Annotated in this window: 52 protein-coding genes, 1 pseudogene and 4 riboswitches (2 of these 57 running past the window's edge); of the genes and pseudogenes, 8 read left to right on the plus strand and 45 right to left on the minus strand. The window is 63.2% G+C overall.

Annotation, left to right across the window (positions count from 1 at the left end):
- From HPY55_03250 to ftsE, 8 genes are all read right to left on the minus strand, one after another.
- On the minus strand, nt 1-32 hold the beginning of the coding sequence (locus tag HPY55_03250; GenBank protein NPV69650.1) for an anaerobic ribonucleoside-triphosphate reductase activating protein. It extends 709 nt beyond the left edge of the window; 32 of the gene's 741 nt are visible here — the first part of the coding sequence; its start codon is at nt 30-32; the stop codon falls past the left edge of the window.
- Nucleotides 33-67: 35 nt separating this feature from the next.
- Nucleotides 68-2,173 (minus strand): ribonucleoside triphosphate reductase, encoded by a 2,106-nt coding sequence (locus tag HPY55_03255; GenBank protein NPV69651.1) that lies wholly within the window; start codon nt 2,171-2,173, stop codon nt 68-70.
- A gap of 142 nt (nt 2,174-2,315) precedes the next feature.
- Nucleotides 2,316-2,503: riboswitch (cobalamin riboswitch) on the minus strand.
- 112 nt (nt 2,504-2,615) lie between these two features.
- On the minus strand, nt 2,616-3,539 hold the full coding sequence (locus tag HPY55_03260; GenBank protein NPV69652.1) for a divergent polysaccharide deacetylase family protein: 924 nt from the start codon (nt 3,537-3,539) through the stop codon (nt 2,616-2,618).
- Nucleotides 3,540-3,635: 96 nt separating this feature from the next.
- Nucleotides 3,636-4,907, minus strand: coding sequence for a PDZ domain-containing protein (locus HPY55_03265; GenBank protein NPV69653.1), 1,272 nt, complete (start codon nt 4,905-4,907; stop codon nt 3,636-3,638).
- A gap of 31 nt (nt 4,908-4,938) precedes the next feature.
- Nucleotides 4,939-6,342: a S41 family peptidase gene (locus HPY55_03270; GenBank protein NPV69654.1), complete on the minus strand. Its 1,404-nt coding sequence runs from the start codon at nt 6,340-6,342 to the stop codon at nt 4,939-4,941.
- A gap of 165 nt (nt 6,343-6,507) precedes the next feature.
- A complete protein-coding gene (locus HPY55_03275; GenBank protein NPV69655.1) occupies nt 6,508-7,707 on the minus strand; it encodes a peptidoglycan DD-metalloendopeptidase family protein in 1,200 nt (399 codons plus the stop codon).
- A gap of 13 nt (nt 7,708-7,720) precedes the next feature.
- Nucleotides 7,721-8,608, minus strand: a complete 888-nt coding sequence (locus HPY55_03280) for an ABC transporter permease (GenBank protein ID NPV69656.1) — start codon at nt 8,606-8,608, stop codon at nt 7,721-7,723.
- Nucleotides 8,574-9,284, minus strand: coding sequence for a cell division ATP-binding protein FtsE (gene ftsE, locus HPY55_03285; GenBank protein ID NPV69657.1), 711 nt, complete (start codon nt 9,282-9,284; stop codon nt 8,574-8,576). Before ftsE ends, HPY55_03280 begins: the two co-directional genes overlap by 35 nt.
- Nucleotides 9,285-9,576: 292 nt before the next feature.
- Nucleotides 9,577-9,703, plus strand: a riboswitch (cobalamin riboswitch).
- A 188-nt stretch (nt 9,704-9,891) separates the two neighbouring features.
- Here ftsE and cobD point away from each other — a divergent pair.
- From cobD to HPY55_03300, 3 genes are all read left to right on the plus strand, one after another.
- Nucleotides 9,892-10,851 carry a cobalamin biosynthesis protein CobD gene (gene cobD / locus HPY55_03290; protein NPV69658.1) on the plus strand — a complete coding sequence of 320 codons (960 nt, stop codon included), beginning with the start codon at nt 9,892-9,894 and terminating at the stop codon, nt 10,849-10,851.
- Between the two features lie 91 nt (nt 10,852-10,942).
- A complete protein-coding gene (locus HPY55_03295) occupies nt 10,943-11,860 on the plus strand; it encodes a GHMP kinase (GenBank protein NPV69659.1) in 918 nt (305 codons plus the stop codon).
- The gene (locus tag HPY55_03300; protein ID NPV69660.1) at nt 11,796-12,905 is read left to right on the plus strand and encodes a threonine-phosphate decarboxylase; all 1,110 of its coding nucleotides are present in this window, start codon (nt 11,796-11,798) and stop codon (nt 12,903-12,905) included. Before HPY55_03295 ends, HPY55_03300 begins: the two co-directional genes overlap by 65 nt.
- 106 nt (nt 12,906-13,011) lie before the next feature.
- On the opposite strand, the gene HPY55_03305 is transcribed toward HPY55_03300, so the two are convergent.
- The 9 genes from HPY55_03305 to HPY55_03345 all read right to left on the minus strand — a co-directional run bounded on the left by HPY55_03305 (nt 13,012) and on the right by HPY55_03345 (nt 27,155).
- A complete protein-coding gene (locus HPY55_03305) occupies nt 13,012-15,183 on the minus strand; it encodes a hypothetical protein (GenBank protein NPV69661.1) in 2,172 nt (723 codons plus the stop codon).
- Nucleotides 15,180-16,856 carry an ATP-binding cassette domain-containing protein gene (locus HPY55_03310; protein NPV69662.1) on the minus strand — a complete coding sequence of 559 codons (1,677 nt, stop codon included), beginning with the start codon at nt 16,854-16,856 and terminating at the stop codon, nt 15,180-15,182. Before HPY55_03310 ends, HPY55_03305 begins: the two co-directional genes overlap by 4 nt.
- Nucleotides 16,844-17,689: a hypothetical protein gene (locus tag HPY55_03315; protein NPV69663.1), complete on the minus strand. Its 846-nt coding sequence runs from the start codon at nt 17,687-17,689 to the stop codon at nt 16,844-16,846. The genes HPY55_03310 and HPY55_03315 overlap by 13 nt, the downstream gene beginning before the upstream one ends.
- A gap of 3 nt (nt 17,690-17,692) precedes the next feature.
- A complete protein-coding gene (locus HPY55_03320; protein ID NPV69664.1) occupies nt 17,693-18,787 on the minus strand; it encodes a DUF4430 domain-containing protein in 1,095 nt (364 codons plus the stop codon).
- Between the two features lies 1 nt (nt 18,788).
- Complete coding sequence (locus HPY55_03325; protein ID NPV69665.1) at nt 18,789-22,310, minus strand: DUF4430 domain-containing protein; 3,522 nt, start codon at nt 22,308-22,310, stop codon at nt 18,789-18,791.
- A gap of 137 nt (nt 22,311-22,447) precedes the next feature.
- Nucleotides 22,448-22,644: riboswitch (cobalamin riboswitch) on the minus strand.
- Between the two features lie 153 nt (nt 22,645-22,797).
- A complete protein-coding gene (locus tag HPY55_03330) occupies nt 22,798-24,405 on the minus strand; it encodes a cobyric acid synthase (GenBank protein NPV69666.1) in 1,608 nt (535 codons plus the stop codon).
- Nucleotides 24,406-24,497: 92 nt separating this feature from the next.
- Nucleotides 24,498-25,436 (minus strand): transketolase family protein, encoded by a 939-nt coding sequence (locus tag HPY55_03335; protein ID NPV69667.1) that lies wholly within the window; start codon nt 25,434-25,436, stop codon nt 24,498-24,500.
- Complete coding sequence (locus tag HPY55_03340) at nt 25,433-26,308, minus strand: transketolase (GenBank protein ID NPV69668.1); 876 nt, start codon at nt 26,306-26,308, stop codon at nt 25,433-25,435. The genes HPY55_03335 and HPY55_03340 overlap by 4 nt, the downstream gene beginning before the upstream one ends.
- Nucleotides 26,289-27,155 (minus strand): WecB/TagA/CpsF family glycosyltransferase, encoded by an 867-nt coding sequence (locus HPY55_03345; GenBank protein ID NPV69669.1) that lies wholly within the window; start codon nt 27,153-27,155, stop codon nt 26,289-26,291. Before HPY55_03345 ends, HPY55_03340 begins: the two co-directional genes overlap by 20 nt.
- Nucleotides 27,156-27,472: 317 nt before the next feature.
- On the opposite strand from HPY55_03345, the gene HPY55_03350 reads away from it, so the two are divergent.
- Genes HPY55_03350 through csaB form a run of 5 tightly spaced genes read left to right on the plus strand, consistent with a single transcriptional unit; the run spans nt 27,473 to nt 33,050 of the window.
- The gene (locus HPY55_03350) at nt 27,473-28,654 is read left to right on the plus strand and encodes a glycosyltransferase (protein NPV69670.1); all 1,182 of its coding nucleotides are present in this window, start codon (nt 27,473-27,475) and stop codon (nt 28,652-28,654) included.
- Nucleotides 28,641-29,138 carry a DUF4330 domain-containing protein gene (locus HPY55_03355; GenBank protein ID NPV69671.1) on the plus strand — a complete coding sequence of 166 codons (498 nt, stop codon included), beginning with the start codon at nt 28,641-28,643 and terminating at the stop codon, nt 29,136-29,138. The genes HPY55_03350 and HPY55_03355 overlap by 14 nt, the downstream gene beginning before the upstream one ends.
- A 44-nt stretch (nt 29,139-29,182) precedes the next feature.
- Nucleotides 29,183-30,766: a hypothetical protein gene (locus HPY55_03360; GenBank protein ID NPV69672.1), complete on the plus strand. Its 1,584-nt coding sequence runs from the start codon at nt 29,183-29,185 to the stop codon at nt 30,764-30,766.
- Nucleotides 30,763-31,944: a glycosyltransferase gene (locus HPY55_03365; GenBank protein ID NPV69673.1), complete on the plus strand. Its 1,182-nt coding sequence runs from the start codon at nt 30,763-30,765 to the stop codon at nt 31,942-31,944. The genes HPY55_03360 and HPY55_03365 overlap by 4 nt, the downstream gene beginning before the upstream one ends.
- Before the next feature lie 5 nt (nt 31,945-31,949).
- A complete protein-coding gene (gene csaB, locus HPY55_03370) occupies nt 31,950-33,050 on the plus strand; it encodes a polysaccharide pyruvyl transferase CsaB (GenBank protein ID NPV69674.1) in 1,101 nt (366 codons plus the stop codon).
- A 72-nt stretch (nt 33,051-33,122) separates the two neighbouring features.
- Here the strand turns inward: csaB and pdxT are convergent, their stop codons facing one another.
- The 28 genes and pseudogenes from pdxT to HPY55_03510 form a co-directional block, all read right to left on the minus strand.
- Nucleotides 33,123-33,719, minus strand: a complete 597-nt coding sequence (gene pdxT, locus HPY55_03375; protein NPV69675.1) for a pyridoxal 5'-phosphate synthase glutaminase subunit PdxT — start codon at nt 33,717-33,719, stop codon at nt 33,123-33,125.
- 12 nt (nt 33,720-33,731) lie between these two features.
- Entirely contained in the window at nt 33,732-34,640 is a 909-nt protein-coding gene (pdxS, locus tag HPY55_03380) for a pyridoxal 5'-phosphate synthase lyase subunit PdxS (GenBank protein ID NPV69676.1), read from the minus strand.
- 137 nt (nt 34,641-34,777) lie between these two features.
- Nucleotides 34,778-34,925, minus strand: a riboswitch (FMN riboswitch).
- Nucleotides 34,926-35,115: 190 nt separating this feature from the next.
- Nucleotides 35,116-35,553 (minus strand): hypothetical protein, encoded by a 438-nt coding sequence (locus tag HPY55_03385; GenBank protein ID NPV69677.1) that lies wholly within the window; start codon nt 35,551-35,553, stop codon nt 35,116-35,118.
- A protein-coding gene (locus tag HPY55_03390) for a peptide chain release factor 2 (GenBank protein ID NPV69678.1) occupies nt 35,550-36,696 on the minus strand; the annotation gives its coding sequence in 2 pieces (ribosomal slippage) (nt 35,550-36,626 and nt 36,628-36,696; 1,146 coding nt in all). The genes HPY55_03385 and HPY55_03390 overlap by 4 nt, the downstream gene beginning before the upstream one ends.
- Nucleotides 36,697-36,780: 84 nt before the next feature.
- A complete protein-coding gene (gene secA / locus HPY55_03395; protein NPV69679.1) occupies nt 36,781-39,522 on the minus strand; it encodes a preprotein translocase subunit SecA in 2,742 nt (913 codons plus the stop codon).
- 55 nt (nt 39,523-39,577) lie between these two features.
- Nucleotides 39,578-40,003, minus strand: a pseudogene (gene tnpB, locus HPY55_03400) (IS200/IS605 family element transposase accessory protein TnpB).
- Between the two features lie 156 nt (nt 40,004-40,159).
- Nucleotides 40,160-40,729, minus strand: coding sequence for a DUF5317 domain-containing protein (locus HPY55_03405; GenBank protein ID NPV69680.1), 570 nt, complete (start codon nt 40,727-40,729; stop codon nt 40,160-40,162).
- On the minus strand, nt 40,689-41,981 hold the full coding sequence (locus tag HPY55_03410) for an HD-GYP domain-containing protein (protein NPV69681.1): 1,293 nt from the start codon (nt 41,979-41,981) through the stop codon (nt 40,689-40,691). The genes HPY55_03405 and HPY55_03410 overlap by 41 nt, the downstream gene beginning before the upstream one ends.
- 42 nt (nt 41,982-42,023) lie before the next feature.
- On the minus strand, nt 42,024-43,349 hold the full coding sequence (locus tag HPY55_03415) for an HD-GYP domain-containing protein (GenBank protein NPV69682.1): 1,326 nt from the start codon (nt 43,347-43,349) through the stop codon (nt 42,024-42,026).
- A 243-nt stretch (nt 43,350-43,592) separates the two neighbouring features.
- Nucleotides 43,593-44,243 carry a hypothetical protein gene (locus HPY55_03420; GenBank protein NPV69683.1) on the minus strand — a complete coding sequence of 217 codons (651 nt, stop codon included), beginning with the start codon at nt 44,241-44,243 and terminating at the stop codon, nt 43,593-43,595.
- Nucleotides 44,244-44,255: 12 nt separating this feature from the next.
- A complete protein-coding gene (locus tag HPY55_03425) occupies nt 44,256-45,410 on the minus strand; it encodes a hypothetical protein (GenBank protein ID NPV69684.1) in 1,155 nt (384 codons plus the stop codon).
- A gap of 74 nt (nt 45,411-45,484) precedes the next feature.
- Nucleotides 45,485-46,000, minus strand: a complete 516-nt coding sequence (gene raiA / locus HPY55_03430) for a ribosome-associated translation inhibitor RaiA (GenBank protein ID NPV69685.1) — start codon at nt 45,998-46,000, stop codon at nt 45,485-45,487.
- Between the two features lie 116 nt (nt 46,001-46,116).
- A complete protein-coding gene (locus tag HPY55_03435) occupies nt 46,117-46,317 on the minus strand; it encodes a cold-shock protein (protein ID NPV69686.1) in 201 nt (66 codons plus the stop codon).
- A gap of 334 nt (nt 46,318-46,651) precedes the next feature.
- Entirely contained in the window at nt 46,652-47,065 is a 414-nt protein-coding gene (locus HPY55_03440; protein NPV69687.1) for a hypothetical protein, read from the minus strand.
- Nucleotides 47,062-47,478 carry a flagellar export chaperone FliS gene (gene fliS / locus HPY55_03445; protein NPV69688.1) on the minus strand — a complete coding sequence of 139 codons (417 nt, stop codon included), beginning with the start codon at nt 47,476-47,478 and terminating at the stop codon, nt 47,062-47,064. Before fliS ends, HPY55_03440 begins: the two co-directional genes overlap by 4 nt.
- Before the next feature lie 23 nt (nt 47,479-47,501).
- Nucleotides 47,502-48,884 carry a flagellar filament capping protein FliD gene (gene fliD, locus HPY55_03450; GenBank protein ID NPV69689.1) on the minus strand — a complete coding sequence of 461 codons (1,383 nt, stop codon included), beginning with the start codon at nt 48,882-48,884 and terminating at the stop codon, nt 47,502-47,504.
- A gap of 31 nt (nt 48,885-48,915) precedes the next feature.
- The gene (locus HPY55_03455; GenBank protein ID NPV69690.1) at nt 48,916-49,293 is read right to left on the minus strand and encodes a flagellar protein FlaG; all 378 of its coding nucleotides are present in this window, start codon (nt 49,291-49,293) and stop codon (nt 48,916-48,918) included.
- Nucleotides 49,294-49,434: 141 nt separating this feature from the next.
- Nucleotides 49,435-50,265, minus strand: coding sequence for a flagellin (locus HPY55_03460; protein ID NPV69691.1), 831 nt, complete (start codon nt 50,263-50,265; stop codon nt 49,435-49,437).
- A 126-nt stretch (nt 50,266-50,391) separates the two neighbouring features.
- A complete protein-coding gene (locus HPY55_03465; protein ID NPV69692.1) occupies nt 50,392-51,210 on the minus strand; it encodes a flagellin in 819 nt (272 codons plus the stop codon).
- A 221-nt stretch (nt 51,211-51,431) separates the two neighbouring features.
- Nucleotides 51,432-51,677, minus strand: a complete 246-nt coding sequence (locus HPY55_03470) for a carbon storage regulator (GenBank protein ID NPV69693.1) — start codon at nt 51,675-51,677, stop codon at nt 51,432-51,434.
- Complete coding sequence (locus HPY55_03475; protein NPV69694.1) at nt 51,671-52,147, minus strand: flagellar assembly protein FliW; 477 nt, start codon at nt 52,145-52,147, stop codon at nt 51,671-51,673. Before HPY55_03475 ends, HPY55_03470 begins: the two co-directional genes overlap by 7 nt.
- A 72-nt stretch (nt 52,148-52,219) precedes the next feature.
- Complete coding sequence (flgL, locus tag HPY55_03480) at nt 52,220-53,095, minus strand: flagellar hook-associated protein FlgL (GenBank protein ID NPV69695.1); 876 nt, start codon at nt 53,093-53,095, stop codon at nt 52,220-52,222.
- Between the two features lie 14 nt (nt 53,096-53,109).
- Nucleotides 53,110-54,504: a flagellar hook-associated protein FlgK gene (flgK, locus tag HPY55_03485; protein NPV69696.1), complete on the minus strand. Its 1,395-nt coding sequence runs from the start codon at nt 54,502-54,504 to the stop codon at nt 53,110-53,112.
- 15 nt (nt 54,505-54,519) lie between these two features.
- Nucleotides 54,520-55,011: a flagellar protein FlgN gene (locus HPY55_03490; GenBank protein NPV69697.1), complete on the minus strand. Its 492-nt coding sequence runs from the start codon at nt 55,009-55,011 to the stop codon at nt 54,520-54,522.
- Nucleotides 55,012-55,157: 146 nt separating this feature from the next.
- Nucleotides 55,158-55,460 carry a flagellar biosynthesis anti-sigma factor FlgM gene (gene flgM / locus HPY55_03495; protein ID NPV69698.1) on the minus strand — a complete coding sequence of 101 codons (303 nt, stop codon included), beginning with the start codon at nt 55,458-55,460 and terminating at the stop codon, nt 55,158-55,160.
- Between the two features lie 89 nt (nt 55,461-55,549).
- Nucleotides 55,550-55,957, minus strand: coding sequence for a MerR family transcriptional regulator (locus HPY55_03500; GenBank protein NPV69699.1), 408 nt, complete (start codon nt 55,955-55,957; stop codon nt 55,550-55,552).
- Nucleotides 55,958-55,960: 3 nt separating this feature from the next.
- Nucleotides 55,961-56,701, minus strand: a complete 741-nt coding sequence (locus tag HPY55_03505; GenBank protein ID NPV69700.1) for a ComF family protein — start codon at nt 56,699-56,701, stop codon at nt 55,961-55,963.
- On the minus strand, nt 56,698-57,671 hold the 3' portion of the coding sequence (locus HPY55_03510; protein ID NPV69701.1) for a sensor domain-containing diguanylate cyclase. It continues 664 nt past the right edge of the window; the window shows 974 of its 1,638 coding nt (coding positions 665-1,638); its start codon lies off the right edge, out of view; the stop codon is at nt 56,698-56,700. The genes HPY55_03505 and HPY55_03510 overlap by 4 nt, the downstream gene beginning before the upstream one ends.

Genomic DNA, 57,671 nt, shown 5'->3' on the forward strand with positions numbered 1-57,671 from the left:
AATCCCCTCGCGTGCACGACAAATGGTCTGATCCCCCCGAGGTCCTGCGCCACGAGGAACTCCCCCGTCATACTGCAGTGGGCTCCGCCTGCTCCGGCGGGAGGAAAGCCTTTCTCGTGCGGAACTCCTCCTGTTTTCCGGGGTTCCAGCTCTGCACGGGCCGGTAGTATCCCACCACCCGGCTCCACACCTCGGTTGTACTCTGGCAGCGGGGGCACGAGGGCTGTTCTCCTTTCAAGTAACCGTGCCGGGGGCAGATGCTGAAGGTAGGAGTGACGGTCAGGTAGGGGATGCGGAAGCGGTTCAGTACCCTTTGCAGGAATGCCTTCAGGGTTTTGGTATCCTCAACGCTTTCCCCCAGAAAAGCATGGAAGACAGTTCCACCGGTATACCTGGTCTGCAGATGTTCTTGCAGGGTGAGAGATTCGAAAACGTCATCGGTGTAGCCGGCCGGAAGGTGGGTGGAGTTGGTGTAGTAGAGTTCCCGGTCGCCCGCGGTGACGATATCCGGATAGCGGGACCGGTCAATCCGCGCCAGCCGGTAGGAAGCGCCTTCCGCCGGGGTGGCCTCCAGGTTGAACATCTGACCTGTCTCTTCCTGGAACCCTACCAGCACTTGCCGCATGAATTCCAGCACTTCCAGGGCGAACTGCTGGCCGGCCGCGGTGCCGATGTCCTCGCCAAGGAAGTTGAGTAGCGCCTCGTTCATCCCCACCAGGCCGATGGTGTTGAAGTGGTTGCCCCAGTATTGTCCCAGGCACTCCTTCACCTGGCGAAGGTAGTGACGGGAATACGGGTACAACCCGCCCTCTGTGAACCGTTCCAGCACCTGCCTCTTGACGAGAAGGCTGTCTCGGGCCAGTTGCATCAGTTCGCCCAGGCGTGCGAAGAACTGCTGGGGCGTCGTGGCCAGATAGCCGATGCGGGGGAGGTTGATGGTCACCACCCCTATGGAGCCGGTGAGGGGATTGGCGCCGAACAGCCCTCCGCCGCGGCGGCGCAGATCCCGGTTGTCCAGCCGCAGGCGGCAGCACATGCTCCGTACGTCCTCCGGCCGCAGGTCGGAGTTTATGAAGTTGGCGAAGTACGGGATGCCGTACCGGGCGGTCATGGCGGCGATGCGATCGGCGACTGGACTCTCCCAGTCGAAGCCGGAGGTAATATTATACGTGGGGATAGGAAAGGTGAATATGCGGCCGCAGGTATCCCCCTCCAGCATCACCTCGCAGAATGCCAGGTTCAGCATGTCCATCTCCCGCTGGAATTCCGCGTAAGGAAATTTATCCAGGCGCCCTCCCACTATGACCGGTTGCTCGGCCATGTACGAGGGCACCGTCACATCCATGGTCAGGTTGACGAAGGGAGTCTGGAACCCCACCCGGGTGGGCACGTTAAGGTTGAAGATCGCTTCCTGGAGGGCCTGTTTAACTTCGCGGTACTGGAGGCCGTCGTACCGGATGAAGGGAGCCAGGCAGGTGTCGAAGTTGGCTAGGGCCTGGGCTCCTGCCGCCTCCCCCTGGAGGGTGTAGCAGAAGTTGACGGCCTGTCCGAGTGCGGTGCGGAAGTGCCTGGGAGGGGCACTTTCCACTTTCTGCCCCACGCCGGCGAAGCCGTGAAGCAGGATGTCGGCCAGATCCCAACCACAGCAATAGGGGGCGAGGATCCCCAGGTCGTGGATATGGAAGTCACCGTCCTTGTGGGCTTCCCGCACGCGAGCAGGGTAGATCTTTTCCAGCCAGTAGCGGGCGGAAACGGCGGAGATGATGTGGTTGTTCAGTCCCTGCAGGGAATAGTTCATGTTGCTGTTCTCGCTCACGCGCCAGTCCAGCTGATTCAGGTAATCCTGCACCATTTTCTCGGCGTTCACCACCAGAGCACGAAAGTCTCGCATCTCCTGATGCTGCTGGCGGTAGAGGATGTAGGCCTTGGCGGTGCGGGCGTGGCCGTTCCGGATGAGGACTCGTTCGACGACGTCCTGTACGTCTTCCACGGTGGGGAACCTGTCGTCGAACTGGTGGCCGACGGTGGCCACCACTTCATCGGCCAGGCGTTCGGCCAGGTCCCGATCTTGTCCTCCCACGGCCCGGGCGGCTTTGAAGATGGCATTGGCGATCCTCCCCCGGTCAAAGTCGACGAGACGCCCGTCTCGTTTCACGATCTTCCGTGGCGTCACTTTGGCACCAGCCTTTCTTATTCAGGCGTATGGAAAAAGGGGCGTGAGCCTCGGGGCAGTAAAGAAGGCCTCAACCCGGGGGCGGATCGAGGCCGGAAACTCTACAGAAATACATAAGGCGCCTCTCCTTTCTACCGAAGGCACAGGCATCCTGCACACGGGCAGGTTTCCTGACTCATGGGTCACTGCCTTCCCCGGCCTTCCCGGGCGACACGGCCCGGTGGCGTCTCCTTGGGTTGGCTACCCATTTACAGTGGCGGGACCGTCCAGGATTTGCACCTGGTTCCCTTTTGACCCCCTGTTGGGGGCACCCACGTGCATCTGCTCTTGTCAATCGTATTCTAACACGGCCGGCATGGAGCAACAAGCCTTGCGGGAGGTCATAGCCGGAGGAAGGCCGGCAGCGGGTGGACGGGGCGCGGCCGCCGTGGTTTGCCGGAGGCTACTTGAGGCGTGCATCTCCCATACCTGATGCCGGCACGCTGAGGGCGCGGACGACGTCCGATGCCCGCACCAGCGTGACGCCCATCTTCTGGATCTCGGGGATGACTTCCAGGATGCACCTGACCGTGAGGGGGTTGACGTGGCCGATCGCGATCACGGCGTCCTTCTTCCTGGCCAACGCTGCCGCTGCCAGCACCCGCGACCGGACGTACGCCTCGTCCCTGTCGTTGTCGAGGAACACCAGGTTCGCGCCGGAGGCCACCCCCTGGCGCCGCGCAACCGCCTGCAACAGCGAGTTGCCCACGGTCTTGCTGTCGATCACGAACACCCCGCGCTCGCGGGCGACCTCCACGACTGCCTCGACGACTTTCAGGTCGGCGGTCGCCCTGGATCCAGTGTGGTTGTTGAGTCCCGGGACGGGGCCGACCTCGTCGAGGTGTTTCCTGACGAGGCGCTTTATCTCGTCCGCCTCCATCGACGTGGTTATGGTCCCGGGCGCCATCGCTGTGCCGCGACCCGTGGGATGGAGCGGTTCCATCGGCAGGTGCAGTATAACCTCGTGGCCCGCCCGCCTGGCGCGGTCCGCCTCTTCGACCGAGTGTGGTCCCCCGGGCAGCACGGCCAGAGTCACCGGCGCCGGCAGCGCCATGGCGTCGGCTGTCCCCGGCACTCCCCAGCCGAGGTCATCCAGGACTATGGCCAGCATGGGACCGTCGGGCGCGCTAGCGGCGCCCGGTTGCACGCCCGTCTGAGGGGGCGGCCCGGGCGAGGACTCTGCGGGCCGCGGCTGCGGTTGTGTGCCGTTTCCCCCAGCGGAGCCACCCACAGCGCCGCCTGGCGGCGCCTGCGCCTCTCCTCTCGCCGGCCCGCCCGCCGGAGCCCGCGACGCGACTCTGGCCAGCACGAATATCGCCAGCAGCACTAAAACGGCCGCCCAGACCTCGGGCCGCCGCGGGTCGAACGCGCTCCTGGTATTTCCGGTGACCGGCTGTATGGCTGATTACCTCCAGCGGCGCGGTCAACGCCTTCCGAGCAAGCGCTCCACCGCCGTCCTCAACCTGCCTACAAATCTCTTTCCCGGGCTGAACCCCCCGAGCTCCACGTGAGGTGGGTCTCCCTCCTCGGGGACGGGGATTATGCCCAGGTCATCGATGACCCCTCTGAACCTTACGTCGCGCGGCTGTTCGTCTCCTCCCCGTCGTACGCTGAGTTCGAGGAATACGGGGGTCTGCCGTACCATCTCTCGCAGTTCATCCCTCGTGTTGACGGGAGTCCCCGTCACCTCGGTTACGATGTCTCCCGTCCTCAACCCCGCGGTCTGCGCGGGACTGCCGGGCAGGACGTCGAGCACCATGACGCCCCTCTCCGGCGGGACGAAGGCGGGGACCCCGGACAGCTCTCGCCTGCTGCCCATCGCAATCACCAGTTCGTGGCCGAGCGGGCCGAACAGGGCGGCAACCCACTGCAGGGGGCTGACGAACGCGGATGCGATCGCGAGCCCAAGTAGCGAAACGCTGTACGCCCCCAGTATCAGGGACGTCCTCCTCGCTTTCTGGGCAGGTGGGCACGTGACTGCGACGTCGCTGTAACCGAGCGCCGCCACTATCGGCCACATCGCGAACAACGCATCCGGCATGTTCGCGGCCTCGGCCGGCCTCACGAGCGGCCACCAGTCCGGCATCTGGATCAGCCCCGTAACCTGCGATGGGTCGGGGAGCGCCAGCATGACCAGGGCGACCAGGGGCATTGGCCAGAACCGCTGCAGGCTGAATCCCCCGACGGTCCGCCCAGACCGGCTGCGGAGATAGACGGGAGTCGAGCACCCGCTGCCGCTCACCCTGATCAGGACGCTCTCGGTTATGTGAAGTACGCCTACCAGCGCCATGATCCCGGGCACCGACACCCTGGGCCAGCCGAACAGGAGGTTCGACAGCGACACTATCCCGCCGGCGTACGAGAAACACATCAGCCTGGGGTTGATCATGTATAGTAGGAATGCGAGCGGCAGCAGGTAGGATATCCCCGAACCCGTAAGAGAGACGCCCACAAACACGAGCAAAAGACTGGCGACGATACCGCCGACCAGCCCGTAGAGCAGCCCGGAAACGGACATCTCCATAAAGCTATTCTTGACCGCCCCGTAGATCCGTTCCTCGTTCGCGGCAAGCCGCTTGTATTGCATGACGGTCAGCAGTACTATCAGCCAGAACACGCCGGCCACCGAGGGTTCGAGTATCACCAGGGGAAGCAGGCGCAGCACCGCCAGCATCAGCTCCCTTGCCGGGAACATCCCCAAACCGCCCCCCTTAATCGGTGTACGCCTACATCTTCGTGCGAATGACGTCGATGGCCATCTTCAGCTGCGGGTCGTCGTCGTGCGCGGCCTTCGATAACGCCTCGTTGACCTTCGCTATCGTCCGGGAGTCCGCGGTCCCCGTTGCCAGGAAGCCGTTTGCCCTCTGGAAGCTCACTACAGCTCCCGCGGTTGCCGGGCCGTAGATGCCGTCCTCCTCGAGTTTGTACCCGAGGTGATTGAGCCTCTGCTGGAGCGCAAGTACATCCAGCCCGATGCTCATTCTGCCCAAATTCCTGGAAATCTTCAACGGCTCATACCCGCTCTGGTCCAGCGATTTCACGATGATGTCGGGCTCTATGCCGGTGCCATGGATGGACCTCCCCGACGGTGTATAATACCTAGCCGTCGTCAGCCTGAGGCCTGACCCTTCACGCAGGTTGAGCAGGGTCTGCACGAGTCCCTTTCCGAACGTCTTCGTTCCTATGATTGTCCCGACCTTGCGGTCCTGGACCGCCCCGGCGACTATCTCTGAGGCGCTCGCGCTACCGCCGTCCACCAGCACCACGAGCGGCAGCCCGAGGCCGGTAGAGGACGACGACTTGATGTCCTTTTTGCCATCCTTGTCCACCACCGAAACGATCGGTCCTTCGGGCACGAACAGTTCGGCTATCCTGACGCATTCATCCAGCAGACCGCCGGGGTTCCCGCGGAGGTCGAGGATGAACGCCCTGGCGCCGTTCTCCTTGAGCGACTCGAGCGCCGCTTTCGTTTCTATGAATGCGTTGTCCCCAAACTGGCTCAATTCGATATACCCTACATTGTCGGCTACCATCCGGTGTTCGACGGATGTCATGATAATGTTCTCGCGAGTCAAAACGTGGTCAACCGGGTTTCCACCGGACGCGGGCAGGATCGTGAGTATGACCTGTGTTCCGGCAGCACCCCGGATCATCTCGGCCGCTTTGTCGGACGATACGTCGTACATCTCCTTGCCGTCTACCTTCAGGATCCTGTCGCCTGCCTTGATCCCCGCGCGTGCAGCGGGCGACCCCTTGACCGGGGCGATCACGATGATGTACTTGTCCTTGACCCCGATAGTCAGGCCAACCCCGGAGTAGTTGCCACGAGCCCTGATGATGAAGTCCTGCCATTCGCGCGGTGTGAAGTAGTCCGAATAGGGATCTCCCAGGGAGCGGACCGCGCCTGCAACGGCGCCATCGATGACCTTGTCGATGTCCACGCGGTCGACATACCGCTTTTGTATGATGTCTATGACTTCCTGGAGCTTCTCCCAGCCGGTCGACTGCGACTGCTCGCCAAACAGCGTCTTGAGCGGGATGACCTCCGAGGCTGTGGTATACCCGGCGACGCCTACCAGAAGGAAGACGCCGAGCAACAGGGTCAAAAGATGCTTTCGATTGTTGAACACTTGGGTGACACCCCCCGGGGGCTTCAATCCTGCTTCGTTTTGCGTGTAACCAAAAACCGCCCAGTGCACCTGGCGGTTTGCTCTCCAGTCAAGAACAGTCTAGCATAATGCGCAGTTCACGTCACTTGGAGTCGCCGATAGTGCGGGGCCGCCGCCCCCCTTCCGCTACTTGAGCCACTTGAGTGGGTCGTTAGGCGCGCCGTTGACGCGGACCTCGAAATGGAGGTGGGGGCCCGTACTGAGGCCCGTGGAGCCCACCCGTCCTATGACGAATCCCCTGTCCACGACTTGACCCGAACTCACCAGCAAGGTATCGCAGTGGGCGTACAGGGTCGAAACCCCTCCGCCGTGGTCAATGATTATGGCCTTGCCGTATCCGCCGAGCAACCCGGCGTGTAATACCGCGCCCGCCTCCGCCGCCAGAACGCTGCTACCGCGGGACGCACCTATGTCGATACCCGAGTGCATGCGCATCGTGCGCAATATCGGGTGACGCCTCATGCCGAACCGCGAAGTCACGGCGCCCTTGGCCGGCCACAACATGTTGAGGGGCCCGATGCGCCGGAAGCCCTCCTTCGCCTGCAAGTCCTTGATTATCTCAACCAGTTGCTCGGAGAGTTCCTCGAGTTCGTCCAGCGCCTTCTCGTACTCGCTGCGCTCCTTCTTGACCTGTGCGAGGAACTGCTCCCTATCCGCCGCGCGGGAGGTTACCTGCTCCCTCTTGAGGGCCACCTGCCCTTTCAGCGACTCGAGTTCATCCCGCCGTTCTTCGAGCTCCTCCTTCTTATCCCTGTACTCCTGTTCCTGCTGCTTGATGTCGGTGGCCAGCGACACATCGTGTTTCACTATCGACCTGACCATCTCGAACCGGCTCAGGAGGTCCTGCACATCGACGGCGCCGAGGATTACTTCGATATAACCGATCGGCCCTACCTTATACAACCATTTTAGGCGGTTCTTCAGCAGGTCGTTCCTCTTGCGGAGCTCCTCCTCGGTTTCCTTCAGTCCGTTTTCCGTCTCGCTTATCGCCCTCTGCGTGGACTGCAGTCGCGCCTCAATGTACTTCAGGTTGTTCTGGGCCTTCTCGAGCTCCTGCTCGAGCCTTTTCAGCTCGGTCAGCAGGCTCTTTTCCTGACCACGGGTACGCTGTATCTGCTGCCTGTAACGCTCGATCTCGCGGTTCACGCGGTCGAGCTGCTCCCTCTTGTCCTCGAGTTCCCCCGCGCGCACGGGCCGAGCGTACCCCGGCAATGCCGTCAGGACAAGGGACACGCAGATGACGAGGCACACAAACCTCGAGAAACGGCGTGGCGCCGGCTGAACCGAATGACTCGTATGGCTTGTCCGATCTAACCTCACGGTCAACGCGTAGCGCCTCCTAGATCCGCATAAACCTCCTGATGGATATCCCGCTCCCCGCCGCCCCCATGACCGCCCCCGCGCCGACGAGGATCATAGAAAGCGCGTCGACGAGCGGGCTCGGAGCGACAAGCGGTATGAAAGGCAGCACCTTGGGAACATTCACAAACAACCACAGGTAACCGATCCGGCTCAACAGCGCAGCGAACCCAGCGCCCGTTATTCCGAGCAGGAGCCCTTCGAACACGAAAGGCGCCCTGATGAACCCGTCCGTCGCGCCGACCAGCTTCATTATCGCGATCTCTTTCCTGCGGGCGTAGAGCGTGAGTCTTATAGTATTCGACACGAGTGCCACCGTAGCGACCGCAAGCGCCACGACGAGCCCCGTGCCTATCAGCCGCAGGGCTCGCGTCACGAGGAACAGCCGCTCCACCATCTCGCTCTTGTAGGACACGCTTTCGACGCCCTTCAGCCTGGACACGGCGTCCGCGACGTCCTTCACCTTCTCGGGGGTCTTCAGCGTCATCTCGAACGACGCCGGTAACGGATTGGCGTCCTCGATCCCGGCGAGGAGATCCCTCTGGTCTGCGAATTGCTGGCGCAGCCGGCGGAGCGCCTCGTCTTTGCTGACATACTTGACCGACAGCACCTCCGCATACCCGGCGATGGTCGTCTCGATCTCCTTGACCCGCTTCGAGTCGGTGCCCTCCGCTATGAATGCGCGTATCTCGACCTGCGATTCCAGTACCCGCGCCACGTTGCCCAGATTGACCGAGATGATGTAAACCGCAGCAAAGCACACCAGACACAAACCGACAGTACTGATCGACGCAAGACTCATTAGAGAGTTCCTCCGGATGCTCCGGAGGGCCTCACGTATGGCGTAGCCCCAGCTGTTGGGCGTCATTCACGTAGACTCCTCTTTCGTCGTCCCGCACGACCCTGCCGCGCGACATCGCGATCACGCGCTTCTGCATGCTGTTCACGATGCCCTGGGCGTGCGTGGCCATCACCACTGTGGTGCCCCACCTGTTTATCTCCTCGAGCAGGCGCACGATCCCCCACGACGTGGTGGGATCGAGATTGCCGGTGGGCTCGTCCGCGATGAGGACGGCGGGCTTGTTTATGATCGCGCGGGCGAGCGCGGTCCTCTGCTGCTCCCCGCCCGAGAGCTGACCGGGCATGGCGTTGGCTTTGTCCTTGAGGCCCACCGCATCGAGCGCCTGCGGGACGCGCCGTCTTATCTCGCGCCTGGACATGCCCGTTACCTCGAGGGCAAACGCAACGTTGTCGAACACGTTGCGGTCGGGGAGCAGTTTGAAGTCCTGGAAGACCACACCGATGTTTCGCCTGAGGAACGGGACGTCGCACGTGCGGAGTTTCGTGACGTCGTCGCCGTCGAAAATGACCGAGCCTGCGGTGGGAAGTTCCTCCCTGTAGATGAGCCTCGTCAGCGTGGTTTTCCCAGCGCCGCTCGGCCCCACGACAAACACGAACTCGCCCTTCCGGATAACGAGGTTGACCTGGGACAGGGCGACGACGTTGTTTGGATATGCCTTTGTGACTTGCCTGAATTCGATCAATCTCGATCCCCGCAGACTGGTTTCTCCCCAACCGGCCGGACAGCCTCGCCGGTGGGGTGCGTTTCCGCTGGTACAGGCCGTAACAAGTGCCTCTGTGCGGGAACGCTTTCGACACCTCTTTACGCGAATCCTCTTTGTGCAGGCAAATCAGTTGTGAACGTTCTTCGAAACTTATTCGACACGTACCGCGCGCAGTGACGTGTACCCCGGCAGGTTAGTCGGCCGCCCGGGTGCGTGCCCGTTATTGTACGCTGCCCCTGCGCGGGGTATAATGGTCGTAGATGCCACGCCAACCAGATACCGCGCAAACAGGTCCCCGGAAAAGGGGTAAAGAGGGAATCAGGTTCGAAGCCTGAGCGGTCCCGCCACTGTAAACGGGGAGTCACCGGCGCAAACCCACTGTCCAAGCCCTCACGGCAACAGGACCGCCGTAAGACGGCGCAGCACAAATCAACACCGCGGTGTGCGGCCGTACTGCACCCTTCGGAGGAGAGGACGGTACGCCGGTTCAGTGAACAGCCGGCCCAGCCTTCGAGGCTGGGCCTCGTCTTTGGGGTCATCCGATCCGGCCCGTGAAGGCGCCGGCAGTGCGCCTGGAGGAAGCGTCATGCCCGTGTTGATCGCTTGTCTAATGGACCTGGCCCTGGGAGATCCGCCCTGGCTGCCCCATCCGGTGCGCCTGATCGGCCGCCTGACGGCGCGGCTCGAGGCCGTCCTCCGTCCGAGGAAACCTGTCCCGGTCTGGGATCTGCTGGGCGGTACGCTCTTGACGCTATTCGTCGTCGGACTCTCATACGCCGGAGCGGTGGGGATCACCGGAGTCGCGTCGGCCATCCATCCGTGGTTCGGTCGGCTGGTTTCCGCCTGCCTGATATTCACCACGATAGCCTTCCGAAGCCTGAAGGAATCCGCACACGGAGTGCACGAGTGCCTTGACGCGGGAAACCTTCCACTCGCACGCGCCAGGACTGCTATGATAGTAGGGAGAGACACCGCCGGCCTGGATGAGGCGGAGATCGCCAGGGCTGTCGTGGAAACCGTCGCCGAGAACACGGTTGACGCGGTGGTTTCACCTCTCTTCTATGCAGCCCTGGGCGGGGCGCCGGCAGCGGTAGCCTACCGCGCAGTGAACACGCTTGATTCCATGGTTGGTTACAAGAACACGCGGTACCTCTATTTCGGTCGAGCCTCGGCGCGACTTGACGACCTGGCAAACTTCGTGCCCGCCAGGATCGGCGCCATCCTGATCGTGATGGCAGCCATGCTTACCCGGCGAGACTGGAGGCGCGCGTGGAGAACATTGCTCCGGGATGGCAGAAATCACCCCAGTCCCAACAGCGGGCAGCCCGAAGCCGCGATGTCCGGCGCCATCGGGGTCCGGCTGGGTGGGCTGAACTACTACGGGGGGAAGCCATCATTTCGGCCCTACATCGGATGGGATGGCTCGCCTGCGCTGAAAGGACACATCCGTGAGGCCACCACGCTTCTGAGTGTCGCCTCACATGCGGCCGCTATACTCGCGGTAGCCGGGGAGGTGATTGGGGCTGGCCTGTACGGATGGCTTTGAGGCCGAACTTTCCGGCGGAGTTGCCTCGGCCACTGCGGTGGCCCCGGGGAGCTGTGGCGAACTTGTCCAGGGTAGCATCGCAGGCGTGGACTTGCTTGTCAGCTGCCCCATTGATGTTTACTCGCGAGTCCAGGTGACGGTGAGTCTACCGCCCGGGACCAATGCACGGCTAGCAACCCTCAGCGGTCAACCGGGCCAGCAAGACCACGGTACGCCCGGGTTGCCCAAGGCCCGCCGGGCGGTGTGGCTCTCGTTGGCCCGCCTGGGGATCACTGACGAAACAGTGAGTCTGAGCATCAACGTGTCCAGCCCGATTCCTCACGGTAAGGGTATGGGCAGCAGTACGGCCGATATAGCCGCGGCGGTCGCCGCCACTTTCGCCGCCTTCGGCAAGAGGGCCTCTCCTCACGACATTGCGGCCATCGCCTTGAGCATCGAGCCCACGGATGGGACCATGTTCAGGGGAATCGCGCTTTTCGACCACAGGCAGGGGCGGGTAACGCGTCACCTCGGAAAGCCACCGGGCGTGGACCTGCTCATAGTGGATCCCGGTGGGGAAGTAGACACACTCGAGTTCAACAGGAATCCCCATCTTCCGGAACTGAACAGGAAAAAGGAACGGGAAGTGGCTGAGGCGCTTTGCCTGGTAGAACAGGGTGTGAGGAACAGAGATCCACGGGCTCTTGGTGAAGGCTCCACTCTAAGTGCGAAGGCGCACCAGGCCATACTGCCGAAGCCCGGGCTTGACCTCGTCCTGACCGCTGCGAAGGACACCGGCGGCGCCGGAATTAACGTCGCCCACAGTGGCACCGTTATGGGGATGCTGTTCGACTCACGTACCGTTGATCTGCCCGAGGTGGAAACGTATGTGCGACGCAAGCTCCCGTGGGCGGCCATTACAAGTGCGAGGCTGATCGGCGGGGGCGTAAAGGTGGTGAAAACGGGTGAGGATCACCTCTCACGGCGGGAACACACTCGCTGCGGGGCGCCGGTACGGGCTCAGGCCTGAGGACTTCATTGACTTCAGCGCGAGTATAAATCCAATCGGCCCTTCGGCCCGGGCGATCGAGAGGATCGCTGGGGAAATCCCTTCAATTGCCCGCTATCCCGACCCCGAGTGTTCGGAACTCGTCGAGGAGCTCTCCAGGCATCTCGCCGTCCACCGGTCGCACGTGCTGGTGGGGAACGGAGGCGCCGAGGTCATCTTCGCGACGATGCGCGCGCTCTCACCTGCTCGGACCATAATAGTGGCACCCACTTTCTCGGAGTACGCGCACGCGGCAGAAGCCCTGGGAATACCCGTCGTCAGGGTTCTGCTGTCACCGGAGAACGGCTTCGGTCTCGACCCCGCGGTGATATCGGCTACAGTCTCTATGGGAGACGCCATCGTCGTCTGTAATCCCAATAACCCCACGGCAAACCTCACGAACGCGGAAACGCTCGGCGATCTCCTCCGGAGGACCGAAACCGCCGGAGCCTACCTGATCGTCGACGAGGCGTTCATGGAGTTCGTGGGCGACAGGGCAGTGTACTCAATGGTTCCGCTCACACGCTACTTGCGGGGTCTCATCGTAATCGGGTCGCTGACCAAGTTTTACGCCCTTCCGGGGTTGAGGATAGGGTATGCCGTGGGCTGCCCCGAACTGGTGGATAAGATTACTCGCCAGATCCCCCCCTGGAGCGTTAATTCGCTGGCACAGGCGGCTGCTGTCGAGTCCCTGCGCGACAAGGACTATGCGGAGGCCACGCTTACGTTCATCTCGTCCGAAAGAGAGTGGTTCGCAGGCGAGCTGGCAGGCATTCCGGGGGTGATTGTCTGGCCTCCTTCCGCGAACTACATCCTGTTTGAGGTGCGGGGGTTGGGACTGAACGCGACTCAACTCGCCGACCACCTGGGTCGCAGGGGCATACTCGTGAGGGACTGTTCTGCGTTTGAGGGACTCAATGAGTATTACGTGCGGGTCGCCGTGCTGAAACGGGAGGCTAATCTCCGCCTGGTCGAGGAGATACGCCGGTTGTCCCGCCGGCATACGCCTGTTATCAAGGGCTGCTGAGAGCCGGCCCTTCTTGCGCCTGTAGAAGCGAGAAGCGAAGCAATCTGAGCAAGTGCGATGCGAAGCAGGCTCAAACGCACCTCCCTCTGTCCGGATATCCTGCCGGTTATTGTCTCGCCAGCGCCGCAGCCAGCGAATATGCGCACTCCGCGCGCGTAGCGGCTGTCGAAGCGTTGAACCCCAGGTACAGGAAGCCCATCTCAGCGCCAGCCGCCACGTACGGCTCGTACCAGGGCCGGCCCGGCCCGGCCGGCGCCGGTTCCACACCGGCGAGCCTGCATGCCACGGTAACGACCTGGGCGCCGGTCACCGCGTCACCGGGCGCGAACACCCCAGGCGATATCCCTTTCACGAGGTTGAGCCTGTGCGCGAGTGACACGGCCGCAAACGCCCAGTGGGAACGCGGGACATCCCTGTATTCCGGCTCCGCCCCATGAGGGGTCCCCGCCGGACCGCCACCCTCCGTGCCCGCGGCCGGCCCGTCACCGTGTGCGACCCTCGCCGCCATACTGGCGAACTCGGCGCGGGTCACGCCTTTCTGCGGCTTGAAGGTCCCATCGGGATACCCGGTCAACGCACCGGTCCTGGCAAGCCGGTTCACGTGCGCCGCCGCCCAGTGGGATGCCGGCATGTCTGAGAACCCTGCCGCCACCGGGAACGCCAGGCCCGACAGGCCCAGGACCGCCTGGGCCGTCATCCACACCGTCATGGAGTCGGACCCGTCCATGTACGGGAATGAACCGTCGCCCCGCTGGAGATGGCAGATCCATTCCGCCACAGCGCGCCGCTCCGCCGCCGGAACCCCGCCTGGACGCGATCGCGCGGCGCTGAAACCCTGCAGCACCCACGAACCCGACGCGACGTTGGGTTTGTTGCCCTCCCACACCACGCCCCCATCTGAACCGACGGCGCTCCGCAGGTAGCCAACGGCCCTTGCGAGCGACTCGCCAGTTTCGCCGAGCGCCACCATCGCCTGGATGGCGGCCGCCGTATCATCGGGGTCGCTCGGCAATCCCAGCGCAAAACCGAATCCGCCGTCGGCGTTCTGGTTCTTCTGCAGGAAGCGGAGCGCCCCGGCGCGGTCTCGTATTCCCCCGGGGAACGGGGCAAGCGCCAGAACCGACCAGAAGTGCGCATTGAGGAGTTCCTCCTCGCCGTCGCCTGCAAACTGCCCTGAGGCCCTCTGCCTGGCGGCCAAAGATCGCGCCAACCGGTCCAGAACTCCGGCGCCGGTATCCGCGCCCATCCCTGCATCAGACACCAAGCCGGACGGCCCTCGCATGGCGTAGCCCGCCGCCAGCAGGGCCAGTATCCGCCTCGCAATGTCGGTCGAGGCGGCGCCGGAGTTGTTGAGGAACTCATCGGAAGCAACTAGAAGCCCCGCGGGAGATCGGTCGCCCTTCCTCCACTCCGGCGCCTCCGGGTCGAGTCCCACGGCGCGGATTGCCAGTATCACCCAGGATGTCACCATCTCGCTTGATTGACCCCCGGCCACTCCGGGGAACCCGCCGTCCGCGTTCTGGGTCGAGCGGAGGTACCGTATGCCCCTTTCGATGACCCCGTCTACGGCCGTCGAGACGGCCTCCGCCCGCGCCACGTAGCGGGGCCCAGGCAGCTGAGCCACCGCCGCAATCGCGACCGCGACGGCCAGCACGACTGCCGTCAAGTAGGTCAGCCTGCGCGCGAACCTCCGCAGGATCCTGAGCATCTGGTCACCGAAGATCAATGAGAACGCGATATTGCCGGCGGAATGCAGGGTGTCAAACCACAGCCCCGCGGCCTCGACTACGAGCAAGGTCCGGAGTGTGAGTGGAAAAGTAAACGAAAGCCAGTGCCACACGTTCATGATCAGGCCAAACAGGAACCCCCAAACACCGGTGAATACCGCGACGTGCCACCTGCCCGAACGCGGTCCCAGGACCCCGAATAACCCGGCGCTGGCGCCTACGGCGCCCCATGCCGCCGCCTGCCACACGGTCCACGGACCCTGGCCGAGGAACACGTTTGAGGCGATAGCGGAAAGCGCGCCCACCATGAAACCGTTTGCCGGGCCAAGAACCATCCCGGCGGTCGTCACTATGAAGGTGGTGGGCTGAACGTTCGGGATTGAGGCGAAGGCGACGCGCCCCGCCGACGCGAGCGCGGCCAGGCTCGCCACCACCGCGATCATCACAGGCGAGGCCGTCGACCGCTCGTACATCACGAAACCCACGACGAGCAGTCCCACCGTAATGAGGCCGGGTAGCATCGCCGGTTGAAGAAAACCCGCCGTATTCAAGACCTCCATCCCTCCCCCAACAGGGCCAGCGCCTCGCCGTACGAGATGACGCCGTCCACCCAGTGCCTGAACAGCCTGTTCACCTGGGGCGAGTAGAACAGGGCGCCGTCGAGGACCATCCGCGGCGGGCCATCTGCCACGATCCTCCCGCCGGACATCACGATCACGCGCGAGGCGCACTCCGCCGCCATGTCCACGTCGTGGGTAACCATTACCGCCGACGCGCCCCCGGTAATCGCGTCCCTCAGAAGAGACAGCAGCGCCTGCCTCGCGCCGCGGTCCATTCCCCGCGTCGGCTCGTCGAGAAGCAAGAGTCGCGGGGACCGCGCGATCGTGGCTGCAATCGCGGCCCTCTCGCGCTCGCCCGAGCTCAGGTCCCTTGGATTGCAGTCAAGTAACCGCGTGAGTCCGAGTGTGTCCAGCACGCGCTCCACCCGCCCGCCGGGCCGGCTGCCGGGCACGTCAATACTGGCGGCGACCTCCTCGCGGACGGTGTCGGCCGTCAGGTGATCGTTCGGGTTTTGCGACAGCCAGGCAACGCCCGAAAACCCGCGGCCGCCGTCGCCCTCAGCCACCCGGACACGGCCCTGCGACGGCTTGGTGAGGCCGGCCATCACCCTGAGCAGGGTGGACTTGCCCGCACCGTTCTCACCGAGTACCGCGACGAATTCCCCCTCGCGGACGGTCAGGTCGATGCCGGACAGGGCTGGCCTGATCCCACGCTCCCCGTCGAACAGGTGGGTCAACCCCGTGAGTTCGATGACCACCGCCGGGCGCGACGTCACAGGTGTCCCACGATCCGTACCCGCCGCGGCCTCAGCTGCCTGACCCGCGGATCCCGCCACAGGCAGCGTCCAGTTCCTCGCCAACAAGTCACGCCCTTCCCTCACCGTCAGGGGCAGTGGGCCGACGCCCTCGCGCTCACCGAACAGCCGCGCCATGCTCGGGGAATCGACCCCCCGCTCGATCAGATTTCGTGCCGCTTCCGGCGGTTCGCCGAGGCCCATCACCTCACCGGCATCGCACAGCCACACCGTGTCCACCGCATAAAAGCACCTGTCCAGGCGCTGCTCAGTCATAATGACGGTGGTCCCTGAATCCTTGTTAATGCGTTTGAGCAGGCCTACCAGGTCATCGGCAGCCACGGGATCGAGCTGCGACGTTGGCTCGTCGAGGAGGAGAATCCGTGGCTGCATCGCGACGACCGACGCGAGAGCCACCTTTTGCTTCTCGCCTCCCGAAAGTTCGGTGACGCGCGCGCCCCTGAGGTGTGTTATTCCGAGGTAGTTGAGCGCCTCGGCCACGCACCGCCCGATCGAATCCGTGGGCCAGCCGAGGTTCTGGAGACCGAACGCCACCTCGCGTTCGACGCTCGTCATGAATAGCTGAGACTCGGGGTCCTGGAACACCATGCCCACGGCCTGAGCGAGGGAAAGCGGGTCGCTCCCGCTTACCGGCCGGCCGAACACCTCGACCAGCCCCGACACGCTGCCACCGTGAAACACCGGCACGAGGCCGCGGATGGCCCTGAGCAGGGTTGACTTCCCGCTCCCCGAGCCCCCGACGATGAGCGTGAACTCACCCTCGTGGACCGCGAACGAATCCACGTCCAGCGCGGGGCGTTCGCCTCCGGGGTACGTATATCTGAAGTTTTCGATTCTCACCGCAAACATCCGACCACCACCCGTGACACAGCGCACGCCGCTGGAGGAAGCGCCGCGGCCAGAACCGTTGCCGGCCCCGCACCCTTGCCGGCCACAGTGAATAGAGCAAGCGCCACCACCGACGCCGCACACACCGCAAGGTCGTTCAACCCCGGCCGGGGCGAGGGGTATCTTGACCTCGGCCCCGCCCCCCATCCCCGCGCGAACATCGCCTCCGCAAGATTGACCGAGAGCTCCAGAGACTCATACACAGCTGCCTTCAATACAGGAGCGGCCGCCTTCAGTCGCCTTACCACCCCGTCGCCCGGCCGGATGGCCCCCCTGCCGGCCTGGGCATCGCGGACCGCCGTAACCCTGCGTGCGATGTAGGGGGCGAGGCGTAGCGTCAACGCTACTGCCAGCGACGACTTCGACAGGGGACTGGACAAGAGGAAAAGCAGTTCGTCCTCATCCGCCATCATCCAGAGCAGCGAGAAGGCACCGACTGCGGCGAGAAGGCGAAGGGCCATCGCGACCCCGTAGGTCACGGCCTCCGCCATAATCGTCAGGGTGAAGAACGGAAGCCTCCACACCACCATCTCCGAATAACCGGGGCCCAGCAGCGCGTTGATGACGAATACCGTAAGCACCACCGGAAGGACTGTGTGAAGGCTGTGAGCCCACCGGCCCAGCGACCGTGGGCCGTCGCCTGACACAAATGCCACGGCTGCTTCGGAAAACAGGATCAACCCTGAAGGCAGCGCGCCGGACACTGTGAACGCCGCCACCGCGTACGCGACGCCGAGAAACAGGGCCGCGGCTGTGTGAACCCGTATGTAATTCCATGTAACGGCGCGCTTCATCCCTCAGTTCCTCCCCCGTCCGGCCCCGAGTGGAAGGCGTTCGACGTTCGTGGGGGTCACGGCAACCGCGAACGCATACCTGAGTGGCGAATCGCTGCGCAGGCCCCCCGCGAGCGCCTCCGCGGCCCTGTTGAGGCCTTGCTCATCCCAGCCGGCTACGATCCACAGCGGGTTTCCGTCACCCATGTACGACGCCGTCGCCACGATCAATCCCGACCCCTCAGCCCACCTGGCGACTTCCTTCCCCGCAGCGTCCAGGCCCACGAGCCCCCCGTCGTGGCCGGGCGCGCGGATAGTCCCCGGCATCCCCGCACGCCACGCATTGCGGAAGAGCCCCGCGACCCATTCGGACTCGAGCAGTTTACCGGCGACCCCGACGAGCATGGTGGGGGTCGACCTTTCCGCAAGTGGACCGCCGTCATACTCGGAGACGGTGGTAGCGAGATCAGTCGCCCGTCCCGGCGAAGGACCACCCGCGTCTTTGAGAGCCGAGGCTATCGTCTGCGCGGCCTTGGCTCCCCCCGCGGTGTGCAGGATCGTGCTTTTCCCGGTGAACGGCCTGGGCCACGCGCCTACCACTGCCAGGAACTGCCCGCCACCGTACGACCACGCGTGATAATCCCACCACACAACCCCACCGGCGGGAGCCGACGTCTCCAGCGCTCCCCTGCCGGCGAGTACTCCATCAACGTAATAGAACCAGTCTCCCCCACCTGCCGCGCGCCCCCGGGTAGAGGCCAGCCCGTCCAGCGATCTCACGAAGCCCCCGCCGTAGGCGGTTTCAACCCGGCAGTGCCGCTTGAGCACTTCCATCACGGATTCCCCGTCGCTGAACGGCGCGGTAACGCGCTTGATTACGAAACTCCCGAAGTCCCGCGTTACCCACAATTCGCACTCTGCTTCGTCGGCCGGGGCGCGGGGTTGTTGGCTCGCGCCGGCGGACGCCGGGTTGTTGGCCTCCGCCACCGGGGATGGCGGCCCAGCCGGGGCCTGCCGTCGGGGGGTCCCGCAGGCCACCGGCATTGTCGCCATCACGGACAGCACCGTGATTATGATGTAGCGGCGGAGAACAGATCGCCGCGTGGAGATGTCCTTCATTTCAGCGTCTCCCGGGCACGAGAAGCAGCCTCGCCAGCATCACGGCGGCCTCAGCCCTGCTGGTGATAGCGCCAGGCACGAATGACCCGTCCGGCACACCCCTTATTATCCCGAGGCCTGCCACAGTGGAAACGGCTTCCCTCGCCCATCCGGCCACCTGGTCGGAATCGCGGAACGCGACAGGCGCGCCCGGACCCGGTGCGGCTCCTCCCCCGCCGCTCGCCCCATCACCCGCCGTCAGGCATCTGGCCAGGAGCACGGCCACCTCCTGGCGGCTGACAGGGTCATCCGGCCTGAACAACCCATCGGGCCCGCCCGTGACCAGGCCTTCGGCGGCCGCAGCGGACAGGTAGGCCGAGTGCCATTCGTTGCCTGACACGTCGACGAACGGCGCCGCCTTACCGCTCAGCGGCTCGAGTCCCATCGAAAGTACCAGCATCTTGACGAACTCGGCCCTCGTAACCACGCGCCCCGGCTCGAACGAACCCGGACCGACGCCGTTGACGCACCCGGAGGTCGCGAGCATTTCAACCGACTCCCTGGCCCAACCGTAGCGATCGGCCGTCACGTCGTCGAAGTGCACGACCGGAGCGGTCCGCGCGAACACCGCGAACGCGCCGAGTTCCGCCGAATTCGTCGTCACCTGGCTGTTGAGCGGGTCGTACACGGAGGGAAGCGGTATCCAGCGACGCGTCGTCGCGTCGTACCGGGCCATTACCAGGTCTTCTGGCTTCGTCCCATCGGGCGGGACAACCCTGATAGTAACCTCGATGGGCAGCGCCGGAGACGCCGGGCCGCCCTCCACCGTGTAGACAGGGCTGACCGGGGTGTGGCTCCGCGGTAATGTGAACCCCCCGCCCGCAGCCCCTCCTTCGACAACTGTGATCTTCTGCACCGCGGCCAGGGCGCCGGCGGGCACGTTCACAATGACTTCACCCGTGCTGTCGCCTATGATAGCCCCCGACGATGGGTCGACGTCACGGGACTCATCCACGATGTTCCGTTCCAGGGCGGCCTTCCAGTAGCCGGCTTCCGCGGACGACATCGTCTCGGCCCCTTCGCCGGGCCGAGCGATGAGGCAGCCAGTCGCCGTCTCCAGGTACAGTCCGGCGGACGGTGCTCCGCCCTGTCCTGTCCCGCGGAGCGCGCCAAGAGCCGCGTTCCTTGCCTCCTCGCGCTGCTTGATCTGTTCCGCTGAAAGCTCGGGCTTCGGCGGCACCGGCGGGAGCGCCTCTCCAGTGGTCGAGTCGCGGAAACCGCCGGTGTCAAGGTAGTTCTTCGCCCAGAACCACACAACCCCATCGCCGTCACGAAGCGTGTAGTCATCGCACGCAACCGCTGGAACAACGCCGTTGACGGCATACTTCCAACCCGAAGCGCCCGACTCCGTCACGCCGTCGATACCGGCAACGTAATTCCCATACCTGACGTTCACGCTGGCCCCGGTGGCGAGCAGGGCTGAGAGTGGTGTGGCGTCGGAGGAGTCCAGGGTCACCGTACTCTGCGGCCTGATCGCCCGGCCCCTTACCTCGACGCTCACGCGCAGGGTCGACGGCTGGTTGCCACCCGGTCCTCCCGGTCCACCAGGGCCGCCCGGGTCGCCCGATCCCGCCACGGAGAAGCCCGCGCCTGAGAACGCACTGACCGCTCCGACGAAGTCAGCGGTTCCCTTGACGCTCTTCACCTGGCCCGTCAGCCGGCCGCTTGAATTCTGACACACGACCAGGTAAGACAGCATATTCTTGCCGCTCGAGCGGACCCAGGACCCGGAAAGGGGATTGATGCCGGCTTCGCAGAGCGCCTTTACGACCTCGGCCGTGGAGTATACGTTGGAGTCCGCTGGGCTGCTCCAGCTGTCATCGAAGATGCCGCCGTCGTCCGCCTGCTTGGTCGCCATGAACTCAACGGCGCCGGTGATGACCTGCGAGCTTGCCGGCTCACCAAGAGCGAGCAGGGCTCGCACAGCCTGTGCCGTCATATCGGGGCTGGGCGCGAAGGTGCTACCGCTCGCGAAGCTCCAGCCCGCGCCGGACTTGGCCGAAATCAGCCACTGTTTGGCCAGCGCGGCATCGGATATGGTTGTGTTGGCCTTCTTGAGCGCGAGCACCGCCCACACGTGGGAGTTGACCCACGTGGCCTCACCAACCAGGCCGAAATGGCCGTCCGGTGTCTGGCGCGATTTGAGTTCCGCGACAAGGTTTCTTCCCGCTATGTTCGAGGGGTCCGCACCGCACGCCAGCACCTCGAGAATGGTCCGTGCGTAGTCGGTGGTACTCGATATGTAACCGGGGTCAGCAAGCCTGCCGGTCAGGTATTGAAGGTGTGTGTGGCCGTCCTTGACGATGCCGGCCAGGCTCTCACCGGAAGCCGCCAGCTCTATCGCAGGCCAGCTCCCCAGGTTGCCGTCGTCTTGCTGCAAGCCGATCAGGTACGACCTGGCGAGAGCCACCTTCTCGGCCAGCAACGTGTCCGACAACGCGACGTTGGGCAGGACAGATATGCTCCTGGTTGCCGGAGCGCTTCTCGTACCATCCGCTAGCCTCGCGAACACGCTGAGCGTGTAACTCCCACCCGGGATGGATGGAATCGCGAGGGTATACTGGCCGGAGGCGCCCTGGGCGGTGGCCTCTCCAACGACAGTGCCCCAGTCGAGGACCCTGCCCACAACCTCGGCGCCGGCGTAGACTGAACCAGTAACCGTGAGCGTACGGGTGGAGCTGTTGTAGGATGTAGTACCAATGGTAGGGGAATCGAGTCCCAGCAGGTAGTCGTCACCGTTCTCCACCCACAGCCTCAGCGGCTCCGGCCGCGCGATCAATGGGGCCCCCGAGGGATTACTGCCGCGGTCGGTCTTCTCGGCGGTTACGGTACACTCTCCCTCGGTGTAGGACCCCAGGTCCAGCACGGCCACACCGTCCCTGCCGGTGGTGTCCGAGTCGATGGTTTCCGATTGTGTTCGGAGGCGAACGGTCGCCCCTTCCACAACACCCCCTGTACTGAGGTCGACGAGTCTCACCTTGACTCTACCCGACTCCTGCGAGTCCTCTCGCCTGAGCCCGGTCACAGGCGTGGGCCAGGCGACGCCGTAGTAGAACACAACATTGTCGCCTTCGGCGACCACGTAGTCGGCGGCCCCTCTCCTCGCCGCCTCGGGGTCGACGGCCCCATTCCGTATGACGGTGTACATCCAGCCGTCCCATCCGCCGAAAGCCCCCTCAACGTCGCCTTCCACCGCCGACAGGTACTTTCCCCAGCCCAGGTCACGCACCTCGCACGTCTTGCCAGCGTCGTACACCGCCTTGACTACGGCGTCCAGAGCGTCATGGTCGCCAGGCTCGTCCGGGAGCTCCACCGTGCTGTTGGCATGGGTATTCGAGATCCCCTCAACCCTGACTTTGACGCGGATATTCGCGGCTGCGGCTGCGCTTGGAGTCGCCGCAAGGGGCGCGACCGCACTCAGCAACACTGCGCCGACCAGAACACGAAGCACGAACGCTCGCGCAATTCTCCTGAACCAGACCATTCCAGCCCGACCTCCTCATAAGTACTGTTCCAGGCGCCGCGTCACCGGCGCCGGCCGGGAATAGCATCACGCCCCCCATCCACCGGACGGGGGGCGTGTCTCTCAAATACAAAACACCTCCTTCATCCGCGTGAAGTAGACAGTGCAATTTCGCAGGCAGGTCTCCTGGCTCGCGGCTCGAACGTCCCCGGTTGACCTTCCCAGCTATTACGCCAGTGGCTCATGCCCAAAGGCATCAACCTGAGACTCGCCGCTTACAGTGGCGGGACCGCGCCGGATTCTCACCGGCTTCCCTTTTCAGCCCATCGCGGGCGCCAGCGAAGCGTACGTATTCAATTGTCCCCTTACAGTCGCCAGCCGCTGCTCCACCAAACGGGACTGCAGCAGCGTTGGCTACATTCTATCAGATGGTCCGCCTTCTGGAAAGATCCCCTCACTTGCAGCTCGGGCAAATCTCGTGATTTGGATCGTACCAGAGCAACTTGATTCAGCCCTCACGGTGCTCGAATACTATGCGGTAGATCCTTTCAACGTCGACGTGCTGCCTGAACAGCGAGGCAAGGCGATCGTACTGCTCGTTCCTGAAACCGGAATAGTCCCCGCGTGACGTCACGAGCGGCTCGAGGCCCTTTGCGCCGCGAAGCGAGTCGAGCATCCTGCGCACGAACTCCCCCGACTCGAATATCCCGTGCAGATACGTGCCCGCCACGCGGCCGTCGTCGCTTATCCACCCGTCGAGAGCCGCATCCCCACGCCCGCCCCCGTTCGCGCTGCCCGCCGCTAAATCCGCCGGCTCCCGTCGCCCATCGCCCCCGAGCTCCTCGGTTATGCGGCAGAAATGCCGGCCTCCGGCGAGCGCCTCGCCACAATCCCGCCCGCCGGACTCCGTGGGATACTCCGTCGTCCCCATGTGAATCTCGTAGCCGCCGACATCCACTCCGGCGCATCCCGCCAGGAAAGCGGAATCGTTCGGCAGCACCCGCGCGCGGACGCGGGCAGTCCGCTTCTCAGTCCCGATCTCAGTGACCAGCGGGAGAAGGCCCAATCCCTGAGTGGCCCGGGTGTGTCCCTCCATACCGTGCGGGTCCCCGACCCCTCGCCCGAGCATCTGGAACCCCCCGCAGATCCCGAACACCACGCCGCCCTCTTCGTAGTAACGCCGGATCCGCGCCTCCATCCCCGTCTGCCGCAGGTAAAGCAGGTCGCCGATCGTATTCTTCGACCCGGGGATTATGAGAAGATCGGGGCGCCCGAACGCGGCCGGCGAGTCGATGTACTCGAGCGACACATCGGGTTCCCTTTGAAGCGGGGTGAAGTCCGTGAAATTCGACATGTGCGGGACGAGAACGACTCCCACGCGCAGCTCGCGCCCCGGCTCTTTCCTCGCGAACGCCTCGGTGACGCTGTCCTCATCATCTATTCGCAGGTCCGTGTACGGTATGACGCCGAGAACCGGGACCCCGGTCAGGTTCTCGAGCTTCTCGAGTCCCGGCCTGAGGATCTCGAAATCCCCGCGGAACTTGTTGATAATCACGCCCTTGATCCGCGCGCGGTCGGTCTCATCGAGGAGCATCATCGTCCCCACGATAGAGGCGAACACCCCACCCTTGTCGATGTCGCCCACCAGGAGCACGGGGGCGCGCGCAATCCGCGCCATGCCCATGTTCACGAAGTCGAGGTGGTTCAGGTTGATCTCAGCGGGGCTTCCCGCCCCTTCTATGACCACGATGCCGGCGGCCGCCCGGACCTCCACATACGTTTCCTCGACCATCCGGTACAGGTGGGGCTTGAGGTCGTAGTACTCCCTTGCGGTGAAGTTGCCGAACACGCGACCCTTGACGATCACCTGTGAACTCGCGTCGGCGTGAGGCTTGATCAGGATGGGGTTCATGTTGACGTGTGGCTCCAGCCCGCACGCCTCAGCCTGTGCCACCTGCGCCCTGCCCATCTCGCCGCCCTCTCGAGTGACGTACGAGTTCAGGGCCATGTTCTGGGACTTGAACGGGTAAACGCGGTGGCCGTCCTGTTTGAACACGCGGCAGAGCGCGGTGCATATCACCGATTTCCCTACGGAGGATCCGGTCCCCTGGACCATTATCGCTCTCGCGCCCGCCCAATCCCCTGCCGGCGAGCCACCCGCGCGGTCGCCCCGGGGTGCAGCCGGTCCACACGTCACCGCCGCGCCTCTCACAGCAGCGAATCCACCGCCCCGACGATGTCGGCGGCCGTCAGCCCGTAGTACTCGAGGAGCTCGTCGGGGGTCCCCGATTGGCCGAACACGTCCTTGACTCCCATCACCCTGACAGGCACCGGGAACTCCTGGGAGAGGAGTTCACACACCGCGCCGCCGAGCCCGCCTATCACGCTGTGCTCCTCAACGGTCACCACGCGCCCGCAATCCCGGGCCGCGGCCACTATCGCCTCGCCATCCAGCGGCTTGATCGTTGAAACGTTCAATACGCGCACCGAGACCCCCCTCACCGCGAGCTCATCAGCCGCGGAAAGCGCGGCACTGACGCAGACGCCGCAGGCCAGTATCGCCACGTCGTTCCCTTCCCTGAGCACGGCGGCGCGGCCGATCTCGAACCCGTACCCCTCCGGGGAAACCCTCCGCACCGGATGACGCCCCAGCCTGACGTAGACCGGCCCGGGGTGGTCCGCGGCGGTCTCGATCACCTGCGCCGTTTCGAGGTCGTCTGCCGGCACGATGACGGTCATGTTCGGCAGGACGCGCATCAGCGCTATATCCTCGAGGGACTGGTGGGTGGCGCCATCGGGGCCTACCGTCAGTCCAGCGTGCGTGGCGCATATCTTCACGCTTACCCCGGGATACGCGATCGATTGCCTGATCTGATCGTACGCCCGGCCGGTGGCGAACACCGCGAACGTGCTGGCGAACGGGACCAGCCCGCCGAGCGCGAGCCCCGCGGCCGTCCCCATCAGGTTCGCCTCGGCGATCCCGGCGTTCAGGAACCTGCCGGGAAATTCCCTGGCGAATTTGACCGTCATCGTCGACTTTGACAGGTCGGCGTCGAGAACGACGATGTCCTTCCTCTTCCTGCCGAGTTCCACGAGCGCGTTGCCGTATGCTTCCCTGGTTGCAGCCTTCGCAGCCTGTGACGTCACGGCCTGGCACCCCCCTCGATTTCCCGTATTGCCTTCTCCGCGAGCTCCGCCGAAGGGGCCTTGCCGTGCCAGTCCACCTGGCCTTCCATGAACGAGACGCCCCGTCCCTTGACCGTCCTTGCGACCGCCACCGTCGGGACCCCCCTGGTCGCCGACGCGCTCAGGCAGGCGTCCACGATCTGCCCGAGGTCGTGCCCGTCTATCTCGAGGACGTTCCAGCCGAACGCCCTGAACTTCGCGGCGAGTGAGCCGAGCGACATCACGTCGCCGGTCGGTCCGTCGATCTGCAGGCCGTTGTAGTCGACGAACGCCATCAGGTTGTCGAGCTTCCAGTGGGCCGCGGACATGGCCGCCTCCCACACCTGGCCCTCCTGGCATTCACCGTCCCCGAGTAGCACGTAAACCCTGTATGGCTTGCCGCGCAGCCGCGCCGCGAGCGCGAGGCCGTTGCCGACGGAAAGCCCCTGTCCGAGGGAACCGGTTGACTCCTCCACTCCGGGGACCTTCCTGCAGTCGGGGTGCCCCTGCAACGGACAGCCGAGCTTCCTCAGGTCCCGGAGTATCCCCGGGTCGAAGAACCCCCGCTCCGCCAGGGTGGCGTAGAGTACGGGGGCCGCATGCCCCTTCGATAGTATGAATCTGTCCCGCTCTTCCCAGGACGGGTTCTGCGGGTCGACTCTCATCACGTTAAAGTACAGCGCCGTCAATATGTCGGCGCACGAGAGCGAACCCCCGGGGTGGCCCGACCCCGCGGCGGCCGTCATCTCGATTATGTGCCGCCTTATCGCCCTGGCCTCGCTCTTCAAAAGGGAGATGGCGGCCGCGTCGAGCCCCGCCGCGCTCTTCGATTGACTACCGCCCGCGTGAATCATCAGCACCCCTCCAGAACTTCGTGACGAGGACCTCGACCGCGAAAGCGGGGAGCCTCATCATTCGTTTATAGCGCCACGGCTGGGTAACCAGCCGGTAAAACCACTCGAGTCCCGCCTTCCTGAAAACAGGCGGCGCCCGCTTGACCGCCCCCGCGAATACGTCCAGCGTCCCACCCACACCTATACAGACGCCGGCTGAGATCCGCCCCCTGTTGCGCCAGATCCACTTCTCTTGCCTGGGGGCCCCCAGCCCTACGAGCACGATGTCCGCACCGGCGTCGTTCACCGCGTAGATTACCCCTTCCTCGTCCGCGGGCCGGAAGTACCCGTGAGCGGTCCCCGCTACCACCACACCCGGGAATCGTCGCTCCACGCTGGCCTGCGCCGCTACGGCGACTCCAGGCTTCCCCCCCAGCAGGAAGAACCGCCATCCCCGCCGCGCGCCCTCAGCAAGAAGGGCTTCAGCCAGGTCGGCGCCCGCGACCCTGCCCGGCAGCGGCCGCCCGAGCATTCCAGCCGCCCATACCACGCCCACCCCGTCCGCCAGAACCATGTCCGCGCTGCTCAGCGCCTCCACGAGCTCGCCATCCGAGCGGGAGGCGTGCACGATCTCGGGGTTCGCCGTCACGACCATCCTGGCCGCTAATTCCGCCTCCGGGGCCTCACCGCTCCCCCCCGCGGCTGCTTCGCTCCCGCTCGCCGCCGCGTCACTCCGCCGGGCGGCCACGTCACGCCGCCGGCGCGACTCGTCGACGAACGACGCGATCCGCGCCACCGCTTGCTCCAGGGTAACTGCGTCAAACCCTACGCCGAGCACGTTGACGCTTGAACGACTCCAGGAAGCCACTCCAACAATCGCTCCCTATCCCCAAAATGCGCCTTAGCCTGTTTCCACGGGTTCCAGAAAGGTTCCTGCAGCAAGTCGGCCGGTGGGTTCCTCACGATTCGCGATGTGGCCCCGCTCACAGTGACTCGGCGGATAATCGGGAGGAACCGCCGGCGAATAGCGTTCCCTGTACCATGACAGAATCACAGAACGATTAGGCATGACAATATCACGGAACGTCAACACGGCGGCGGCAGACTCCTTTGCAGACCGAATTGCCTGATGGTATACTGTGTAGGATAATCGTAGGATTACCAATCCCGAGGGTGAGCAAGGCCTTGCTGGAAAAGCGCGTCCTTCTCTCCGCCATGTCACTTGATCTTGGCGGCGCCGAAACCCACGTGATCACCCTCGCCAGGGAGCTGGCGAAACGCGGCTATCACGTGACGGTTGTCTCGCAGGGAGGACGCCTCGCTGCGGGGCTGGAGCCATTCGGAATTCCCCACTATTACGCCCGGCTTCACAGCAGGTCGCCGTTTGCCCTGCTCGGCGCGATCCACACGATATCCGACATCATCCAGCGCGAACGCCCCGCCATCCTCCACGCCCACGCGCGGATACCTGCGTGGGTCTGCAGGATGGCATCCAGGCGCAGACACCTGCCCCTCGTCACGACCTACCACGGTGTCTACGCCGCGGGATTCCCATGGAACCTCGTCACCGAACCCGGCGACCTCACGGTTGCGGTAAGCGAAGACGTGGCCGAGCATTTTGTGCGGCACTTCGGCTTCGACAGAAGGCGCGTGCGGGTGATTCTCAACGGGATCGACACGGCGCGGTTTACACCGGAGACCAGCGTCGAACACATGCGCTCGCGCTACGGCGTCACCGGATCCCCCAGGATCGTGCATGCGAGCCGGTTGTCGGACGAGTTTGCGGAAACCGCGCTCAGCCTGATCCCCGCCATTGCCATGCTCCGCGAGCACTATCCTCGAATCCAGGCGGTGATAGTGGGGGACGGCGACAGGCTGGACGAGGTCAGGAGGCGCGCGGTGGAGGTCAACGAGGCAGCCGCGGCGGGTTCCGGACGAGCCACAGGTCCGGACGGCGGTGATACGCCCAAACCCGTGATCGTCACCGGCGGGCAGGAGGAAATGTCCCCTATGTACGCACTCGCCGATATCGTCCTCGGCGTCGCCAGGGTCGCCCTGGAGGCCATGTCCTGCGGGAAACCAGTTATTCTCGCAGGTGAAGGAGGCTTTCGAGGGCTGCTTGACGAAAATATGATGGACGAGGCCATGGCTCGCAACTTCACGGCGCGCGGATCCGGCCGGAGGGTTTCGCCGGTCGAGGTCGTTTCCGAGCTGCGGCGCGCCCTTGTGGACCCCGGGTCCCTCGGGCGGTTGGGCTCGCTGGGGCGGGATATTGTCCTGAGGCATTATTCCATAGAGAAGATGGTCGACGGCATCGAAGCCGTCTATACCGAGGCGTTGGAGGGATTGGGTCGTGACGTTCATTGACTCGAAGGGAAGGATATTCGGGAAGGTCAACATAATCGACCTCCTCGTGGTCGTGCTGATCGTCACCGCCGCGTACGGGTTCTGGCACACGCACGTGGGCTCGAAGCAGCTCGCCGCGCTCAGGGGCAAGACCGGCCCCGTCGAGGTCACGTTCCTGGTGGCCAACGTCAGGCCCGCAACGGTCAACGCGATCAAGTCAGGCGACAGGGTGAACGACAGCAAGACCAACACGTACCTCGGTGAAGTCACCGCCGTGCGGGCAGAGCCCGCGGAGATCGCTGTGACTGGTCCCGACGGGCGCATATACGAATCCACTTCCCAGATTCGTAAGGACGTCTGGGTCACCATAGTGGGTCCCGGTCGTGTTTCGCCCAACGTAATCACGCTCGGCTCGACCGAGGTGCGGATAGGCGCCCAGATCGCGCTCAAATCCAACATATTTGCGGTCCAGTCCACCGTCATGGCAATCAAGCTACCGGAATGAACTGCGCGAGCATGCCGTACAATCAGCCGGGCAGGTTCGACCCGTTGGATGGCAGCATCGCCATCCGCGCGCTGCGGACGCTTGCCTGCTGGGTTCGCAGCAGCGCGACTGCCCGGGCTACGGCCCGGTCGGTCCGCGCTATCGTGGGCCTCGGGGGACCCGGCGCTGAGTCTCACCAACCCAGCCGGAGGGACTCGGCCGGCGGGAGCCTCGTTGTGGGCCTGGCCGTGCGCGCCCTGCGCCCTGCGATTGAGGTGGCGAGCCGGTGTCTCTCAGTCACTCTCTCCGTTGCGGATGAGAGCGTCACGGGCGCCACCGTCCGCTCGCTCGCCCGCTCTTTCGAGCGGTTGAGGAGGACTGGCCCCGGCGGCTCGAGCCTCGCGGTCAACGCGGCCGCGATGATCCTCGACTTCGTCCTGAACGAACCCCTCGCCTCGGGCGTGGCCTTTGCGTTGTGCGTCCTCCCGTTCGCCCCGACCACGGGGCTCGTGGCCCTCTGCGTGTTCCTGGGTGGATTTCAGGCGCTGCGGCTGATCCACGCGCCAAGGTCCCATGCTGGAGAAGCCCGCAGCCCGCGAGGTGGGGTTTCGGATCTCCCCACCGCCCTGTTCGCGCTCGCGGTGTTGCTGTCGGCCGCGGCGTCGGTATCGCGCAGGGCCAGCATGCCCGCACTCGTGCTGTGGGCTGCTTACGCCGCTCTCTACACAGCCACGGTCACGCTGCGCCCATCAAAGCGCGCCGTCAAGGCGATGGCGGCGGCGCTACTGATCAGCGCGTTTATCGTCTCCGGCCTCGGCATCGTGCAGTTCATCCGCGGCGGCGAGACTTCCGCCTCATGGATCGACACGAAGGTATTCGAGGACGTCAAGACGAGGGTGTACTCGGTTTTCGACAACCCCAACATGCTTGCCGAATTCCTCGCGTTCGCGCTACCCCTCGGGGTAGCGCTGATCCTTGGGAACCCGCGAAGCGCGGCAATGCTGTTCTACGTCCCCGCGGTCGTGGCGGCAGCGGCCTGCCTGGCGCTCACGTACTCGAGGGGCGGGTGGGTCGCCGCGTTCATAGGCGTCGTGGCCGTCATCCTCACGAAAAGCCGGAAACTCGCGGTGGCGTTCCTCGTCCTGATGCTGGTGGCCGCCCCCATGTTGCCCCAGTCGATCCAGACCCGCGCCATCACCGCCCTCACCATGGAGGACAGCTCCAGCAGGTACAGGCTGACTATATGGAAGTCGGCAGCGCGGATGGCTCGCGACTACTGGCCCATCGGCGTCGGACTCGGATCCGGCGCGTTTGCATACGTCTACCCCGCGTACGAGATCGCCGGCACGCCCGCCGCTCACACCCATAACCTCTACCTCCAGTTGCTGGTCGAGACAGGCATTCCCGGACTCTTGCTGTTCCTATGGCTTCTCCTCTGCTTCGTAAGGGAGGTGGCCGGCGCGGGGCGCACCCGGGACCCGCTCATCTTCGCGGGCCTCGCCGGAGGCGTCGTGGGCCAGGTCGTCCACGGAGTGTTCGACAACATCTGGTACAGCCCGAAGAACGTGTTCATGTTCTGGGCGGTGCTGGGCCTCACCCTGGCGATGGCCAGGGCGGGCCGGGCCGACCGTGAGGGCCGCAAGCCATGAGAGTACTGCACGTCTCCAGCGACTACACCCTGGGCGGGGCGAGCAGGTACCTGCTCACGTTGTTCAAGCAGCCCGCCTTCTCGAGCATCGATGCCACGGTCGCTTGCCCCGAAGGCGGCCCGTTGTGGGACGAACTCCGGGGGCTCGGCGTGAAAGTAGACGGGTTCCCCCAGAGGGACAGGTCACTCGACCCGGCTCTCACGTTCCGCCTCCTCGGCCTCATCAGGAAGAACCGGTTCGACATCGTCCACACTCACGCCAGCCTGTCGGCGAGGGTCGCCTCCAGGCTGGCCCGCGGACCGAACATCGTCGTGACCCGCCATACCTTGCTGCCGCCCGCAATTCCGCCGCGGTCGCCGCTCGGCCACGTGAGAAGGGCGGTAAAATGCGCAATCGTGGGCACGACCCAGGCGCTCCTGGCTGACCGGTTCATCGCCGTGTCGGAGGCGGTCCGGCATGCCCTACTCGCTGAAGGTATCCCCGAAGACATGATAGAAACGATACATAACGGGGTCGACGTGGCTGAGCTCGAGCGCGAGGCAGGACGCGGTGGCGGGCTATCCACCATCGCCGGCATGGCGGGTCCAGCGTGGGCGCCGGGTTCACCCGTCGTGGGCACGGTGGGACGGCTCTCGCACGAGAAAGGCCACGAGATCTTCGTTCGCGCCGCGCCGCACGTCCTTTCCGCGGTCCCGTCCGCCCTGTTCGTAATCGTCGGGCACGGCGGTGAGCGGGAGAGACTCGAGGTCTTGGCCCGCGGGCTCGGCGTCGCCGGGCGCTTTGTCTTCGCCGGATACCAGGATAACGCCACCAGCTGGATGAGCGCGTTCGACGTGTTCGTGATGCCCTCGCTCGGCGAGGGACTCGGGATCGCGTTGCTCGAAGCGATGGCCCTGCGCAAACCCGTCGTGGCGTCGAACACGGGAGGCATACCGGAGGTGGTGCAGGACGGCGCGAACGGCCTCCTCGTGTCACCCGGCGACCCGCTCCACCTCGCGGTGGCCGTCACCAGGCTCCTGAGAGACGGGCCCCTCGCCACGCGAATCGCCGCCGCGGGGCGCGAGAGCGTGTTGGAGAGGTTCAGCGCCGCGGCGATGGCGGAGAGGACGGCCGCCGTCTATACGCGGCTATCTGGCATGCGAGGCGCGGCCCCACGCCGCGCCCCACAAGGCAGGTGAACGATTTGCCGAGGCTGGCGATAGCCGGCTATTACGGTTTCGGCAACACCGGAGATGAAGCCATCCTTGAATCGACGATACTCGCGCTAAGGTCCCAGATCCCGGGGGCTGAATTCTCGGTGCTGACGAATGACCCCGAGGGTACGCGCGCGGCGCACGGTGTGAACGTGGTCCCGCGCCTCTCGCCTCTTGCGGTCGCGCGCGCCCTGCGCGAGTCCGACCTCCTCGTGTTCGGGGGCGGCAGCCTCCTGCAGGACGCCACCAGCCTCAGGTCACTCCTGTATTACCTGTCCGTCCTGCTGTCCGCGCAGGCGCTCGGGAAACCCACCATGGTGTACGCCAACGGTATCGGCCCTGTGAACTCCAGGGCCGGCAGGATGGCAACTCGACTGGTCCTCAACCGCGTTTCGGCGATGACACTCAGGGACGACGACTCGGCGCGACAGGTCCGCATGCTGGGTATCACCCGCCCCAGGGTCAAGGTCACCGCCGACCCGGCGTTCGCGTTGCAGCCCGCCGGCGCCTCGGCTGCACGGTCGATACTCGAGACCGAAGGAATCACACCCGGGACGTGCCGGCTTGTAGGAGTATCGCTGAGACCCTGGAAATCCTCACCCCACCTCCCGGAGGTCATGGCGGCCGCGTGCGACGCGATCCATGAATCGCTGGGCGCAACCGTCGTACTCATACCGATGCAGCACACCCACGACGCTCCACTCGCGGGATCGGTGCAGGCCCTCGCGCGGCGTCCTGTTGCAGTGCTGAGGCGCAGGTGCACGCCGCGGGAGCTCATGGCATGCGTGGGGCTTATGGATGCCGTCGTGGGGATGAGACTCCACTCGCTGATATTCGCGGTGGCCATGGCCGTGCCGGCTGCGGGGATCTCGTACGACCCGAAAGTCGAAGCGTTCCTTAACGCGGTGGGCTGTCCCAGCCTGGGGGGGCCAAACGAGGTTACGGCCGCATCGATGTGCGAGTTGGTAAAATACCTGCTAGATAACTCGGCAGCCATAAAGTACAGGCTGTCCGCAAGCCGCCAGCAACTCCGCGAGCTCGCACTGGAAAACGCGCGGATAGCACGCTCGCTGCTCCACAAAATCGGATAGGAGGCAGGTTCGCAGGTGGTTTTTTGGTCAGGCGGGTTACCGCGACCGCCATTGTGCTCTCTTATGAGGGCGTCACTCTACGTCGCCCCTCCCCCGTCCCTCTTCATCAAACATGCTCAGGAAATAGCGGTGGAGCCGCAGGTCGTCGGTAAGCTCAGGGTGGAACGCCGACGCCAGGAACCGGCCCTCCCGGACAAGCACAATCCTCCCATTGTACCTGCATAGGACCTCGCAGGCGGGCCCGGCTTCAGGCACGTATGGGGCCCGTATGAAAACCCCGGGGAAAGGTTCTTCTCCCATGACAGGTATACTGAGAGGCGATTCGAAACTCTCCCTCTGTCTTCCGAAAGCATTGCGACAAACGGACATGTCCATGAGCCCCAGCCGCGGCTGAGAGCTACCCTGGATTTCTCGGGCCAGCAGGACGAGGCCGGCGCATGTCCCATATATGCTCATCCCGAGAGCCGCGCGTTCCCGGATGGCATCCATTAACCCGTAATCGACCATCAGTTTCCCAATGGTAGTACTCTCGCCGCCCGGTATAACGAGCCCACGGAGGCCATCGAGATCATCGGCTCTTTTGACGGTACGCACGCTGCAGCCGCACGCCCGAAGGGCGGAGACATGTTCCCTTACCGCCCCTTGTAGATCCAGTACACCGATACCCATGATTTCAGCCCCCTATATTCCCCGTTCCTGCATCCTATCTTCCTTACGGACGGCTGACATGTCGAGCCCAGGCATGGGGTCTCCGAGACTCCTGGAGGCCTCGGCCAGCACTTCCGGCGACCTGAAGTGGGTGGTAGCTCTTACTATGGCCCTGGCTCTGGCTGCAGGGTTCCCTGACTTGAAGATACCGGAACCCACGAATATGCCGTCGCAGCCTAGCTGCATCATGAGAGAAGCGTCCGCGGGCGTGGCTATCCCCCCGGCTGCGAAGTTTACAACGGGTAACCTGCCGAGGCGTTTGACGTCGAGGAGTAGATTATATGGGGCTCCCATCTCCTTGGCCAGGCTCATAAGTTCCTCGTCCGGCGTGGAGCAGACTTTGCGTATTTCGGCGTTTACGAGCCGCATATGGCGGACGGCTTCAACTACATTGCCCGTCCCGGGCTCACCCTTGGTTCTGATCATGGCCGCACCCTCACCTATCCGGCGCAGAGCCTCCCCCAGGTTCCTCGCCCCACAGACAAAGGGCACACGGAAGGCATGCTTATCGATGTGGAATGTCTCGTCAGCAGGGGTAAGTACCTCACTTTCATCGATGTAGTCGACGCCGAGCGCCTCAAGTATCTGGGCTTCGGCAAAGTGCCCGATTCTCACCTTGGCCATCACAGGAATAGTCACTGAGTCCATGATCTTCAGGATGGTCTCAGGGTCCGCCATCCTGGCTACGCCTCCGGCTGCACGGATGTCCGCGGGCACCCTCTCCAGCGCCATGACCGCTACGGCCCCCGCGTCCTCAGCGATCCTGGCCTGCTCAGGTAGCGTTACGTCCATAATGACTCCGCCTTTGAGCATCTCCGCGAGTCCCTTTTTCACTGTCCAGGTACCCGTTTCCACAGATACTCCCTCCCAATGAAATGCCATTTTGAAAAACTGAAGCCCCGGATAGCTCCGGGGCCAGACACTTCCTGGGAGAAACCTCTCAAGGCGAAGTCATAAGCCTTCGAATTCCACACAATGGCCTATAATTGTGCCATCGCAGAAACAGGCTTTTGCCTTGGCCTTGCCTTCTCCCATTCAGACTGTACTGTCGGCTCCGGATTCTCACCGGCTCAATCGCTGAGGCTGACGGGCTCGTCTTCCAATGGAAGCATCACCGCCGGTCAGGATTTGAAGGTTACCCCCTCTCACCCTGCCCCGAAGGCTACCAACTACATTCTGCTTCAAACTGACCGAAGTGTCAATTCATCCGCCGCTGCGGACACCTTGTCCTCGGGTACTGCCACCTCCGCAGGATTTCCACTTCATGGAACCGCCCATGCGCGGGCGTACAAAGCAACCGGTCGTCCGTGGAACAGCCGGTTACGCCCTCCGGGTTTCGCGTCCCTGCGCCGGGGCATCAGGGCGTCGTCGTGTACGGTCCCCTCACCATCAGCACACAATCGGTGGTTGCCTGCAGGCCGCGCCCGTCGCTCCTCGGGATGATCAACAGGTGGTTGAGACTCACGGGTTGACCCGTCTGGATGTCTTTCCCCGCGGTTACGTCCGAAAGCCCGCCCTGCGGGCTGCCCACCGCCGTTGCCTTACCCGCCCGCAGCACCACCTCGGCACCCGCCTCGCAGGTGATCTTGCCGCCCGCCGGCAGGTTCACGACGGTCAGCATAACATGCCTGTCGAAGTAGCCCTTGCTTATCAGGGGGTCATCAGGCGACCCCGGTTCGGCCGCCGCCCCGGCACCCGCGAAGCCGGAACCCCACCCGAGCGTGGCCGCAACCGCCGCCAGTGCAAGCACGACCGCGAACGCCGCAAGAGCGCCTGCAGCTACTCGCTTGCTCAATCCTCTTCGCCCCTCCCGCCGCCACTTTTGTAAGTCCCCAGCGTGCCCCTGGCTTTCTGCTTCAAGTACTCGTGTATGAACCCATCGAGATCTCCATCCATGACCGCCTGAACGTTGCCTGTCTCGTATCCCGTCCGCAGGTCCTTGACGAGGGTATAGGGCTGGAACACGTAGGAGCGTATCTGACTGCCCCACGCGATCGCCTGCTGCTTGCCCCTGAGCGCGGCAAGCTCCTTCTCGCGTTCCTCTTCCTTGAGCTCGAGCAGCCTCGCCTTGAGGATCCTCATCGCGCGCAGCCTGTTCGCGTGCTGCGACCTTTCGGTCTGGCAAGCCACGATAATACCAGTCGGAACGTGTGTGATCCTGACCGCCGTCTCAACCTTGTTGACGTTCTGCCCGCCGGCGCCCTGCGATCTGTAAGTGTCCACCTTTAGCTCGTCGGCTTTGATCTCGATCTCTTCCTCGTCCTCGATCTCCGGCATCACGTCAAGAGACGCGAACGAGGTGTGGCGCCTGCCCGCCGCGTCAAACGGCGATATCCGGACCAGCCGGTGTACACCCTTCTCGGGGTGCGAGTAACCGTAAGCGTACTCGCCCGCGACCGAGAACGTCACGCTCTTGATCCCGGCCTCTTCGCCCGGCAGCAGGTCCAGCACGTCAACCTTCCATCCCCTGCGCTCGGCCCATCTCGTATACATCCTCAGGAGCATGCTCACCCAGTCCTGCGATTCTGTACCGCCCGCTCCCGCGTGGAGGGTCAATATGGCGTTCCTTCCGTCGTACTTCCCGCCGAGTAGTACCTTGAGCTCCATGGACTGGAGCACTTCCTCGACCGAAGCCGCCTCGCGCGTCGCCTCGCCTGCGAGCGACTCGTCCTGCTCCTCGTCACCGAGTTCCACGAGAACTTTCAGGTCCTCGAACTGCTTCAGCAGCCGGTCGAACGACTCCACCGGCCCCTTCAGCGACGATATCTCCCTGACTACCTTCTGCGCGCTCTCCTGGTCGTCCCAGAACCCGGGGCTCGCCATAACCCGCTCGAGGTCGGCGATCCTGGCCGCCTTCGCGGGTAAGTCAAAGAGACCTCCTTAGGTCCTGTATTCGCACTTCCAGCCTCGCCAGGCTGGCCTTCAGTTCATCATACATATCGGCACCGCCTCCCGTCATTCAGGTCCTCGCACGATCCACGCGAGATCCTCACGTAGCCACCCGCAGCCAACGTGGCGGTCGTCAAGCAGTCTTCCCGCAGCACTTCTTGTATTTCTTTCCGCTGCCGCACGGGCATGGGTCGTTCCTGCCTACCTTCTTGCCGGACCTCACCTGCGTTAGTGGCCTGTCACCCGACCACGACGAGGAGAGCGTCCCTGCGGGACCACCAGCCGGACCGCCTGCCGCCGGCGGGGCCACCCTCCGGGGCCTCTCGGCCCCCGGCTCCTTCACCACGGTGAACTTGAACATCTGTCGCACGACATCTTCCTGGATGCCCTGGACCATCTCCTGGAACATGTTGTACGCGTCGTGCTGGTACTCGAGCAGCGGGTCTTTCTGGCCGTACGCGCGAAGCCCGATCCCCTCGCGCAGGTCGTCCATGGCGTCCAGGTGGTCCATCCACTTCTGGTCCACCGTGCGAAGCACCACGTAACGCTCGATCTGGCGCATGGTGTCCTCGCCGATCACCTGCTCCCTCGCCCTGTACGCCGCGAGCGCCTCCTGATGGAGTCTGTCGCGGATGTCGTCGGGGTTCATCTTCCGCACCTGCTCCGCGGTCCACACTCCCCTGCGCAGGAACAAGCCTTCGGCGCGCGCCACGAGCCCTTCGGCGTCCCAGTCGTCAGGGTGGACCTTCTTCGAGCAGTGGTCTTCCACCCAGCCCGAGACCATCTTCTCGATCATCTCCATTATCGTGCCGGAGACGTTCTCCCCCGCCAGCACCTTGCGGCGGTTGGCGTAGATGATCTCGCGCTGTTTGTTCATTATGTTGTCGTATTCGAGGACGTTGCGCCGGATCTCGAAGTTCCGCGCCTCGACACGCTTCTGCGCCCTCTCGATCGCACCCGTCACCATGCGGTGCTCGATCGGCTCGTCCTCGGTGAGCCCCAGCCTGTCCATGAGGCCGGCTATCATGTCAGAGCCGAAGAGCCTCATGAGGTCGTCCTCGAGCGACAGGTAGAACCTCGTGGAACCCGGGTCGCCCTGGCGCGCGCAACGCCCGCGGAGCTGGTTGTCGATGCGCCGCGCCTCGTGACGCTCGGTCCCGATGATGTGTAGCCCGCCAAGTTCGACTACCCGCTCGTGCTCGGGCTCGGTCTCGCGCCTGGCCTCGGCGAGGTATCCGAGGTACTCCTCACGTGCCTTCGACGCCACGGGGTCGTCCGGCGGGAACGCCTCGGTCGCCGCGAGCACGACCCAGTCCTCGTACTTCCTCTTCCCCCTGTCGTCCTGCTGTCCCCTCAGCCTCTGCCTTGCGAGGAATTCGGGGTTGCCGCCGAGGAGGATGTCGGTCCCGCGGCCCGCCATGTTGGTCGCGATAGTGACCGAACCGAACCGGCCCGCCTGCGCCACTATCTCGGCTTCCCGCTCGTGGTGCTTCGCGTTCAGCACCTGGTGCGACACCCCGCGCTTCGACAGCATCGAGCTGAGTACCTCGGACTTCTCTATGGAAATGGTACCGACCAGCACCGGCCGGCCCTTTTCGTGCCACTCGACGATCTCATCGACAACCGCCCTGAACTTCGCCCGCTCGTTCTTGTAGATGACGTCAGGGAAGTCCTCGCGGATCATGGGCTTGTTCGTGGGTATCACGACCACGTCGAGGCCGTATATCTTCCTGAACTCCTCCGCCTCGGTCGCCGCAGTGCCGGTCATGCCGGCGAGCTTCTTGTACATCCTGAAGTAGTTCTGGAAGGTGATCGTGGCGAGCGTCTGCGATTCCCGCTCGATCTTGACGCCTTCCTTCGCCTCGATCGCCTGGTGCAGCCCATCGCTGTACCTGCGCCCGAACATCAGCCGGCCGGTGAACTCGTCCACGATTATCACCTGGCCGTCCTTGATGATGTAGTCGACGTCCCGCTTCATGAGGGTGTGCGCTTTGAGCGCCTGGATCAGGTAGTGCGACAGGTCCTGGTTCTGGTGGTCGTACAGGTTGTCGATCCCCAGCATTCGCTCGACCTTCGCCACACCGTCCTCGGTGGGCTCGGCGGTGTGCGCCTTCTCGTCGAACGTATAGTCCACGTCGGGCTTGAGGCTCCTGACCACTCTCGCGAACTGGTAGTACAGCTCCGTCGGCTTGTCGGCCGCCCCCGAGATGATGAGCGGGGTCCTCGCCTCGTCGACCAGGATGCTGTCCACCTCGTCCACGATCGCATAGTTCAACGGGCGCTGCACCATTTCATCGGCGTGCATCACCATGTTGTCGCGCAGGTAGTCGAACCCGAACTCGTTGTTCGTGCCGTACGTAACGTCGGCGGAATATGCGTCCTTCCGCTGCTGGGTGTCCAAGCCGTGGACGATTACCCCGACCCGCAGCCCGAGGAACTTGTAGATCTGGCCCATCCACTCGGCGTCGCGCCTCGCGAGGTAGTCGTTGACCGTCACGACGTGGACCCCGTTCCCTGACAGCGCGTTCAGATAGACCGGCATGGTGGCGACGAGGGTCTTGCCCTCGCCCGTCCTCATCTCGGCGATGTTGCCCTCGTGCAGGACGATTCCGCCCATGACCTGCACGTCGAAGTGCCGCATGCCGAGGGTGCGCCGCGATGCCTCTCTTACCACGGCGAACGCCTCGGAAAGCAGGCTGTCCGTACTCTCTCCGCGGCCAAGACGCTCCCTGAACTCGACCGTCTTCGCGGCCAAGCCGGTGTCCGTCAACGCGGCTACCTCCGGTTCCAAGCCTTTGACCCGCTCGGCCAGCGCGGCAAGCCTTTTCACTTCACGCTCATCGTTATTGACCAGATTCTGCAGGAATTTGAGCACTGTTTTCCCCCATCCCAAAAGTGACGTCCTCCCCCGAATAGACTTGGGGGCATCCTCAGGCGGATGCGCGCAGGCGGTGCTTGCGCTTCGGTTCGTGGACCATATGCCATCCCGGCTGGAATGACAAGACCACGGGCCGCGCCACGCGGCCACTACTCCCCTTGACGGGAGATACCTGGAATGCGCGCTCGTAGATGTTCAGCGCGCCGTTCACGTCTGCCTGGGCGGTCCACCCACACCTGCATCGGTACAAGCCCCGGTCAACCCGGTTAGCATCCCGCACTTTGCCACAGGTGTGGCAGGTACGCGAGGTGCCTCGTTCGTCCAAATTATCTCGGACCGTGATCCCAGCAAGCTTAGCCTTGTACCGGAGCATGTAGACGACCTTTCGATACGGCCAAGCGTGCAGACGTTGGTTCATCCGGGGACCGTAGTCGATCTTCTCGCGGAGGTGTATCCCTTCAATAGAATTGAGGGGGATTACCGCCCCCTCGCGCTCCCCCGCTCGTCCCAGAGGAACCCCACAAGTTCCTCTCTATCTACCCTGATCCATCTGTAATTTTAGCATTGCTGCAATGGGGAGGCAACCTGCGCCCCCGCAAGTCGTATCCGGCCGCCGGCGCCGACGAAACGCTCCCTAGGCAGCGCTCCGCGCCGGCCTCCGCGGTATCATCACGAACTGCACCAGGATAAACGCCCCCAGCATCACGAGGATGTCTCCCACGCTGAACACCGTGGGTGGCCACAGCGGCTTCGGTATGTACAGCACGTCCCCCAGGAACGCCAGCCGGGTCGCTCCGGTGACCAGCTCGTGGGTGTAACTCACTCCCTGCCTGATCGCCTCGAACGACGGCAGGACGTCGAGCCCCGCCCTCTTGAGCCCCTCCGGACCGATCGGCATCCGCCCGCTGTTTGCCGCAATGACGACCAGGTTGAGCGCGGTCCCCAGGCCTATCAGCCACATGCCCTTGAGACGGGTGTTCCTGGCGACGGCGTAGACAATCATGACGTACGCCGACATGTGCAGCGCCGCCGCCACCGCCGCAGGGATCGCCAGGCGGCCGGTCGCCCACGACAGGCCGAACCTGACCGCGAAACTCAGCAGGATCCAGCCAACTTTCTTGAACTCCACCTCGGCGAACCCCGCAATCCTGCCGCCGCGGAGCCTACCGATCAATATCGAAAACATAATTGAACTCAAAAACATGTTCGCCCCACCTCAGTTGTTCCTGAACGGCCTGTTCCACGTACGGTATTATCGCGGGATCGAACTGCTTGCTGGCCTGCGCTCTCATTTCGGCGAGAGCCGCCACCGGTTCCATGGCCGGCGAGAACGGCCGTGAGTGCGTCATCGCGTCGTACGCCTCGGCGATGGCCACTATCCTGGCGCCCAGCGGGATATCTTCGCCCGCAAGCTTATGGGGGTGTCCCGTCCCGTCGAACCGTTCGTGGTGGTGAAGCACTATCTCCGCGCACCCGGTGAGGAACGCGCTCTTCGACACGATTTTCGCGCCCTCGATCGTATGCGTCAGGAGGTCGAGGTATTCGCTCATCGACAGCGCCGCCTTCTTCAAGAGTATCCGCTCGTCGATAGCGGCTATCCCGACGTCGTGGAGCATCGCCCCAAAGAACAGATTCCGGATTTCCGGTTTCGGCAACGCCATCTTCCTGGCCACGGCCACCGCCAGGTTCGATACCCTCCTCGAGTGCCCAACGCCGTTCGGGAACTTGGCCTCTATCACCGGCACGAGCGTCTCAACCGTGCTCCGGTAGACCTCCGACATGCGCACGAACATCCGGGTCGAATAGACTATCATCGCGAGGAATAGCGTGAATACGATAAGACCCGACATTCCTACCCTGGTCCTGGGGTACAGCCACGCGAGGAGAAGCGCGGCCGCAAAGTTCAGCGGAAAGCCGACCGGGATTTCGGCCCACTCCCCCCACCAAAGCGACGCGAATCTCGATCCAAACCTCGCATGCAGGCCCGGCAGGGTCAGCAACACTATGACCAGGAAGTACAGCGCCGCCGAAAGGAATCGGCTGGCAAGCCACAGGTCCCCGGGCGCGCCGTTGAACGGCCCCTGATCCGGAACGCCCATGCCGTGAACCCATCCCAGGAAGCGGTAGAGGTGGCCCGCCGCGACCGTGGCTATTCCGGCGACGGCGATCGACGGCGCCTCGCCCCACAGGCCCATCCAACCTCTCCTGGACAGGGGCCTCATCAGCATCGCGCTGAACACCCGCCCCGCGATCGCCACGATGCAGGCCGCCGCGGGGCCGAACAACCAGGAGCCGGCCATCTCGACAGCCGGTCCCAGGGTCACAGTGAACGAGTACCACTTGATAGGCAGCACGTGAGTCATAGGACTGATAAGGCAGAACAACAGTACCGGCGCCGCCGGAATACCGGGCGAGAACAGCCCATATCCGGCCGCCGCGACTCCCACCGCTATCATCGACCACGAATACAGCTTCCAGATTCCAGGCTTCGTCTTTACCTACCCCCGGCTCGTTTCATCTTTTCTCTGCCCCTCGTCCTCACCGCCGCCGTCCTCGTGGACCCTCCCCGCACCACTCCCGCCGTTCTGTCTTGCCTCGCCGACGGCTTTCAACAGCGCTGTCACGACCTTCGGGTCGAACTGCGTCCCCGAATGCATCAGCATCTCTCTCTTCGCTTCGTCGAGGGTATAAGCCCTCTTGTAGGGCCTCTCGGACGTCATTGCGTCGAAGGCGTCGGCCGCCGCGATGATCCTCGCCCCCATCGGTATGTCGTCCCCCTGCAACTGGCCGGGGAAGCCCCGGCCGTCGAACCTCTCGTGGTGGTGCCTTACCCACCGCGCCCCACGGCCGAGCATCTTGACGTGGCTGATTATATCCGCGCCGATCTGCGCGTGCTTCTTCATCTCGTGGTACTCTTCCCGGGTGAACTTCCCCGGTTTCTTCAGCACCGAGTCGGGTATCCCGATCTTACCGACGTCGTGGAGGATCCCGACGTACCGGAGGAGCTGGATTTCCTCCTCATTCATCCCGAGGACCTTGCCGGTTTCGACGGCGATTTCCGCCACGCGCTCCGAGTGGCCCCTCGTACCGGAGTCCTTCGCGTCCAGGGTAGCCATGAGCGCCCTCATGGTCTCCAGGTAGGTGTCCCTGAGGTCAATATACCGCTTGAATGAATACCTTGCGAGGAGGAGGGGCACCAGGAGGACCGAGGCGCCCGCGATCCCCGCGCTCTGGTAAGCCTCGGCGAGGACGGCGGCTACGGGGACCAGGGCGAGCATGTTGGGCATGGCCCACCGGAAATTCACTGCCCAGAGACCCCGGGGATCGACGCCCTCGTCCAGAGACGCGGCCACTACTATCAATGACGTGTTCACGACCGTGTACGCGAGCGCGCTCCCGACCAGGGGCACCAGAACCCCGGGGGAATTGACGGTGCCCGGTCTGCCTCCGAGAAACACGTAGGTCTGGCCGGCAGCAAGGGCGGCCATCGACAGCATGGCGCGGTTGAACAGGACCGCGTAAAGCGGAGTCTTGCCCATTAGGTCCTTGACGCGGATCGTGCCGATCGCCGCGATCCACTGCGCCGCGCTCGGACCGAAGAGCAGCACGGCGGCGTTTATCACCGCGAAGCTGACCGACACCGTGCCATTGTCCCTGGGGAGGGTCACCGGAAACGCTTCCGCAATAAACGCGAGGACGGTAAACAGGGATACGGAGATCAAACGGTCGGGGGTTTCGCCGGGGCGAAACCAGATCAATAATCCAAGCCCGACTGCGATGACTGTGTAGACGTAGGATCTTGCCGCTCTCTCGGGAGCGCGCATCCAGGTGGTTCCTCCATTGCGGCGAACGAGAATTGGACCGGCGACTGGTCGATTTGCTATCTCACTTCCACTGGAAGCTGGCGCCACCAGCAAGAACAAGCGCCAACACGGCGAGCACTGCCCTGAGAATCCTGCTCACTTTGTCAAACCCCCAGATGTTGGAACCGCTCACGAATTCGCTCTATATGAACGGTTTCCTCCGCTCGGGTTTGGCTAGCCGAGTCGCCGGTCCAAGATTTACCGCTACTGGCCCTTTACTCCTTTCATGTGAAAAGGAATCCTGCGGTTCAGGGAATCCAGCGTGGCCCTGGCAGTTGCCTCGAGTTCATCGCGGCCCACTATGCACGCGCCGGTAAGCACCTCGTCTTTCTGGCCCGAAGAGATGCTCACCGTGGCGACCACCACCGGCCTCCCCGACAGTGAAATGAGGGTGGTGTCTTCCAGGGCGCAAAGGATTAAGTCGTCCATGTAGGAGTTCACCGCTGCCAGGGTGGCCTCGGCCACGAGCCGTAAACGATTGCTCTTCGAACAGGCACCCCTCGCCCTGCCCGTAACCACTCTTCCCTCGAACTCCAGGTTAATCTCGGCCCGCCCCTCGCTACCCTCAACTCCGTAGAACACCGACTGGAGTCTCGGCCTGAGCGGGGGTATCGCGGTCTCGAGTTCACCCGCTATCTGGGCAACGGATATCCTCGGCAGGTCGATCTCCATCCCGAACTGAGCCTTGACCACCGACTGGACGTCCCGGCATATCCTGGCGGCACTCCGTGTCGATCTCGCGAGAACGTGGAGGGATTCAATCTGTCCTTCCTGATTAAGCGTGGCCCGCGCGTAAAGTACGTCCTTAACCCGCAGCAGGGCCAGTTCGATCGGTTTGGTCCTATCCTCTGCCATGGATTTCTTCTCCTAGAACTCTAAGGAAGTTATTCGACTCCGAGCGGCTAGTTCCTGCACAATCGTGTCGGCCAACGCCCAGACGCCTCCGTTGACCAGTGAGTGCCCTCCGAGTATCACTGGAACACGCGAACCTGCGGCGGCCCGGGTAAATGCGCGAACCCGGCTGTCGAAGATATCACCCGGACGCTTCAGGTCCGAGTTGTACCGGTCCGAAACGGACGGGGTCAGGCCCCAGTGTGAAAACAGAACACGAGTGTCGATGAAAGCTACGTCGCTGATCTCGCCAATGTACTCAAGGAAACGTTCATCCCCGAGGCAATCTACAAGCGACCCTGTGATGGACCGTACTTCATCCGACGCCTCCTTCCTAAACGCTTTCATGCCGCGTTCCTCGGACACCACCCTGAGCCTCCACTTGAGGGCGCCCCGAATGAAAGCCATGACTCCGGGCGAAACCCGGCCGGCCAGGAAAGCGCGAGGGTGTGGTTGTCGCAACTTGTCCATCACCCCGGCAAGAAGGCCCTCGCCCCAACCCGCTTTTTCGACGGCGCCGGCGCACCTGCCTCCTGCCCTGGGATGCAACGCCAACACGGCCAGGTCGGCGGGGGTATCGACGTCAAAGTCGTAGACGGGGCCCTCGGGGAGTATCACTGCTTTCAGCCCCGCTTCCTGCAGCAGGTACGCCAGGAAATTGTCATCATCCGGGAGGTGTATGCGGCGGAGCGCGCCAGCGGGTCTGAACCCGACGATGTCGGCGGAGTACAGGTTGTTGGCGACAACGACTCCCTCACTTCCCTCACCGGCCGCGAGCGCAGCGGCGATGGTCTCGAAGTCGCCGGAGGTGGCCAGCGGCGCCGAAGCGCCCCCCAGGCACACGACCGACTCGAGATCCCAACCCTCGACAAACCCGAGGAGCCACGGACCCATCCTGAACCCGTCCCGGGCGGTACGTTCGACACGGGCACCCAAATCGGCAGCACGGTGCGCGAGTTCATCATCGGAGGTCACCAGTACCACGGCGTCAAAGGAGGGCGCAGCCAGCAGCCGTTCAATGGTGTCGAGGCAGATTTCGCGGCGAATCGACGTCATGACACCTTCGACACCTTCGCCGCCTTCGAGGGCCTGTCCACCCTCGAAGACCAGGGCAACGACCCCTTGACGCATCCCACCAACCCTCCCCCAGCCCACGGTCAAACCGAAGGGGGCCTTACGGCCCCCTCACTCTGGAACGAGAATCTCTACTCGGGCTCTATCAGCCCGTAGTTACCGTCCTTCCTGCGGTACACCACCTCGATCCCTTCGCTCTCGGCGTTCCGGAACACGAAGAAGTCGTGGCCAAGCAGGTTCATCTGGAGCACTGCTTCCTCCACCGTCATCGGCTTCAGGGCGAACCGTTTCACCTTGACTACCGCCGCTTCGTCTCCTACGTCTATGTACCCGGTTTTCCCGGCGCGGTCGCCCCCCCTCGGCCGGCGAAGCACCCTGGTCTTGTACTTGTTGATTTGCTTTTCGAGCTTCTCGAGAACGAGGTCGACCGAGGAATACATGTCTCCGGTCTCCTCCTCACCCCTGAGAAGCATGCCGTTCAGCGGCACCGTGACCTCTACTATGTGCCTGCCGCGCTCGACACTCAAGGTAACCTGGGCGAAAACGGAATAGTCAAAGTACTTCTCGATCTTCTTGAGGCGTTTCTCCACGTACTCCTTCAGCGGCGGGGTTACGTCCATGTTCTTGCCCCGGACGGTGATCCGCACGAGAGCCAACTCCTTTCCCCTCGGCTTTTATATAATATTCCCCCACTGGCAGGCGAATCCTCCACGAAAAAACCCCGGCCAGGCCGGGGAAGAAGACTTCTTTAGCAAGTTTATCTTTAGCCGAGCCGGCTCACGTTCGCCGCCTGGAGTCCTCGAGGGCCCTCGACGACCTCGAACTCGACCGTGTCGCCCTCGTTCAGCGTTTTGAAGCCTTCCTGCTGAATCGAAGAGTAGTGCACAAACACATCGGGGCCGTCATCGCGTTGAATGAAGCCGTAACCCTTTTCCGGATTGAACCACTTCACCTTGCCTTGCATTGATCAGCATTCCTCCCACGACGAGTTTGCCACTTTATCCAGCGGTTTCAGCAAGAATATAGCATGGAGAGCCCCAAAAAGTCAAATGAGCGGCCGCGTGTCGTCTTACGGCCGAACGGGGTCTCTGGAGTCGGTAATGCGCCGGTGAAGCTCCGCGTTGTGGGGAATAGCGCCGCGATGGGAGTAATTGCCTGTGGATACTGTGACTAACTCTGTTGATAACGAGGAAGAACCGCGTTTTCGCCGTGGGGACACATTGTGAATTGCGGACCGGGGGGACCGGGGTCTGGCGATGCGAGGCCCGACGGCGGGACCGGCATGGCCCACCGCTCGATCATTTGACGCGGTCGATGAACCCCGCGGTATCTGTGAGGTTACTTAACATGCCCCTGTAAGTGTCCATGTACTGTTTCAGGAGGTCGACCTGCTCCAGGTCCCTCGACACCCGTACCTTCGCTTGCTCGATCAGACTCACCGTTTCGGAGTCTATCTCGAGAATCTGGCGCGCGATATCGCGGCATTTGCCCAGAACGCTCTCCGATCTCACTCCCGAGTGCAGCACCTCGGGGAAGGCCCTCTCGATTTCGGCAGCAGTCTGGTCCCGCCTGTCAGCCTCCCGCTCCAAGGCCTTCACCTGATCTATCGTGTCAGACCTGGCGGCGAGTTCCCTCTGCCGCATGGCGGAGGCCAGCATCGCCGAGTACAGCGACACCAGCCTCTCGCCGTACTGTGTGTCAGATCCGTTCAACCCACTACCACCTGGAAGCCGTCCTGCGGTGCAGGAATCCGCCTCGCGCCCTTCGCCTTGCTGCACTCCAACCACGCCTCCCTGAGCGTCGTCAGGATGTCACGAACCGCGTCGAGCATTCCCGGATCTCGCTTGAATGTCGCCTCGACAAGCCTGCTCCCGCAGAACTCGTAGAGCCTGTAGAGCTTGGCTGCCATCTCCCCGCACTCGAAGTTCAGGGATCCGCTGAGCTCTGTCAGGATGCCATGCACCTTCCCGAGGGAGTTCGCGCAGTCACTCGTCCTACCCTCTGCCATGGCTTCCTTTGCCTGGCTCAGGTGCCTCAGCGCATGATCGTACGCCATCAATATCAGATAGGTGCCCGGTGCTGTCTGAATCTGGACTGCCTTATACTGCGCAACCGCGTCTGGCATCTTTTCCGCCCCTCACATGAGACTTAGTACTGTCCCGACATCGAGCTTATCTGGCTGTCAAGCCAGGAGCCCTGGCTCTTCAGGCGAGCGATCGTAATCTCCATATTGATGAACTGCCGCCTCAGGTTCTGCTCCCTTTGATCCAGCCGCTGATTCATGCTGTCGATGCGCTCCTGCAGCCGCCTCTGTTGTTCCGAAAGCGCCTTTTGCCTCTCGGGCACGAGCCCGCCGGTTTGCGTGTAGGTCTTTACCTGGCTGTAGAGCCGCGCGCCGATCCCTTTCGTGTCTGCCAGGTCGTACGCCCCAAAGAGGCGGGCCACGTCGTCGAGGTTAGACTCGAGTTTTTGCGTGAACTTGCTTTCGTCGAGCTGCAGGTGATTGATGTCGCCGGAATCCCAGGTCCCCGTGCTCAATCCCATGTCCGAGCCCCTCGTGATGCTGCCGGTCAACCCCTCAACCGGGTCAAGCACCAGCCGGCGGATCGTCCCAAGTATCTGCGTCAGCGTGGTCTCGCCCATGAACAGGCCTGCGGTCTTGGTCTCCTTGTCGTAGGACATTTTGCTTGAGATGTAATCGTACACTGCGTTGTACTCGCTGACAAGCGCCTTGACCGCGTCGACGGCCTTCTGGGAGTCGTTGGTCACGGTGATGGTAGCCGTCTTACCCTCGGCCTTGATCTGGAGGTTCAGGCCACCCACCGCGTCGGCGATCGTGTTCGTGGATCTCGAGATCGTGAGCGAATTCACCTTGACTTCGGCGTCGACCGCTTCCTGGGTGGTATTGGATTTGATTGTCCCGCCGTCATCCCAGAGGAGACCGAGGCCGAGCAGCGCGTTATTATCGTCGGTGAACGAAATCGCGTTCGAGGTTCCCGTCTCCTTCGCAACCAGGACCAGCCTGTGCTGGCCTGGTGATACCTGCACCACCGACGCCGTCACCCCGATGTCGGCCGTGTTGTTTATCTTGTCCCTGATCGAGTTGAGACTGTCCGAGGCCTCAATGGCGATGGTCTTCCCGTTAATGACAGGGTTTCCGGTGATCCCGCGCGCCTCCGCAGGGTCGGCAAACGTGCCGGACACCACGGTGTGCGCCCTCGCAAGTTTGATGACCTCCACCGTGTAGGTCCCCGGGGCCACGCTTGAGGACGCCGTAGCGGTTGCCACCGTTGAATCACTGGACTCGGCCTTCCTGGAGTAGAAGGTGTCGCGAGACTTCAGCGCCTGTGCCTTGCTCTGCAGGCTATACAGCTTGGAGTTGATATCCTTCCAGGCGGTCGACTTATTCTCGAGGGTCTTCTTCTTGCTCTCAAGCTGGGTAATCGGCTTGCGCTCCACTGCAATCAGCTGGGACACAAGGGACTCCCAGTCAAGGCCCGACACCGCACCACTCAACCGGATGTCGCTCATAACGTTCCCTCCCCGATCCTGACCCCGCGATTCAAACCTTCTCGTCCACTATGAGCCCGACTGCCTCGCGCACCCGCGCGATCAGGTCGAGCATCTGCTCGGGTGGTACCTGCCGCAGTACTTCACCGCTCTCCCTGCTTATGACCTGCACGTACACACGCCCGGACTCCTGATGGTAGCAGAAGCTCAGTCGGGCGTTCAAGAGATCAGATACACGGTTTGCAGCCCAAATGGCAGCCTCGACCTTCTCGCTTACGAGCCCGCCGTCCTGTTGTGCCATAGTCTGTGCTTCCTCATCCGCCGGGCCGCGGGCGGGTTCTGCGGGTCTCTGGAGCGATAGCTGTCTTGCACCTTTATCGGTACTCACCACTGGAGTACTAAAACCGGAGACTCCCTGTACCAGGCTCATAGCCTATACCTCCCGGCTCAAGTCCCCCCCCCTGGACTGGTGAGCAATTCGGGCCGGCCGGATAACCGGCCGGCCCCAACCACTCACCTACGCGTTACCCGTCTGCATTCTCGCAATCATGTAGCCCCTCACTGCCCCGGCTTACGAGCTCAGGAGCTGCAGCATCGACTGCGGCTTCATGTTCGCCTGCGCGAGCATCGCAGTGCCCGACTGGAGCAGGATCTGGTGCCTGGTGAAGGCCGCCATCTCGAGAGCCATGTCGGTGTCGCGGATGCGCGACTCGGCTGCGCTGATGTTCTCGTACGCGGCGCCGAGGTTGGCCCAGGTGAACTCGAGCCTGTTCTGCGCGGCGCCGAGACCGGCTCGTATGGTCGATATGTCGTTGATGGCGTCGTCGAGGATACCTATCGCCGTGTTGGCGCCAGCCTGGGTCGAGATGACCACATCACTAACCATGGCGCCGACCCCGGTGCCGATCGCAGTCGCCTGGCAGTCGCCTATGGACAGCACAAGGGTCTGCCCGGCGTTGGCGCCGATGTGGAACGTGCCAGTGAAAGCACCGTCTAGCAGGTCCTGGGTGTTGAACTGGGTGGTGGTCGCGATCCTGTCGATCTCAGCGATTAGCTGGGTTACCTCACTGTTTAGATGCGCGCGGTCGGGGTCGGTGACGCTGTCGCTCGCCGCCTGGACCGCGAGTTCCCTCATCCTCTGCAGGGCGTTGTGGGTTTCTGTCAACGCGCCCTCAGCCGTCTGGATAAGCGATATCGCGTCGAGGGCGTTCTTCTGCGCCATCGCAAGGCCGCGAGCCTGGCCCCTCATCTTCTCCGAAATCGCGAGGCCGGCCGCGTCGTCGGCTGCCCTGTTGATCCGGAAACCCGACGACAGCTTCTCAAGAGACTTACCCATGTTGAGATCGGTGATCGTCAGGTTCTTCCACGCGTTGATCGAGCTGATGTTGTGGTTGATTCTCATCTTCCTCATCCTCCTTGATGATTTCGCCCCGCGCCCACCAGAGCGTAAGCTATCTGTCCTCTCTTATGGGCTCCGAGCACAGGCAACTTCCGGTTGCCCTTTCCATCACCTAAGCCGCCCGCGACCTTAGCCTTGCAGGAGCTGCAGCATCGACTGCGGCTTCATGTTCGCCTGCGCGAGCATCGCGGTGCCCGACTGGAGCAGGATCTGGTGCTTCGTGAACGACGCCATCTCGAGGGCCATGTCGGTGTCGCGGATGCGCGACTCGGCTGCGCTGATGTTCTCGTACGCGGCGCCGAGGTTGGCCCAGGTGAACTCGAGCCTGTTCTGCGCGGCGCCGAGACCGGCGCGCCTGGTCGACACTGTGTTGATCGCGGTGTCAAGAGCCGTGATTGCGCCGTCTGCACCGGCCTGGGTGCTGATGTCGACAGTATCAATGTTCAGGCCGGCTACCGCCGTACCGCAGTTGCCGATGGCCAGTGCGAGGGTTTGGCCGGCGTTGGCGCCGATGTGGAATATCCCGTTGAATGTGCCGTCGAGCAACTTCCGGGTGTTGAACTCGGTGGTGGTCGCAATCCTGTCGATCTCAAGGAGCAACTGATCGACCTCACTGTTTAGATGCGCGCGGTCCTCGTTGGTGACGCTGTCGCTCGCCGCCTGGACCGCAAGCTCCCTCATCCTCTGCAGGGCGTTGTGGGTCTCTGTCAACGCGCCCTCAGCCGTCTGGATAAGAGATATCGCGTCGAGGGCGTTCTTCTGCGCCATCGCAAGGCCGCGAGCCTGGCCCCTCATCTTCTCCGAAATCGCGAGGCCGGCCGCGTCGTCGGCCGCCCTGTTGATCCGGAAACCTGACGACAGTTTCTCAAGAGACTTGCCCATGTTCAGGTCGGTAATCGTCAGGTTCTTCCACGCGTTGATCGAGCTGATGTTGTGGTTGATTCTCATTTTGTTCATCCTCCTTGATGATTTCGCCCTCCGCCTGATCCGGAGTCAGGCGCCTAACCCCGGGGTCATGGCTTCGTGGCATGGGCAACTTCCGGTTGCCCTTCCAACACAATATATCGTGGGAATTTGATCGCAGTTTAGAGCGTGGCAGCCCAGGTCCCCCAAGAATCGAAAAGACGGGGGGCTCGATTGCCTCCCCGCCTCAAAGCCGACGTTGCAGGCTATCCTGATACCTCACGGAGGATATCCAATTCCTTGAGCGACGTGTTACCCCCCTGCGAGGCAAGCACGTTCTCCGCCGCTATCTCATCGAACAGTTCGCGCCTGAACACCCGCACGCCCGAGGGCGCTCTCACGCCAATGCGGACGACGGCCTGATCGCCCGAGCCCCTTACCTGTACCACGAATACCTCCACGCCTTCGCCGATTACCAGGCTCTGGCCCCTCTTCCGGGAGAGGACTAACATGACGTTCCCTCCCCGCTGTCTGGACAGGCGCTGTCGCCGCGCGCCCCGCCCCTGTCAAAAACCCGGAACTTCAGTGGGTTATCCGGGTTCAAGGTCACGACCTGTACTGCAACGCGGTTACCGTGATTTACGGCAATCGGGGCACGGAGGTTAATCGTCGTACGCGATGGGTCGGCCGGCACGACGGCGATGCTGAGGTACTTCAAGTCGGATGGGGACTCAACACCCAGCGTCCGGAGCGAGTCACGGTCTATCTCCGGTTTGTAACCCGGGACGAATGCCGACGGGTCGGTGACCACGAAGGCCAGCGCCGGGTCATCCAGCGACTGGAGCCACATGAACAGGGAGTCACCCCTCGATATCAGGGCGAACCGCGTGCAGCTCTCGAATCCGATGAGCCCCTCGGGAAAACGCAGCATCTTGTCGTCGGACACCTCGATCTCGGCGAACCGCGTCGTCTTCACGCGCACCTGACCCAACCCCCCGTTTCCAAATGATCGGCGGGCGGCGCCACTGGCGCCGTCCACCGGAAGTGGGCCCTGCTATCTCAGGAAATCAGCGAGGGTGGGCTGGATGAGCCTTGCCCCTACGGTAAGCGCAGCCCTGTACGCGGCTTCCTCTTGACCGAGCCGCACGGTGAGTTCTGCGATATCCGCATCCTCCGTCTCCGATAGAAGGCGCGTCACGCTTGTCTGAAGCTCGAGTGAACGCTCGGCTGACATCTCCAGGCGGTTGATCTTGGCTCCGACCGCGCTTTCCATGGCGAGGATCTCATCTTCGTTCGCCTGGAGACTGCCTATCAAGTTGGATACCCCAGTGTAATTCCCTGCTCGCAGCTCGTTGGCCAGATTCTGCACGTTCTTGAGTATCGAGCCAGGGTTGGCCAGGAACTGTGGGGTGGTATTAATCTGCATTACCTGGCCGCGGGCGATCTCGCGCAGGATAGCCCCATTGTCGAGAGCGCCGGCCGGTCCACCCAGCGTAAATGGGGCGGTCAACGTGTTCTGCCCGGCAAACAAGTACCGCCCACCGTGATCGGAGTTGGCCAGGTCCACCAGATACTCGTGCATCTGGTCCACCTCGTTGGCCATGGCGTCCAGGGCGGGTTGCGGCACGGTGCTGCTTGCTCCCGCCACGGCGAGCTCGTGCAGCCTGTGAATCACCTCGCCCATTTTGTTCAGGGACTCGCTCGTAGCCGTCAGCCAATCCTTCGACTCCTCCATGTTTTGCTTGTACCTGTCCATCTCCACGAGCGTGCTTCTCAGGCGGAGCGACGCGGTCAGGCCGATTGGGTCATCGGACGGTTTCGTAATCCTCTTCGCAGCCGAGAGCTGGTCTTGATACTTCTGCACCCTCGTCGAGTTATTATTCAGGCGCCGCACCAGGTTGCCGGCCATCATGTTGCTGGTGATCCTCAACGCGCTTCACCTGCCTATCGGCCTACTAGTCCTGTCCTGTTAACCAGTACGTCGAGCATCTCGTCGGCCGTGGTAATCACTCTCGCGGCCGCCTCGTACGCGTGCTGGAACTTGATCATGTTCGTCATCTCCTCATCCAGGGAGACCCCACATACGGACTGTCTGCGGTTCTCAATACCCTGCACGAGGAGGCTCGTGTTTTCCTGCATCCTGTTGACCTCTTCGGCATCCACGCCGATGCGCCCGACAACACCCCGGACGAAATCGTCCCATGTCGCATTGACGGGTCCCGCCGGGTCGGTTTTCATCGTGAGTTTGTGCCGCAGCTGCGCGATCGTGAGGGCGTTGGAGCCATCGCCGACCAGGCTGCTCGACGAAGCGGCGATGAGCGCGACGTTGCCCGCTACGGCGTCGCCAACGTCAATGGTGACCGCGTCGGTCCCCTTGAAGAACGTCCCGCCGGGGTCGCCGTTGTAGTCAAACCCCAGTGAGTGCTGAGTGTTGACCTCGTCTATGATGCTGGCTGCTAGCTCGTTCATGTCGGTCTTTAGCTCGGGGATGACCACGTCCCTCATCCTGCGGTACCCCTCCAGCTCACCGGAGGTGATGCTAATGTCCAGTCCGGTGCTGGGCCATATGACCCGGGCGAACCCCTGGGGGGTATTCTGGACATCAAGTTCAAATGCCCTGTCGGATTCGACCAGAGCGACTCCGCCGACGGTGACCCTGCACCAGCCGGCGGGATCCTCGGTGACCCTTATGTCAAGGACCTTGGCGAGGTTGTCCAGTATCAGGTCGCGCTGATCCATAAGGTCGTTGGGTCGCTGCCCGGACGCCTTCGCACGCGTGATCTCCACGTTGAGCTCGGCGATCTGCCGCGCGAATGTATTCACCTGACTGACCTTGGTCCTTATTGACGTGTCCACGTTCTTCTGCATCTGGTCGAGCTGGCGGTACGTGTGCTTGATCGCCTCCGCCACGGACACCGCCCGCTCCCTCACGGTCGACCGGACCGCCTGGCTCTCGGGGTTGTTCGACAGGTCCTGGAGAGAGGTCCAGAACAGGTCGAGCACCGACCGGATACCCGAATCGGACGGCTCATTGAAGATGGTCTCGATCTCTTCCATGGCGGTGGACATCGTCTCGTATTTGCCCAACGCTTTGAGTTCCGCCCGCACCTGAGCGTCAATGAACGCGTCGCGAATCCGGCGAATGTCCGTCACGGTAACCCCGGTGCCGATCGCGCCGAGGCCACCGGCGGCCATGTACGGAGGTGTCTGCGCAAGCATGGCCTCCTGGCGGGAAAAGCCAGGGGTGTTGACGTTTGCTATGTTATGCCCGATCACATCCAGCGCAGTCTGCTGGGCGATCAGAGCCCTCTTGCCGATTTCGAGACTAACGAATCCCAAACCGAGCCCCTCCCTCTACGCCTTTCTGTCGACGATGCCGGCTGGTTTCTGAGCCATCTCGCCGGAGGTGTCGTATGTGGCGCTCACTCGCGTCGAGAGTACCGACAGCATGAAGTTGACGTACGCCAGGGATTGCTGGATCAGCTCGGAGTTCATTTCGTTTAACTCCGTTATCTGCCTGATGCTGCTCTGAATCGCTTCGCGGTTCTTCTCGAGCGACTCGCGATACGGCTCCTCCGCCATGGGAATGATGTCGGCGAACCTTACCTCGGCAACGGGTTTGGAAACAAACGACGCGACCTCTTCCTGCAGCTTCCATCTCTTCTCCTCTATCTTGCCGGCCCGCGCGATGATGACCTGTTCGGCGCGGGTCACTTTCTCGAGGTCCGAGAGGCTCCCTTTGACGAGAGCCTCCTGCTTCTTCTTCCCGAGGACGGCAAGGTCGGCGTAAGCCTCCGCCTCCTGGGCCAGGAACTCGGCCATCCTTTGCCATAGACCCTCTATCATTGCAGATCCTCCTAAAGACCAGTAGTGACGGTTGTCCAAGGTCGCCTGTTATTACCGGGCCGAGTCCGTTAACGCACGCGATAGCCTCTAGCAAGTAGCCGCCCGTTGGATGTCCAAGCCGGGCGGCGGGTACGACAGATCTGCGATTAGCTCAGCCGGTCGGCGATGATGCGGCGGAGCATCATCTCGGCTACGTCCGTGGCGTCCACATCGTACTTTCCGTCCGCCACCAGCTTCGCAATTGCCTCGACCTTATCGGCTCTTTCGTCCGGCATGGCTTTGATCGCTTCTTTTATCCTGGCGATTTCCCCGGCCTTTGGCGATATCTGAATCTGATCGCCTCCGGCGGGCTTAGATCCCAACTTGCCCTTGTTTACGTCGCTCTGGGACTGAATTCTTTTCGACTGGATCCCCAGGGTAGAATCTATCTGGCTTCTTGAAATCATCAACGCCACATTCCTCCCCCGATCTCGAGCGTCCAGCGAACGCAAACATACCTAATTCAAAGTATCGAACAGATCCGCCGGTTAGTTTAGATCTATTTTTGTCCCTTCTTGATGCTGTCGTACGTGTGCATGCGCTCAAACCCGCGCTTCTCCGGCTCGAGGGGCTTACGCGTGAGGTCCTGGGCGACCCTGTCGAAGCCCTCCTTGCACTTCCTGCAGACGCGGCCCGTCTCGATCACGCTTCCGCAGACGTCGCACCTCAGTTCGAAGCCACTCACCGACCCCTGTACGAGGCGGCCAAGCCTTAGGAATCTCACAATGCGTTCCTTCGGGACTTTAGTCTCCTCGCTAACCTCGTCCACCGAGGCGTTCGCGTGGGCTTCGACGTACCTCCGCACGACCTCGAACTGCCGGTCTTCTTCCTCGACACACCGCGGGCAGAGTTCATTCCCCCTGTCGACGAATACCCTGCCGCATTCGGAACAATTCCTGATGTCCACGTTCTAACCTCCCGTAATGGCGCAAACCAAAACGTCGACGGATGCCGCCCCGTCACACAGCAACACCGCGCAGCATTCGAAAACGGTGGCACCAGTGGTAAATACGTCGTCGACAATCAGGACTCTCTTTCCGCCAAACCAGCCCCGCTTCAGCACGGTGAACGCCCCCGATATGTTCCGGCGACGTTCATGCTGGTCCAGCGTACTCTGCGGGAGCGTTTCTCTGGTTCTCCTGAGTTCTCCTGCTTCTACCGGCACTCCCAGCCGGCCGCCAGCAACCTTCGACAGCAGAAGGGACTGGTTGAAGCCCCTCGTGACCTCCCTGGCAGGGTGAAGCGGAACGGGAACCAACACGTCGAACGCCACCGCGCCACCGCGGACCGCCGCCAGGCCGGCTTCCGCCATCAGGCTTCCGAGCGGTTCGCACAGGTCCTGCCGGCCTCCGTATTTCAGCCGCCATATTGCCTCCTTGAGCCTGCCCTCATACGGTCCGGCCGCCATTACGGTGCTGTAGTCGCGGTGGCAAGCCCGCGGAAGTTGGAGCGGGTGGGCAATATGTTTGATGATTGGCGGGTTGGACGCCAGGCAGGACCGGCATATGGACGTCGCGGGGGCGGGCGTGAGCAAAACGCCGGTCTCGTGCGCCCGCCGGAGTGGGCCGCCACACAGGGGACACCTGTCGGAAGGGGGAAGTACGAGCTCAAGAAAACCCCTCGCGATCCCGCGGAGAAGAGCTTGGGTCACTGGACGAGGTTGGCCCCTGCTGAGGTCTTCGTCTGGTACATCGCTTCGTCGGCGGCCTTTATCAGGGCTCGCAGGTCCTCGCCGTCATCGGGGTAGCAGGCGATACCGGTGCTGACGCCGATGGAGACGCCATCGGGGCGCTCCTCGCACGGGAACCTCGTGCCGCAGACCGAGAAACGGATGCGTTGCGCAACCTGTTGCGCCTCCGACCTTGTCGATCCCGGGAGAAGCACCACGAATTCATCTCCGCCGAGACGCGCCGCGATGTCGTTTTCTCTTACGCTCCTCTTGAGCACCCCGCCGAATTCCTTCAGCACGCGGTCTCCGGCCAGGTGCCCGAGGGCGTCGTTCACCCACTTGAAGTTGTCCAGGTCGAGGTAGATGAGAGACAGCGGTTTCGCGTGCCTCTTCGAAGCCGCCAGTTCCTTCTCGAACCTGCGGGAGAAACTCCTCGAGTTGTGCAACCCGGTCAGGGGTTCGGTATCGGCAAGCGTCGCCGTCTGGCGGTACTGCAGCGCATGCTCTATCGACACGGCGGCATGACCGCCCAGAATGCTCAGTATCTTGAGGTCGTCGGGCGTGAATTCCACGCCGCTCTGCCTGCCGACGATTATCCCCCCGACGAGCCTGTCCTCGTGTATCATCGGGACGCTCAACAGGTGGCGCGTCTTCCCCCGCACGTCTTTCGTGAGTATCTCGCCGTTGCAGGATGAGAGCCTCGACGCAGCCCAGCTGCCCAGTTCCAGCGCGAGTTCGGGGTCGCAGCCCTGCTGAAAGTGCTGTCTCACGGGCTCCATCTGGTGCTCGCGCTCCCTGACCGCGTACAGGAGGCAGCTGTCCACCCCGACCGAGTCCTTCACGCAATCCACAATCAGGTCGAAAACGCGGTCCAGGTCGAGAGCCAGGCCGAGCCTGCGGCTGGCCTCGTAGAGCGCCGACATCTCCCTGTTGGCCTTCGAGAGCGAGGCCT

Source organism: Bacillota bacterium (genome assembly GCA_013178305.1).
Taxonomy (GTDB): Bacteria; Bacillota; Sulfobacillia; order JABLXB01; family JABLXB01; genus JABLXB01.

What these genes read in the sequence shown, in the direction of transcription:
- HPY55_03265 (NPV69653.1), bottom strand. Translation starts at nt 4,907, where the DNA reads ATGTTCCCGGCAAGGGAGCTGATGCTGGCGGTGCTGCGCCTGCTTCCC.
- HPY55_03280 (NPV69656.1), bottom strand. Translation starts at nt 8,608, where the DNA reads ATGACGCCCAACAGCTGGGGCTACGCCATACGTGAGGCCCTCCGGAGC.
- cobD (NPV69658.1), top strand. Translation starts at nt 9,892, where the DNA reads ATGCCCGTGTTGATCGCTTGTCTAATGGACCTGGCCCTGGGAGATCCG.
- HPY55_03310 (NPV69662.1), bottom strand. Translation starts at nt 16,856, where the DNA reads ATGTTTGCGGTGAGAATCGAAAACTTCAGATATACGTACCCCGGAGGC.
- HPY55_03315 (NPV69663.1), bottom strand. Translation starts at nt 17,689, where the DNA reads ATGAAGCGCGCCGTTACATGGAATTACATACGGGTTCACACAGCCGCG.
- HPY55_03320 (NPV69664.1), bottom strand. Translation starts at nt 18,787, where the DNA reads ATGAAGGACATCTCCACGCGGCGATCTGTTCTCCGCCGCTACATCATA.
- HPY55_03325 (NPV69665.1), bottom strand. Translation starts at nt 22,310, where the DNA reads ATGGTCTGGTTCAGGAGAATTGCGCGAGCGTTCGTGCTTCGTGTTCTG.
- HPY55_03330 (NPV69666.1), bottom strand. Translation starts at nt 24,405, where the DNA reads ATGGTCCAGGGGACCGGATCCTCCGTAGGGAAATCGGTGATATGCACC.
- HPY55_03340 (NPV69668.1), bottom strand. Translation starts at nt 26,308, where the DNA reads ATGATTCACGCGGGCGGTAGTCAATCGAAGAGCGCGGCGGGGCTCGAC.
- HPY55_03365 (NPV69673.1), top strand. Translation starts at nt 30,763, where the DNA reads ATGAGAGTACTGCACGTCTCCAGCGACTACACCCTGGGCGGGGCGAGC.
- pdxT (NPV69675.1), bottom strand. Translation starts at nt 33,719, where the DNA reads ATGGGTATCGGTGTACTGGATCTACAAGGGGCGGTAAGGGAACATGTC.
- pdxS (NPV69676.1), bottom strand. Translation starts at nt 34,640, where the DNA reads ATGGCATTTCATTGGGAGGGAGTATCTGTGGAAACGGGTACCTGGACA.
- HPY55_03405 (NPV69680.1), bottom strand. Translation starts at nt 40,729, where the DNA reads ATGTTTTTGAGTTCAATTATGTTTTCGATATTGATCGGTAGGCTCCGC.
- HPY55_03410 (NPV69681.1), bottom strand. Translation starts at nt 41,981, where the DNA reads ATGATAGCGGTGGGAGTCGCGGCGGCCGGATATGGGCTGTTCTCGCCC.
- HPY55_03415 (NPV69682.1), bottom strand. Translation starts at nt 43,349, where the DNA reads ATGCGCGCTCCCGAGAGAGCGGCAAGATCCTACGTCTACACAGTCATC.
- HPY55_03420 (NPV69683.1), bottom strand. Translation starts at nt 44,243, where the DNA reads ATGGCAGAGGATAGGACCAAACCGATCGAACTGGCCCTGCTGCGGGTT.
- HPY55_03425 (NPV69684.1), bottom strand. Translation starts at nt 45,410, where the DNA reads ATGCGTCAAGGGGTCGTTGCCCTGGTCTTCGAGGGTGGACAGGCCCTC.
- HPY55_03435 (NPV69686.1), bottom strand. Translation starts at nt 46,317, where the DNA reads ATGCAAGGCAAGGTGAAGTGGTTCAATCCGGAAAAGGGTTACGGCTTC.
- fliS (NPV69688.1), bottom strand. Translation starts at nt 47,478, where the DNA reads ATGCCAGACGCGGTTGCGCAGTATAAGGCAGTCCAGATTCAGACAGCA.
- fliD (NPV69689.1), bottom strand. Translation starts at nt 48,884, where the DNA reads ATGAGCGACATCCGGTTGAGTGGTGCGGTGTCGGGCCTTGACTGGGAG.
- HPY55_03455 (NPV69690.1), bottom strand. Translation starts at nt 49,293, where the DNA reads ATGAGCCTGGTACAGGGAGTCTCCGGTTTTAGTACTCCAGTGGTGAGT.
- HPY55_03460 (NPV69691.1), bottom strand. Translation starts at nt 50,265, where the DNA reads ATGAGAATCAACCACAACATCAGCTCGATCAACGCGTGGAAGAACCTG.
- HPY55_03465 (NPV69692.1), bottom strand. Translation starts at nt 51,210, where the DNA reads ATGAGAATCAACCACAACATCAGCTCGATCAACGCGTGGAAGAACCTG.
- HPY55_03470 (NPV69693.1), bottom strand. Translation starts at nt 51,677, where the DNA reads ATGTTAGTCCTCTCCCGGAAGAGGGGCCAGAGCCTGGTAATCGGCGAA.
- HPY55_03490 (NPV69697.1), bottom strand. Translation starts at nt 55,011, where the DNA reads ATGATAGAGGGTCTATGGCAAAGGATGGCCGAGTTCCTGGCCCAGGAG.